Origin of the sequence: Brevundimonas terrae (assembly GCF_011761985.1) — a bacterium.
Taxonomy (GTDB): domain Bacteria; phylum Pseudomonadota; class Alphaproteobacteria; order Caulobacterales; family Caulobacteraceae; genus Brevundimonas; species Brevundimonas terrae.
This window is the reverse complement of record NZ_JAASQT010000006.1, coordinates 1-57,671: the sequence shown is the minus strand read 5'-3', so window position 1 is coordinate 57,671 and position 57,671 is coordinate 1. Positions and strand designations below refer to the sequence as shown.

Below are 57,671 nucleotides of genomic sequence, written 5' to 3'. Positions count from 1 at the left end.
GCTTTAAAGTGGCCGTACTGTGGCGCTGGCGAGAAGGCGGGGGATGACGATGCATCGTCGAATGAATTTGTGGGCGGCCGTTTCGGTGGCGGCACTGGTCGGCTTTGGCCCGATGGTGGCACCGGCCTTGGCGCAGGAAGCGGCAGTCCGTCCGGCGGCGGGCAGTGGCGGCGATATCGTCAGCTATGGCCAGATCCACAATCCGGTTGTCGGACGTGACGGCATGGTGGTGTCGCAGTCCGATCTGGCCACCCGCGTCGGTGTCGAGATTCTGGCCAAGGGCGGCAATGCGGTGGATGCGGCTCTGGCCGTCGGCTTTGCCGAGGCTGTGACCCTGCCGCGTGCGGGCAATATCGGTGGCTCGGGCTATATGGTGATCCATATGGCGGCGACCGCCGATCGTCCGGCGCAGGACATCGCCATCAACTATTACGGTACGGCCCCTGCGGCCCTGACCGGCCAGACCCTGTTGGGCGCAGACGGCAAGTTTGACCGCTCGCACCCGTCCGATATGCGCAATGTGGCGGTGCCCGGCACGGTCATGGGCTTCCACGAGGCCTTTACGCGTTTTGCCTCCATGTCGTGGTCGGACCTGATCCAGCCCGCCATCAAACTGGCCGAGGACGGCTATGTGCTGAGCGACGGCGAGGCTGATGCCACGGGTGGACGGGCGCGGTTCCTCGCCCTCGATCCAGGGGCAGCCGAGGCCTATCTGAAAGCTGACGGTACGCCCTATCGTGCGGGCGAAGTCTTCAAGCAGCCGCTTCTCGGCCAAAGCCTGCGCGAGCTGGCCGTCGGTGGTGCTGACAGCTTCTATAAGGGCGATCTGGCCAAAAAGATCGTCGACGGTGTTCAGGCCCGCGGCGGCATCATGACCATGGAAGACATGGCTAGCTATCGTGCCATTGTGTCCGAGCCGATCTGGGGGTCATACCGTGGCCACCGCATCGCCTATATGCCGCCGACGGCCTCGGGCGTCAGCGTGGCTCAGGCTATGAACATGCTGGAGCATTTTGATCTAGCCAAGATGGGCTGGGGCAGTGTCGACAGCCTGCATCTGATTTCGGAAGTCATGAAGGTGGTCAATGCGGACCGCCGTCTGATCGGTGGCGATCCGCAATGGGCGACGCCGGCCAATGGTCTGGCCAGCAAGGGCTTTGCCGAGGAACGGGTGAAGCTGGTGTCGTTGGAGCGTTCGCTGGACGGCGCCAACCTGCCGGACGGCAATCCCTATCCGTATGAAAGTCAGGACACGACCCACTATTCGGTGGCGGACAAGTTCGGCAATGCGGCCTCGGTCACCTATACCCTGTCCAACTCCTATGGCGCACACGTCGCGCCGGTGGGTACGGGCATCCTGCTGAACAACCACGTCGACAACTTCTCGTGGGGCACAGAGGGCGAGCCGAATTCTCCGGCTCCGGGCAAGCGTCTGGGTTCGACCATCACGCCGATGATCGTGTTCAAGGACGACAAACCGTGGCTGGTCACCGGCACACCGGGCGGCGGCTATATCATCGCCACCATGGTGCAACTGGTTTCCAACGTCATCGATCACCGCCTGAATGTGGCCGAGGCGGCTATGCGTCCGCGCATCAATCAGGGCTGGGGCGGGGCGCCTCTGGAACTGGAAGGCGGTTTCTCGCCGGACGTGGAGCGCCTGTTGCGCGAGCGCGGTCACCGGACCCGTGGCTCCAACACCATGGGCTCGACCCAGTCGATCATGATCGAGGGGGACCGCTTCTATGGCGCGGCCGATACGCGCCGTCCCGATGCCTCGGCTGTGGGTGTGCGCTGACTAAGAACAGAATGGAAAGGCCCGACCCTTGCGTCGGGCCTTTTCTTGTTGGACGACTGGTTCGGGAACTTCGTCTGAGGGGGCGGGGCGAATGGTGAGGGGCTTTTGATGCGTAAGATGATGATGGCGGGGGCTGCGGCTCTGGTTCTGGCAACGGGCATGGCCCCGATGGCGATGGCGCAAACGCCGCCTGCGGCCACGGCGGCATGGCAGGATGGCCTGTTTGCGGTGCGCACCGATGCGGCACGCGGCAAGGTCAGCGCCCGCTTTGGTGCGCCGGATGCGACGGGCGTTGTCGGGCGCTATCTCTATCAGCCGGGGATTTCGGCAGGTATCGGCATGGACGGCACCGGCCTTGACCGTTCGGCGCTGGGACAGGCGCAGGTCGTGGCCTTCACAGTTGTCGGCAACAAGGTCTTCGCCCGCTTCGAGAACAACCGCTATCGCGCCGAAGGGGCCAGCGACGACGAACAAAATGCCGTCGCCGCCAGCTTTGCCACCTCGATCATCTGGTCGGGTGATGTCACCGAGCGCCATGCCGATGGCAGCATCAGTGTGGACCTGTCGGGTTTCCTTGAACGCGATGCCGTCAACATCGTCTCGCGCCTGAAACGGGCGGGGCAGGGCAGCTATAAACCGGCCCCCGGCCTGTCCTATCTGGAAGCGGGCGAGACGCTGGTCTTCCCTGACAATGTCGAGTTCCAGACCGTCCAGACCTATACGTCCGACGAGCCTGCCGGATCGATTGGCCGCGTGGCCCCTGATGGCCGCTCACTATCGCTGGCCATTCGCCACAGCTTTATCCGCCTGCCGGATGACGGCTTTACCCGCGTACCGCACGATCCGCGCTCGGGCACCTCGGCGCAGATCACCGTGACCGATTTTGCTACCGATCTGGATACGCCGGTGGTCAGCCGTCTGGCCCGCCGTTTCCGTCTGGAAAAGACCGATCCGTCGGCGGCTCGCTCGCCTGTGAAAAAGCCGATCGTCTTTTATGTCGATCGTGCAGCCCCTCTGGCCATCCGTCAGGCCCTGATCGAGGGCGGCATGTGGTGGGCCGAAGCGTTCGACAAGGCGGGCTATATCAACGCCTTCCGCGTCGAGGTTTTGCCCGAAGGGGCGCATCCGATGGATGCCCGTTACAACATCATCGCCTGGGTCCACCGCGAGACGCGCGGCTGGTCCACCGGCACCAGCGTCAATGATCCGCGCACCGGCGAGATTGTGCGCGGCGTGGTGCAGTTGGGGTCCTTGCGTGACCGTCAGGACAAGATGATTTTCGAAGGCCTGCTGGGTGCCGATAAGTCCGGCACCGGCCTTGCCGATGATCCCGACCAGTTGGCCTATCACCGCCTACGCCACCTGTCGGCGCACGAGATCGGCCATGCGCTGGGCATCTCGCATAATTTTGCTGCCTCGCGTTATGAGGGCCGCGCTTCGGTCATGGACTATCCAGCCCCGTGGGTGATCGCGCGCGATGGTGAACTGGACGTGTCGGGGTCCTATACGACGGGCGTCGGGGCGTGGGACCAGTTCACGGTCGACTGGCTATATGGCGACAAGCCAGGCACCGACCCTGTGGCGCGTCGCGCGGCTTTGGCCGCCGAGGCACAAGCCAAGGGCTATCGCTTTGTGTCGGACGGCGACACGCGCCCGCTGGGCTCGCTGCAACCTTACGGTGCCATGTGGGACAACGGCTCCGATCCGGTGGCGGAACTGGCCAATGTGATGGAGGTGCGCCGTATCGCTCTGTCACGCTTTGGTTTGAATAATCTGCCGGATGGTGCGCCCATGGCGGACCTGCGGCGCGTGATCGTGCCGATCTATTTGTATCACCGCTATCAGACCACGGCAGTGGCCCGCCAGATTGCAGGGCTGGACTATGGCTATGCTGTCAAGGGCGACGGCCATGAGCGGGCGGTGTCGGTGGATGCGGCTACGCAACGTGCATCGCTGGAGGCCCTGATGGGCGTTATTGCACCGGTGCAATTGGATATCCGCGACGACCTGCTGGACCTTCTGTCATCGGAACAGTCGGGCAATAATGAGCGCCAGTTCGGCATCGAACTGTTCGAGGGGCGTGTGGGCGGAGTGTTCGATCCGGCCTCGGCGGCTTCGGCCTCTTCCGAGGTGGTGTTTGAAACCTTGCTGGCACCCGAGCGTCTGAACCAATTGGTGGAACAGAGCCGCCGTGATGCGGGGCAGTTGTCTCTGACCGAGGTGCTGGACCGCCTGCAAACCGAACTGGCGGGTAGCGCCGGTCTGTCGCCACGTCAGGCCGAACTGCGCCGTGTGGTCCGCAGCCGCTATGCCTCGTATCTGGCGACACTGGCCGAGGGGCACGCCCTGAACCCGACCGCCAAGGCGACGGTTCTGGATGCCGCCAAACGCTTTGGCGAGGCCTTGAAGCGCAATCGCGGGGATCGTCTGGAAGTGGCCCACGCCACCTATCTGGGCAACATCCTGACGGGGCCGGTTGAAGGCTGGGCTGTGCTGAAGGTCGCGCAGGCGGTACCGCCCGGAGCCCCGATCTAATCGGGGCGACCAATAGGGAAGCTGCCCCGATTTAATCGGAGCGACCAACGAAGGAGTAGCGCCGATTTAATGGAGGCGACTATCTAAATCCCTTCGTCATCCTCCGGCTTGACCGGAGGACCCAGCGGCGCGCGATAGCGCGAAAACAGCAGGCACCGTGGGTGAAACCAAGATCACCTCCGGTGCCGCTGGGTCCCCCGATCTGCGCCGCATACGCGGCTTGTCGGATGATGGCGGCGCTTAGAGGGGATTTAACCGAGGCCCCTGATCTTCGCACAGCGCCCTGATCCAGCGCGTCACCGTGCGGATGCGGGCTGTGTCGGCCAGATCGCGGTGGATGCTCAGCCAGAAACGGCGTTGCAGCAGCACCTGCGGCAATATCCGCACCAGCCCGTCGGCCATGAAACAGGGCAGCACCCCGATGGCCCCGCCAGAGCCGATAATCTCTTGTTGGGCGCGGATCGAAGACGAAGCCAGCCGTGCATGAAGACCGGCGGATACCTCGCCCAGATAGTTCAACTCCGGCGCATAGATCAGGTCCTCGACATAGCCGGTCATCACATGCTGGCCCAGTGCCGCAATACTCTCGGGGGTGCCGTGTGCGGCCAGATAGTCGGGGTGGGCATACAGGGCCAGTTGATAGTCGGTCAGCGGCGTCGTCACGAGGCGGGCGGCATCGGGCTGGCTGAGGGTGATGGCCAGATCGACCTCGCGGCTGGACGGTGACAGAAAGCCCGAGTTTGCCGCCAGTTCGATACGGATACCGCGCCCTTCGCGCAAAAGGCGCGGCAGGGCGGGGGCCAGAATGGCGGTGCCGAACCCCTCGGAGGTAGAAATCCTGACCGTGCCGCTGACGGTATCGGGCCGCACAGCCTGCTCACCTTCGTGCAGCGCGTGTTCGGCGGCCTCGATGGATTTCAGGAACTGTGCCCCCGCCGCCGTCAGGCGCAATCCCGAGCGGTCGCGTACCACCAGTGTGGCTTTCAGCGCCGTCTCCAGTCTGGCGACGCGGCGCCCGACCGTGGCGGCATCCATGCCCAGCCTGTCACTGGCACGGCCCAGCGTTCCCGAGCGGGCCGCCTCGGCAAAGACACGTGCATCATCCCAGTCGAACATTTGCTGTCCTGCATATTTGCATCATAGGTATTGCGTTATTGCATTATGGCAAGTCGGGCAGGATTGATAGGACATGAGGTAACGAGCCGGAAAAGTCCGGTCACCTCTGGAAACATCAGGAAGGGCGGGACGCTATGCGCGACATCAACCACTTCATCAACGGCAGCAGCTTCACGGGCGCTTCGGGCAAGTTCGGCGACGTGTTCGATCCGAACACCGGCGAGGTTCAGGCCCGCGTGCAACTGGCCACCGTGTCGGAAATGGACAAGGCCGTTCAGGCCGCGCAGGCCGCTTTCGAGGGCTGGTCCAACACCAATCCGCAACGCCGCGCCCGCGTGATGTTCGAGTTCAAGCGTCTGGTCGAAGCCAATATCGACGAGCTGGCCGCCCTGCTGTCCAAAGAACACGGCAAGGTCATCGCTGACTCCAAGGGCGACATCCAGCGCGGTCTGGAAGTGATCGAGTTCGCCTGTGGCATCCCGCACGCCCAGAAGGGTGAATACACCTTTGGCGCCGGTCCGGGCATCGATGTCTATTCCATGCGCCAGCCGCTGGGCGTGGTGGCGGGTATCACCCCGTTCAACTTCCCGGCCATGATCCCGATGTGGATGTTCGGCGTGGCGATTGCCGCCGGTAACACCTTTATCCTCAAGCCGTCCGAGCGTGATCCGTCCCTGCCGGTGCGACTGGGCGAACTGATGATGGAAGCCGGTGCCCCTGCCGGTGTGCTGAACGTGGTGCATGGTGACAAGGTCGCCGTGGACGCCATCCTCGAGCATCCGCTGGTTCACGCCGTCAGCTTCGTCGGGTCGTCCGACATCGCCCACTATGTCTATCAAAAGGGTGCCCAGAACCATAAGCGCGTTCAGGCCATGGGCGGTGCCAAGAACCACGGCATCATCCTGCCGGACGCCGACATGGATCAGGTCATCAAGGACCTGACCGGCGCAGCCTTCGGCTCGGCTGGCGAGCGCTGCATGGCGCTGCCGGTTGTTGTTCCGGTCGGCCAGCGCACCGCAGACGAACTGCGCGAGCGTCTGGTCTCGGAAATCCCGAACCTGCGCGTTGGCGTGTCCACCGACAATGACGCCCACTATGGTCCGGTGGTCACCCAAGCGCACAAAGAGCGCGTGATCGGCTGGATCAATAAGGGCGTCGAAGAAGGTGCAGAACTGGTCGTCGATGGCCGCGAGTTCAGCCTGCAAGGTCACGAGAAGGGCTTCTTCATCGGCCCGTCGCTGTTCGACCATGTGAAGCCGGAAATGTCGGCCTATAAGGAAGAAATCTTCGGTCCGGTGCTGCAAATCGTGCGTGCCGCAAGCTTCGAAGAAGCCCTCAGCCTGCCGTCGAACCACCAGTACGGCAACGGTGTTGCCATCTTCACCCAGAACGGTCGTGCAGCGCGTGATTTCGCGGCGCGTGTGAACGTGGGCATGGTCGGCATCAACGTGCCGATTCCGGTGCCGGTCGCCTATCACACCTTCGGTGGCTGGAAGCGCTCGGCGTTTGGCGACATCAACCAGCACGGCATGGAAGGCGTCCGTTTCTGGACCAAGACCAAGACCGTGACCGCCCGCTGGCCCGACAGCGAACTGGAACACACGGACTCGTCCTTCGTCATCCCGACCATGGGTTAAGGGTGACGGCATGGACTTCCAACTGAACGAAGACCAGCGGGCCATCGAAGAGGCGGCCCGCGCCTTTGCCGAGGCCGAACTGCTGCCGCACTCGGCCAAGTGGGATGAAGAAAAACACTTCCCGCGCGAGCAGCTGAAGCTCGCTGCCGAAATGGGCTTTGCCGGTATCTATGTCGGCGAAGAACACGGCGGCATGGGTCTTGGTCGTATGGAAGCGGCGGTGATTTTTGAAGAGCTGTCGCGCGGTGACGTGGCGACAGCGGCCTTCATCTCGATCCACAACATGGCCTCGTGGATGATCGACAAGTTCGGATCGTCCGAGCTTCGCGCCCGCATGGTGCCGTCGCTGGTCTCGATGGACAAGATCGCCAGCTATTGCCTGACCGAGCCGGGTTCCGGCTCGGACGCGGCGGCGCTGCGCACCACGGCGGTGCGTGATGGCGACCACTATGTGCTGAACGGCTCCAAGGCCTTTATCTCGGGCGCAGGCGCATCGGACGTTTACGTCGTGATGGTCCGCACCGGTGGTGAGGGTGCCAAGGGTATCTCGGCTATTGTCGTTGAAAACGGCACGCAGGGTCTGTCCTTCGGCGGCAATGAAAAGAAGATGGGTTGGAACGCCCAGCCGACCGCCGAGGTCGTCTTCGACAACTGCCGCGTGCCGGTCGCGAACCTGATCGGCACCGAGGGCGACGGTTTCAAATATGCCATGGCGGGTCTGGATGGCGGCCGTCTGAACATCGCCGCCTGTTCGCTGGGCGGGGCGCGTCTGGCGCTCGAAACGGCGCAGGAATACGTCGCCGGCCGCAAACAGTTCGGCAAGGCTATCGGCGAGTTCCAGAACACCCAGTTCAAACTGGCCGATATGGCCACCGATCTGGATGCTGCCCGCCTGATGGTGCGTCGCGGCGCATGGGCCATTGATACGGCGCATCCCGAAAAGACCAAATGGTGCGCCATGGCCAAGCGCTTTGCCACCGATGCGGGCTTTGCGATTGCCGATGATGCCCTGCAACTGCACGGCGGCTATGGCTATCTGAAGGACTATCCGCTGGAACGCATCGTGCGTGATCTGCGCGTTCATCGTATCCTTGAAGGCACCAACGAGATCATGCGCGTGATCGTGTCCAGAGAGATGTCCAAATGAGCGAAGCTGAAGTCATCACCCGTATCGAGAATGGCGTTGGCCGGATCACGCTGAACCGACCCAAGGCCATCCACGCGCTGAACCGCGCCATGTGCGAGGCGATGATCGAGGCTTTGCAGGCGTGGAAGGCGGATGATGCCGTCTCTTCGGTCCTGATCGACCATGCGGGAGAGCGCGGTTTTTGTGCGGGTGGCGACATCCGCATGATTGCCGAAAGCGGCGCGGGCGATGCTTCCGAGGCCAAGGCCTTCTTCCATACCGAATATCAGTTGAACCATCTGATGTTCGAATACCCTAAGCCGATTACCGCCATTGTGGACGGGATCGTCATGGGTGGCGGCGTCGGTATTTCCGAGCCTGCCGATGTGCGTATCGCCACGGAACGCACCACCTATGCCATGCCGGAAACGGGTATCGGCCTGTTCCCCGATGTGGGCGGTGGCTGGTTCTTGCCGCGCCTTGCGGGCCAGACGGGAGTTTGGCTGGCACTGACGGGTGCGCGCTTGAAGGCTGCCGATACGGTGGCTCTGGGCATTCACACCCACTATGTCGCGTCGGATGCTGTCGAGGCGCTGAAGGCCGATCTGATGGCAAATCCATCAGACCCGAAATCGGTCGCTGATCGTGTGTCGGGCGATGCAGGGGATGCGCCTCTGAACGCTCATCGCGAAGCCATCGACCGTCTGTTCGGGTTTGACCGCGTCGAGGAGATCTTCGCCGCGCTCGAAGCGGACGGTTCAGAATGGGCGCTGAAACAGTTGTCGATCCTGAAAACCAAGTCGCCGCAATCGCTGAAGGTTTCGCTCCGCCAAATCCGTCTGGGCGCGGGCATGAAGTCCTTCGCCGACAACATGGCGATGGAATATGCGCTGGGGGGCCGTGTGGTCTCGACCCACGATTTCCAGGAGGGCGTCCGCGCTGTCATCATCGACAAGGACAATGCGCCGAACTGGCAGCCCGCAGACATTTCGGGCGTTAGTGATGCAAGTGTGGAGGCGCTGTTTGCGCCCCTGCCACAAGACCAATCTTGGACGCCGCTGGCTTAATCAAGCGACGCCAAATTTAGGGAAGAAACCATGAGCAAGATCGCATTTATCGGCCTTGGCAATATGGGCGGCGGCATGGCTGCCAATCAGGCCAAGGCGGGCCATCAGGTGATGGCGTTCGACCTTTCCGCCGATGCCCTGAAGCGCGCCGAAGCCGCGGGCTGTACGCCGGTGGCGTCTGTGGCTGAAGCCGTGGCAGGGGCCGATGTGGTCATCACCATGCTGCCCGCTGGCCCGCATGTGATGTCGGTCTATTCCGAACAGGTTCTGCCGAACGCGCCGAAGTCGGCACTGCTGCTGGACTGCTCGACCATCGACGTGGACACCGCCCGCAAGGTGGCCACGTTGGCGACCGAGGCTGGTTTCACCTTTGCCGACGCCCCCGTTTCGGGCGGCACGGCGGCGGCGGATGCAGGCACGCTGGCCTTCATGGTCGGCTGTGACGAAGGCGTCTTTGCCAAGGTCGAAGCGGCGCTGGAGCCGATGAGCCGCATCACCATCCGTGCGGGCGACCATGGCGCGGGCCAAGCCGCCAAGATTTGCAACAACATGCTGCTGGGCATTTCGATGATCGGCACCTGCGAAGCCATTGCCCTTGCCGAAAAGCTGGGCCTCGACCCCGAGCGCTTCTTCGAAATCGCGTCCAAGTCGTCCGGCCAGTGCTGGAGCGTGAGCAACTATTACCCGTGGCCCGGCCCCGTGCCGACCGCCCCGTCCAACCGCAACTATGAAGGCGGCTTTGCCACCGCCATGATGCTCAAGGACCTGAAGCTGGCCCAGGACGCCGCCGCCAAGGCCGGTGCCTCCACCCCGCTCGCGGCCCAAGCCGAGGCCCTCTACGCCCTGTTCAACAACCTCGGCAACGGCCAGAAAGACTTCTCGGCCATGTTGCAGATGCTGCGCGGCAAACAGGGCTGATCCAGCTGCGAAGATGCGAATAAGAAGGCTCCGGGCGAAAGCTCGGAGCCTTTGTTTTAAAGGGATGTGACGACAGACCCAAGGGGCGCTAAAAGCCCCTCATGACCCTTATCGTTTTTAACAAGCCGTTTGATGTGTTGAGCCAGTTTACCGACAAGGGGACGGAAGGCTCGGAGCGTCGGACATTGTCCGATTTCATCGATGTGCCGAACGTCTATCCGGCGGGAAGGCTGGATCGTGACAGCGAGGGGCTGATGCTGCTGACCGACGACGGGCGGTTGCAGGCGCGGATTTCGGATCCGAAATACAAGACCAAGAAAACCTATCTGGCCCACGTCGAGGGCATCGCCACCGAAGAGCAGATGGAACAGCTGCGCCGTGGCGTGATGCTGAAGGACGGCATGACGCGTCCCGCCGAGGCCGAACTGATTGATGATCCGCAGTTGTGGGAGCGCGTGCCGCCGATCCGCGTGCGCAAATCTGTGCCAGATAGCTGGGTCAAGGTGACGATTGCCGAGGGCCGCAACCGCCAGGTGCGCCGTATGTGCGCGGCGGTGAACCTGCCCTGCCTGCGTCTGGTGCGCTGGAGCGTGGGCCGCTGGACGCTGGACGGCCTTGCGCCAGGCGAATGGATGGAAGTCGAGCGCTAAGAAGAAAAAGCCCCGAACCGGTTGGCGATCCGGTTCGGGGCTTCTCGTTCATCCTGAACTTGTGAGGGGACAGGATGGTGGGGGAGCTTAGGCGGCCTTGGCGGCGGCGCGGTTCTTGACCAGATCGTCCACGACGGAAGGATCGGCGAGGGTGGAGGTGTCGCCCAGAGCGCCGATCTCGTTTTCGGCAATCTTGCGCAGGATGCGGCGCATGATCTTGCCGGATCGGGTCTTGGGCAGGGCGGGGGCCCACTGGATGACGTCGGGTGCGGCGATGGGGCCGATCTCGTTGCGGACCTGTGCAATCAGGGCGCGGCGCAGTTCTTCCGATGGCATCACATCGGCGTTCAGCGTGACATAGGCATAGATGCCCTGACCCTTGATATCGTGAGGGAAGCCGACCACGGCGGCCTCGGCTACATCGTGATGCAGCACAAGCGCGCTTTCGACCTCGGCGGTGCCCATGCGGTGGCCCGACACGTTGATCACATCATCGACGCGGCCGGTGATCCAGTAATAGCCGTCCTCGTCACGGCGGCAGCCGTCACCGGTGAAATACTTGCCCTTATAGGTCGAGAAATAGGTCTCGAAGAAGCGGGCATCATCGCCGTAAACGGTACGCATCTGGCCCGGCCAACTGTCGGTGATACACAGATTGCCTTCGGTCACGCCTTCCAGAACCTGACCGTCGGCATCGACAATCTCCAGCTCGATCCCCGGTAATGGCTTGGTGGCCGAACCCGGTTTCAGGTCGGTGGCCCCCGGCAGAGGCGAGATCAGGATGCCGCCCGTTTCGGTCTGCCACCATGTATCGACGATGGGCAGTTTTCCGTTGCCGACGACCTCGTGATACCAGCGCCAAGCCTCGGGATTGATCGGCTCGCCGACCGTGCCCAGCAGACGAAGCGAGGCGCGGCTGGAGGACTTCACCGGATCATCGCCGTCCTTCATCAGGGCGCGGATGGCGGTGGGGGCGGTGTAGAAGATGTTGACCTTGTGCTTGTCCACCACATCCCAGAAGCGCGACACGGTCGGATAGTTGGGGATGCCCTCGAAGAACAGGGTGGTGGCGGCATTGGCCAGAGGCCCGTAAACCGCATAGGAGTGGCCCGTCACCCAGCCCACATCGGCGGTGCACCAGAAGACTTCACCCGCGCGATAGTCGAACACATGCTCGTGCGTCCACGATGCCCACAGCAGATAGCCGCCTGTGGTGTGCAAAACGCCCTTGGGCTTGCCGGTTGATCCCGACGTATAGAGGATGAAGAGCGGGTCTTCGGCCCCCATCGGCTCGGGCGGGCAGTCAGGGCTGGCGGCATCCACGGCCGTTTGCCAGTCAATGTCGCGGCCCTCGGCCATCGGGGTAGCGGTATCGGTGTGGCGCAGTACCAGCACCTTTTCGACCGAGACCTTTTCCAGCGCCTTGTCGACATTGGCTTTCAGCGGAACCCGCTTGCCCCCGCGACAGCCTTCATTGGCGGTGATGACAAAGGTGGACTGACAGTCCTCGATGCGGCCCGCGATGCTGTCGGGCGAGAAGCCGCCAAAGATCACCGAATGGACGGCCCCGATACGGGCGCAGGCCAGCATGGCATAGGCGGCCTCGGGGATCATCGGCATATAGATGGTGACGCGGTCGCCCTTCTTGACGCCGCTCGACTTCAGCACATTGGACAGGCGCGAGACGCGGTCATGAAGCTGGCCATAGGTGACGTGTTCGCTGTCGGTCGGCTCGTCGCCTTCCCAGATGATGGCGACCTCGTCCTTGCGGGCGGGCAGGTGGCGGTCGATGCAGTTGGCCGAGACGTTCAGCACCCCGTCCTCGAACCATTTGATGCGGAAGTCGGCCTTGTTGAACGAGACGTCCTTGATCTTGGTCGGGAAGGTCATCCAGTCGAGACGTTTGGCGGCGTTCGACCAATAGGCATCGGGGGTTTCGCGTGCTGCCTTTCTGGCGGCTTCGTAACCGGCGGCATCCATGTGGGCCTTGGCGGCAAGGTCTTTGGGGACCGGATAGATTTCAATCTCTGACACGCGTTTTCTCCCGATGACTTTTACTTTTATTGCGGCTTAAAAGCCGTATTTGGCGAACAGGCTGAGACGGTTCATGTCACCGCTTTGACCGCTCTGGAGTTCCCGTTTTCCGAACATCAGTTCGGCACCGACATCGACGCCCGTCAATGGTGTCCAGATCAGGTTTGCGCGAGCGCTTGAGGCTGAACGGTTGACGGACAGTCCCGTCAGGGCTTCGGGATTGTCGATTTCCTGATGGGACAGGATGAAGCTGGAGCGCCAGTTCGGCTGCCACACATGGCGATAGGCGGCATAACCGGCCAAGACCCCGATGGCCTCGATATCGCCGGACGCATCCAGCACTCCGTCATTGGCCAGATTCAGGCCGACATAACGGCCAATGCCTTCGCCGCCGGTCAGCATCAGACGGATATCGTCGGATGCGCCCAGCTTGAACTTGGCCGAGGCCGACAGACCCCAGCTATAGGTCGAGCTATCGATGGCACTGGCAGGGTTTTCATATTTGAGCTGTCGGACCAGACCGGCCAACTGCACCTCGCCCCACGGACGCACATGTGCATAGCGGGCGGTGATGTCGGGCAGGGCATTGTCGTCGGCAATGATGCGTGCGCCACCGCCAAACGGCGTCAGGGTGGTTTCGGGGTTTTCGACCGAAACCGACAGCGGGCCGCGCGTATAGCGGACCTGAACCTGGCGCGACAGGATCATGCCCTCGCTCGCGCCGAGATAGTCGGCGGTTTCGGGCAGGACGTTGAGGTTCTGGAAGTTCGACCATTCCTGACCGATCAGCCAGTTGTCGATGGTGACAAAGGCACGGCGAAGCGCGGGTGATGAGGCATTGGTGGTGCGGTGGTCGCCGCTGCCCGGCAAGGCCTGAAAATCCATCTCGATACGGGCACCGACCTTGTGGCCGCCGACCTCGCCATCGGAGGTCAGCCAGAAACGGGTCTGGCGGGCGTTGAAATCGGTGGCGGCGCCTTCGGATGTTCCGCCAACCGGAATGGAGGACGGCAGATAGAAGTCACGGCCCAGATCGCCAGAGGGAATATCGCCATCGCTGTAGCGCGAGATGTTGACGTCGGCCTTGATGAAGCCGCCGAGCTTGATCGTATGGTCCCCGATACGGAAACCGTCAGCAGGACGGGGGGCCTCGGCCAGCGCCACCGGCTGGGGCCGTTGTTCGATGCGGATGATGGTGTCGTTCAGGGCGCGATTCTGGACCTGTTGCTCGCTACGGGCAGAACGAATCTCGGATTTCAGGCTGTTCAACTCGGCTTCGAGCAGGGCGATGCGGGCTTCGAGCGCCGCAGTGGTGTCCTGGGCTTGCACATGCGGAGCATAGGCTACAGACGCGCCAAGGAGCGCGAACGCGGCCACCCCGCCCAAAAGGCGGTGTTTATCCATAGGTTTCCTCCCGGGCCTGAACTTTTGCAGGTCTCCGATTGTCACCTTTTCGCGTTGCAACGGTTTGCGACATCTAGCCATTGGTCTAATCTCGACCAAAGTCGGTGCATGTCATTCTGTCGCCATGACAGTCGGGCAAGCCTCGGTATCATTTGATGGAAGGACATCCATGGACAGAATCGTCGTCGCGGACGATCACCCTCTCTTCCGTGAGGCGCTGGTCTCGGCTGTGCGAAAAGCACGACCGGATGCCAGTGTGGTGGAATGTTCCAGCTTTGCCGAGGCCGAGGCCGCCCTGAATGCAGGGACGGTGGACCTGATGCTGCTGGATCTCAAACTGTCGGATGTCGAAGGGATGACGGGCCTGAATCTGGTCCGTGCCAACCATCCTGCCGTGCCTGTAGTCGTGGTGTCGGCCAGCGAGGAGCCGCATACGGTGCGTCATGCGCTGGCGGTCGGGGCGTCGGGCTTTATTCCCAAGTCCGCATCGCTGGAAACAATGGTCGAGGCGATTGGCCAGATCATGGAAGGCGAGACATGGGCACCGGACGTCGGCGAGGCCGAGGGCGAGGAAGCCGATCTGCAAAGCCGGATCGCCAGCCTGACCCCGTCACAACTGCGTATTCTGGAAGGCCTGAAGGCGGGCCGTCTGAACAAGCAGATCGCCTATGACCTCGGCGTGACCGAAGCCACCATCAAGGCCCACCTGACCAGCGTATTCCGCAAACTGGGCGTCCAGAACCGCACGCAGGCGGTCATCCTGTCCCAGCAGATTGATCTGGGCTGAGTAGCGCCGAACCTTCACAGATCGCGCCAAAACGCGGTCTGTGAAGGTTATGGATAATGCCCTCAAGCAGCGAGCCTCCGCGAGGCGAGCGTAAGGCGCGATCGCCCACGCGATCCTAAATCAAGAAAGCCCTCAAGCAGCGAGCCGCCGCGCGGCGAGCGATAGGGCGTGACCGCGCGAGCGGTCACCCACTCAAGAATGCCTTCAGGCTGGCCGGTTTGACGGGTTTGGCCATCAGGGTGGCACCGGCATCAGAGGCTTGCTCGGCCAGTTTTTCCTGCGAGGAAGCGGTCATCAGGGCGATGCGCTTGACGCCGCGTTGGCGCAACATCCTGACCACACTCAGTCCGTCAGGTTGGCCGATATCCAGATGCAGATCGACAATCGCCGCATCGAACGGACCATCCATCGCCTCGACCTCGGCGGCAGAGCTGGCCAGCACAGGTACGGCCCCCCAGCGTTTCAGCAAGCTTCCCATCGCCTCGATAATGGCCGGCTCGTTATCCACGCACAGCACCCGCTTGCCGGACAAGGGGGTATGCGAGGCCGGAGCGGCATCGGCGGGAGTTGTGACGGCGGTGGTGCGCGGGGTGGAGATACGAAACACCGATCCGCGCCCGATAACCGATTTCAGCGATACCGGATGCCCCAGAAGCTCTGACAGGCGTCTGACAATGGCCAGACCCAGACCCACACCCGGTTCATCGACCGGCGCACCGGGCAGGCGGACAAACTCGCCGAAAATACGCGCCCGCGCCTCTTCGGGAATCCCGCGTCCGGTATCGGCGACGATGATATCGATCCGGTCCTCATGGCGGCGGGCACCGACCAGAACCGCGCCCTTGTCCGTATAACGGATGGCATTGGCGACAAGGTTTTGCAGCATGGAACGCAGCAAGTCCTTGTCGGTCATAATCCACACGCGAGTCGGATGGACACGCAGTTCGAGCCCCTTGGCCTCGGCCATAGGGGTGAACTCGCGGGCGATGTCGTTGAACAACTGGTTCAGGGCCATGGGCGCGACACTGGGGTCAACGCCACCGGCTTCCAGCTTGGACAGGTTCAAAAGGGCCGTCAGAAGACGGTGGGCGCTCTCGATCGAGCGGTCGGCATTGATGGCGAGGGTTTGCGACTGGCTGTTGGCGACAGCCTCGTCCTCGCGCAGGGCGGCAATGAACAGACGCGCGGCGTGTAGGGGTTGCAACAGATCATGGCTGGCGGCGGCCAGAAAACGGGTCTTGGAGGCGGTCGCCTGCTCGGCCATGTCCAGAGCGGCTTTAAGCTGGGTGGTGCGCTCGGCGACACGGCCTTCCAGTCGCTCATTGGCCTCTTTCAGTTCGCGGGCGGCGCGGCGCAGGTCGGTAATGTCGGTATAGGAGGTGACATAGGCCCCGCCCGGTAATGGCTCGCCGACCGCTTGCAGAATACGGCCGTCCGACATTTCGCGCTCATGGAAGTGGCGCTGGCGACGGTGCAGGGCCTCTAGTCGGCGCTCGATCCAGTTCTCGACATCGCCATCGACCAGATCACGTTCGCCATGCTCGGCATTGTAGCGATAGACCGAGGCAATCGGCATGCCCACATGCAGGAAACCGGCGGGCAGGTTGAACATCTCGATATAGGGATGGTTCCACGCCACCAGACGCAGATCGTCATCCACCACCACCACGCCCTGATCGATATTGTCGAGCGTGGTCAGCAAGAGCTGGCGGTTGAACTGTACGGCCTGCGAGGCTTCGTCCAGCATCCGCACCACGTCTTCGGGGGCACGGCCTCCGCCCGACAGGGCCGCGCCGATCACACGTCGTGCAGCCACGGCCCCCACGGCCCCCGCCAACATGCGCTCGGCGGCGCGGGCCAGACCGGCACCGGCGGGGTCGCTGTTTTTCAAAGGCACGCCGACTTCGTCCGCCCACGCCTGAAATGCGTTGTCGGCGCGTTCCTGACCGATGAAGCGCGCTACCAGAACCTTCAGGTCCTGAACCGAAGCGCCCGACAAATGGCCGCGCCCCTCCAGCCACTCGGCCTCTTTGTGATCGACAAAGGCGCGGGCCTGTACACGGTCGATCAGGCGGGGCGCAGAGCGGCGCGAGACGACAACATAGACGCCCAGATTCAAGCCCAGAGACAGGAAAACGCCTGCGGCAAACGGGTCTTCCAGTCCAAAGATGTGATGCATATTGAAGAGCAGGTCGGGTGCCAGTTGCGGCACGGCCAGCATGAAGAACCAGACGAGCATGCCGATGCCGAGGCCCGCTATGGCACCACGGCTTTGTCCACCGCGCCATAGAACGGCACCGAACAGGGCCGGTGCCAGTTGTGCCAGCGCGGCAAAGGACACCAGCCCCATATCGGCCAACCCCGATGACGGGTCCATGGCCAGATAATACAGCCAGCCCAGAAACAGGATGGCGATAATGGCCATGCGACGGACGTTCAGAATCTTGCTGGCCATCGCGCCCACCGGGATGGACTGGCGGTTATCTGACCGGCCGCGACGGGCGCTGAGGAGCGGCAGGACAAGGTTGTTGGACACCATGGCCGACAGGGCCACGGTTTCGATAATCACCATGGCGGTTGCGGCCGAAAACCCGCCTACAAACACTATGGCGGTCAGCAGGCTTTGCTGGTGGGTATAGGGCAGGGCCAGAACCAGAAGATCGGGATTGGTATCTGTCAGTGTCAGGCTGCCTGCCGCGACCAGAGGCAAAACGGCCAGCGATGTCAGGCACAGATAAAGCGGGAAAATCCAGCGGGCGCGGCGCATCTCGTCGGGCGCACCGCCTTCGACAAAGCCGACGTGGAATTGGCGCGGCAGGCAGAAGATGGCCAGTGTCGCCACAAGGGTAATGGCCCAGAAGCGGGCATCGGTCTGGGGCCAGCGGGACAGGTCATCCAGACCCGATACGAAGGCGTCGAGCGGCTGTGGGGCCTTGGTCAAAAGCAGGACCGCGAATACCGCTACCGCCAGAAGCGCACCCAGCTTGACGATGGATTCCACGCCGATGGCTTGGATCAGGCCACGGTTATGCTCGGTCAGGTCCGTGCGGCGGGCACCGAACAGGATGGTGAACCCCGCCAGAACCGCCGCCAGAATAAGCACGGTCAGGTTTTCCGAACCGGCCACAGGGCTGTTCACGTTCAGCATCTCTCCGGCCATGGAGAGCGAGCGCAGTTGCAGGGCGATATAGGGCAGTGAACCCAGAATGGCGACGAGCGTGACCGCCGCCCCCAGAACCGGACTTTTGCCATAGCGCGCAGAGATGAAGTCGGCGATGGAGCCGACATTGGCGCGTCTGGCCGCAGACGCTATGCGCCGCCACAGCGGAAAGAGCAGGGTCAGCCCGATGGCGGGGCCGATATAGATGGGCAGATAGTCCCAGCCATCACGCGAGGCCGTACCGACCGCCCCGTAATAGGTCCATGATGTGCAATAGATGGCCAGCGACAGCGCATAGAGGCTTGGCCCCATAAGGCCTGCGCCCTTGGCCTTGATGGCGGGGCGTTCGTACCACCAGGCGATGGCGAACAGCGCGGCCATATAGGCCACGGTCATGGCCAGTGTTGCAAAGCTGAACATCATGGCATCTGGGCCTTCTATGGCGGGCACGACAAGGGAAAAGAGGGTGGCTACGACCATAAGGCCCAAAAAGGGCGGGCCGATTACCGGCCCGCCCCCAAGGTTTGGAATGTGTTCCGCCTAGTCGTGGATGTTCACATTCTTGCCTTCCTTGACGAAGATCACGCCGATGATGAAGGTCAGCACCGCAATCACGATCGGATACCACAGGCCGTAATAGATATTGCCGGTGGCCGCGACCATGGCGAAGGCGGTGGTGGGCAGGAAGCCGCCGAACCAGCCATTACCGATGTGATAGGGCAATGACATGGAGGTGTAGCGCACATTGGTCGGGAACATCTCGACCAGAGCCGCTGCAATCGGCCCGTAAACCATGGTCACATACAGGACGAGGATGAACAGGATGGCGATCACCACCGGCTTGTTCACCTGTGCACTGTCGGCCTTGGCCGGATAGCCCGCCTCGGTCAGGCTGGCGGTCAGGGCCGCATCCCAGCTTTTCTTCTGGGCGTCGAAATCGGCCTTGGATAGTTTGGTACCGTCAAATGATTGCACCGTCACAGCACCGATCTGGACATGGGCCAGCGTGCCTGCCGGAGCAGCGACGTTTTCATAGTTGATGCCTGCCCGTGCCAGATGGGTTTTGACGACATCGCACGAGGTGTTGAACACGGTCCCGCCGATAGGGTCGAACTGCAGGTTACAGTTGGCCGGATCGGCCACAACCGTGATCGGGGACGAGGCCACAGCGGCAGCCAGTTGCGGATTGGCGGCCTTGGTCAGACCATGGAACAGCGGGAAATAGGTCAGGGCGGCCAGCAGGCAACCCAGCAGAATGATGGGTTTGCGGCCGATCTTGTCCGACAGCCAGCCGAAGATGATGAAGAAGGGCGTGGCCAGAGCCAGTGCTGTGGCGATCATGATGTTCGACAGCGACGGATCCACCTTGAGCGTTTTTTCAAGGAAGAACAGGGCGTAGAACTGGCCCGTGTACCAGACCACAGCCTGACCCGCGGCCAGACCGAACAGGGCGATCAGGACCAGTTTCAGGTTCGGCCATTTCATAAAGCTGTCTTTGAGCGGGCTGGTTGAACCCTTGCCCTCGGCCTTCATCTTTGCGAATGCCGGGCTTTCGGACAGTTTCAGACGGATCCACAGCGACACACCCAGAAGCAGGATGGAAACGAGGAACGGAATGCGCCAGCCCCATTCGCGGAAGGCGTCCTCGCCGATGGCGCTACGGACACCCAAGATGACCATCAGGCTTAGCAACAGTCCGACCGTTGCCGTGATCTGGATGAACGAGGTGTAGAAGCCGCGCTTACCGTGCGGCGCATGTTCGGCGACATAGGTGGCCGCACCGCCATATTCGCCGCCGAGGGCGAGGCCCTGGATCAGGCGCATCAGTACCAGAATGATCGGGGCGGCAATGCCGATGGCGGCATAGGAGGGCAGAAGGCCGACCACAAAGGTCGACAGGCCCATCAGAAGCATGGTGACGAGGAAGGTGTTTTTACGTCCCCAAAGGTCGCCCATCCGTCCAAAGACGATGGCCCCGAACGGACGCACCGCAAAACCTGCGGCAAAGGCCATCAGCGCGAAGATAAAGCCGGTGGTCTCGTTAACGCCGGAAAAGAACTGGGACGAAATAATCGCGGCCAGCGAGCCGTAGAGGTAAAAATCATACCATTCGATGACGGTACCGACAGACGAGGCCGCAATCACCAGCCGGTCATTCTTTTTGACCGTGCGATCACCCCCGTCCGCCCCATTTAGGGTGCGGTCGGTCATAGGTGTTATCCCTTCCTGTAAGGCCACCCCCTCAGGCGGCCATGTTTCCCTGATGCGTTCCGTCTTGTTGCGGAGCGTCATCAGGGAGACTGACAGGAAGAAAATCGATTTGCAGAGATCGACGTTCGTCTAAATAACGACGATCGTGTTTAGATGCCCATGCACAGGTATTTGATTTCCATAAAGTCTTCGAGACCGTGGCGGCTGCCTTCGCGGCCCAGACCCGACTGTTTTATGCCGCCAAAGGGGGCGACTTCGGTGGAAAGGATGCCGGTATTGATGCCGACCATGCCGGTTTCCATCGCCTCGGCCACGCGCCAGATGCGGCTGATGTCGCGGCTGTAGAAATAGCCGGCCAGACCAAAGATGGTGTCATTGGCCAAGGCAATGGCTTCTTCTTCGGTTTCGAACTTCACCACACCGGCCAGCGGGCCAAAGGTTTCCTCGCGGCACATCTGCATCTCTTGCGTGACATCGGCCACGACGGTCGCCTCGAAGAAGGTCTGGCCCAGCGCATGACGGTTGCCGCCCGTCAGCACGCGCGCGCCCTTGGACAGGGCATCCGACAGATGCTGCTCGACCTTCTCGACGGCTTTCTCGTCGATCAGCGGCCCCATCTGCACGCCGTCTTCTAGGCCGTTGCCGATCTTGAGAGCTTGGGCCGCCGCACACAGTTTTTCGACAAAGGCGTCATAGACGCCCGCCTGCACATAGAAGCGGTTGGTACAGACGCAGGTCTGGCCCGAATTGCGGAATTTGGAGATGGTGGCACCGGCGACGGCGGCATCGATATCGGCATCGTCAAACACGATGAAGGGGGCATTGCCGCCCAGTTCCAGCGACATTTTTTTGATGCTGGATGCGGACTGCGCCATCAGGGTGCGGCCCACCTCGGTCGAGCCGGTAAAGCTGATCTTGCGCACAATCTCGTTGGAGGTCATCTCTCCGCCAATGGCCGAGGCCTTGCCAGTCAGGACGTTGAACAGACCGGCAGGAAGGCCCGCTTCCTCGGCCAGAACGGCCAGCGCATAGGCGCTATAGGGCGTCTGGGCGGCGGGTTTCAGAACCACAGCGCAACCGGCGGCAAGGGCCGGACCGATCTTGCGGGTAATCATCGAGGACGGGAAGTTCCACGGCGTGATCGCGCCCACCACCCCGACGGGCTGTCGCAGGGTGACAATACGTTTGCCGTTGTCATTGGTGGGGATCACCTCGCCATAGGCGCGCTTACCCTCTTCGGCGAACCATTCCAGATAGGCCGCGCCATAGGCGATCTCGCCCTTGGCCTCGGTCAGGCTCTTGCCCTGCTCCAAGGTCAGAAGGCGGGCCAGCTCGTCCTGATTTTCCATCATCAGTTCGAACCAGCGGCGCAGGATTTTGGCGCGATCACCGGCTGTGCGGGCGGCCCACGGCTTCATGGCCTTTTGGGCGGCTTCGATGGCGCGGCGCGTCTCGGTGGCCCCCATATCGGGAACCGTACCCAGCACTTCGCCGGTCGCCGGATTGGTGACGCTCAGGGTTTCGCCGCTGTCCGCATCGACCCATTGGCCGTTGATGAAGCCCTGCTGACGCAAAAAGCGATTCTGACTCATAACGCACTCCCTCTTGTTGGGAGTGAATAAGGGATATCGCCGTTAAGGGATCAAGAGCTTATGCCATCATCGTTACGCAAAAGCAGGCCGGTTTTAATCAGGTCCGACAGGCTTTCGGCCTCGATCTTTTGCATGACCTTGGCGCGGAAAACCTCGACGGTGCGCGGGCTGATGTCCAGGGTCTGGGCGATGGCCTTGTTGGACAGGCCTTCGATCAGGGCATTGAAGACCTGAGCCTCGCGCGGGGTCAGGCGGTCGTACTTTTCGCGTGCGGACTGGGTCAGGCGTTGTTGCTCGCCCACCTGTGTCAGGCGTGACAGGCAGCCACGGACGCTTTCGATCAGACGCTGCGGATCGAACGGCTTTTCGATGAAGTCCACCACGCCCTGTTTCATCAGGCTGACGGCGACGGACACATCGGCATGGGCGGTAATGACCAGAATAGGCCATGCCGCGCCGCGTTCCTCGTTGATCCGCCGGACCAGCTCGGCTCCGTCCACCTCGGGCATACGAAGATCGGTGACCACACAGGCGGTTTCGTCCTGTGGCATGGAGCGGAAGAAATCTGCCCCGCCGGCAAAGGCGCGACAACGTATGCCCTGACTCCGCAGCAGGGCTACCAGCGAGTCACGCATGCCGGCGTCGTCATCAATGATGAAGACAGAAGGGGTCATTCTTGCTCGTCCTGATTGGCAATGGCGAGTGTAAACGAAAAACGGGCTCCGCCCCAGCGCGAAGCGCCGACGCGCAGATTTCCGCCGTGGCTTTCGACAATGGTTCGGGTCACAGACAGGCCCAGTCCCATACCGCCCGACTTGGTGGACATCATGGGCTGGAAAACGCGGTCGATCTGGTCGGAGGGGATACCGATGCCACTGTCCTCGACGGCGACCTCGAAGGTGTGGTCTGAGACGGCATGGCCCGTCACCAGTACCCGCGAGCCGTTGGGACTGGCCTCTACGGCATTGCGGACCAGATTGACCAAGGCCTGCTGAATCTGGATGCTGTCCATACGCACCAGATCGGGCATGGAGATGTCTGTCTCGATGCGGATATTCCGGTCCTGACCGGTCAGGGTCAGAATGGGCAGAACATCGTCCACGACCACACTGAGCTGCTCCTTGGACAGGGTTCGCATTTCCATGGTCAGGAGCTCGCGCATGCGGCGGATAATCTGTCCGCCCCGCAGCATCTGGGCCTTGGCCAGTTCGGTTGTGCGAAGGGCGCTTTCCCCTAGAGGGCCAGCGGTCTTCATGTCCTCTTGTGCCGCATGCAGATAGGCGGCGGCGGCACCCAAGGGCTGGTTCAGTTCATGGGCCAGCGTGGCGGCCATCTCGCCCAGTGAGTTCAGACGCCAGACCTTGTTGAGCTGGGAATGCAGTTCGCGCGCCTGTTCGTCGGCCGTCTGGCGCGGGGTCAGATCCACCAGCCGGATCAGCGGGCCATCGGGGGTATGGTCCAGCCACAGCTCGACCGGAATGTGTGACAGGTCGGGCCGCATGGCCAGCCAGTTGTTTCCGGCCGGTTTGATAAGGTCTGTACCTGCATCGACGGACGCATGGAGGCGGTGGTCAAAGCCCGGAACAAGTTCGCTAAAGGGCAGGCCCAAGAGCTGCTCTTCGGCAAGCCGGAAGATGTCGAGGCTGGCCGGACTGGCGCGTTTGATGCGGCCTTGCTGATCCAGAAGGACAACCGGTGTCGCGGCCAGAAGGGCGCGCAAAACCTCGTTTTCGGTGGGTTGGTGCAGGCCGTAAATGCCGAGCAGGGGACGGTTGCTGCGACCGGCCAACAGGGCGATCAATGCTGCAACAAACCCCGTTATTGAGGCGTCGGCAAATGTAATATGGCCGGTCAGGCCAAGCACAGCCAGACCTGCCCATAACAAGCCCACACAGACGACGGTCAGACGCCACCCTGTCAGGCGGGCGATGATGGCCAAGGCGATGACGGGCAGGAACAAGGACAGCTTGCCAGACGGATCAAACCGCAATCCGGCCAGCGATGCCACGACCAGACCCGCGCATAACAATGTCCGCACGACTTTGTGCGAAGGGGGGCCTGTGAACCGGTGCGGGCCGGATTGTGCAAAAGTTTCGCCGGAAGATGCGGACATTCGGGTTTGGTAGGCTTTTGAAACTTAGCTGATAATTTGCCGGTTTCCCTTCTGGGGTGAACCGGCCACGGGGATCAAGCCTCACTTATGGCGAATGTAACATTGCGAATAACAACGATATCACAAAAACCACCAAGCGGGGCAATAAAATCCCAAACAACTACAGTTCGGTAAGATATCTGACTTAACCCTATAGGGGATTGCCCGTACCTGCAGGTTTACAGAAACCTACGTTTGTATGTGCAGATAGTCGAAAATCTTTGTCGAGGTTGGGATGGTCCCCGTGCTGATGCTGTGTGCGCTTCAGAAAGAATCGCAGATTGCTAAAGACGTCGCGTCTGCTGTGCAGACCGCGCGGGCACCCCGTCCTGCCTTGGCACTTGCCGGTGCTTTCAGGGGCTATGACCCCCGCTCCGGCGAGTACACCGGGGAAAATGTGTAATGATGGCCTTCCTGAACAATCTGAAGATTCAGCAGAAGCTGACCTTCGCCTTTGGCGGCATCATCGCCGCGATCCTGGCCATGAGCCTGTGCGTGTATCTGGGCGTCAGTGGCGTGCAGAATATCCGCCGCGATATGGAACGGGTGACGGCGGCCCAGCAGGCTGCGGTAAACGCCCAGTTGCAAATGTCGCGTCAGGACGCCGCCTTGCGCGCCTATGTGATGTCGCGTGTGCCATCTGCCATTGATCTGGTGAGCGAGCACCGCTCCAGCTTCAATGCCGCGCTGGATGAATACAAGCGCATGGACCCGACCTCGGACGCGCAGGTCGAACAGGCACGCGCCGGTGTTGAGAGCTGGTTTGAAGCTGTGGCCGTGCGCGGTGTCGGCCTTGATAATCTGGCCACCTATGACAGTTCGGGCCTGTTGGCACCGGTCGATAAAATCTTGCAGACCCTTGTCGACGAGCGCGGCAACGAAGCCGAGCTGCTGGCCCAGCGTCAGGTGGCTCTGGCCAATATGATGCGTCTGGTCATGGGCATCGGCACCGTGTTTGCGCTGGTCATGGCTGTGGCATGCGGTGTGTGGCTGACCATGGGTGTCGCCAAGCCTCTGCGCGCTGTGGCATCGGCCACGCGCAAGCTGGTGGGCGGCAATACCGAGGTGATGATTCCCGCCTTGGGCCGCACGGACGAGGTGGGTCTGATGGCCTCGGCGGTCGAGCATTTCAAACAGGCCACAGTCGAGCAAAACGCCCTGAAGGCACGCAATGACCTGATGCAGAAAGAGGCCGAGGCGGCCCGTCTGCGTCGCGAGGCCGAAATCGAGCAGGGCCGTCGCAATGATACGATTGTCGTGGATGCTCTGGCCGAAGGTCTGGAAAAGCTGGCCAATGGCAATCTGACATGGCGCATCACCACAGATTTCCCGCAGTCGGCTGAAACGCTGAAGGTCGATTTCAACGCGGCGATCGAAAGCCTTGAAAAGGCTGTCTCGCTGGTGAACGCCAATGTGTCGGTCATCAATATGGGGGCCGAAGAAATCAGCGCCGCCTCCAATGATCTGTCGCACCGGACCGAACAACAGGCGGCGACACTGGAACAGACCGCAGCGGCTCTGGACCAGATCACGGCCACGGTTGGCCGCACCGCCGATGGTGCCAAGGAAGCGGCGCAGGTTGTCATGGGCGCGCGAGACGATGCCCAGCGCAGCGGCGTGGTTGTCGGTAATGCGGTCGAAGCCATGACGGCCATCGAGAACTCTTCGAAACGTATCGGCGACATCATCGGTGTGATCGACGAGATCGCCTTCCAGACCAACCTTCTGGCCCTGAATGCGGGCGTCGAAGCGGCCCGTGCGGGCGATGCCGGTCGCGGCTTTGCCGTGGTGGCCTCCGAGGTGCGTGCGCTGGCCCAGCGTTCCGCCGCCGCCGCCAAGGAGATCAAGACCCTGATCTCGGCCTCCGGCACCCAGGTCAGTCAGGGTGTGAATTTGGTGGGACAGACGGGGGATGCGCTGGGGCGTATCGTGGACCGTGTGGCCCAGATCGACAGTCTGGTGCGTGAAATCGCGGCATCGGCACAGGAGCAGGCCACGGGTCTGGCTCAGGTGAACGCCGCTGTGAACCAGATGGATCAGGTGACCCAGCAAAATGCGGCCATGGTCGAGGAATCGACGGCGGCCTGTCATGCTCTGGCGTCCGAAGCCGCCGACCTGTCGGCATCCGTCGCCCGCTTCGAGGTGTCCCAGAAACTGGCCACCAAGCCGCCGGTCTATAAGGCTCCGGTGGTAGCGTCCGCGCCTGCGATCAGCGCTCCCAAGCCTGTTTTCCAGCCTGCACCGCAGCCCGCCTTTAGCGCACAACCCGCAGAGGCTCCGGCTCAACATGTAGTGGCTCGTCCGGCCAAGCCTGTGCGTCCGGCCAATGAATATGTGCCCGAACCCGCACCGGAACAGATGGTGGCCAACGCTAAGGCCAGTGCCAACACCGGTGTCGGGGCCGAACGCCCGCGCTCGGTGACAGAAACCATATCGGCATTGCGCGCCAAAGGTATTGGCGGTGCCGCACTGCAATCACAGCCGGCAGAAGACGGCTGGGAGGAGTTTTAATGACTGAAGACCTGAACCCTGTGATCACACTGCCGGCGATACTGGATATCCGCGCGGCTGAACCGCTCAAGAGCGAGCTGATGCAGCGTCGCGGTCATGCGGTCACGCTCGATGCTTCCGGCGTCGAGCGTCTGGGTGGCCTGTGCCTGCAGGTTCTGCTCTCAGCCATCAAAACCTGGAAGGCCGATGGCCAAGCTTTGATCTTTCTCAATGTTTCCCAAGCCCTGACCGAGCAATGGACAGGCTTTGGAGCTTCCCCCGATGAATTCGTAGCGCAGGACGCCGCCTGATGACCAAAACCGTTCTGACCGTAGATGACTCGCGCACCATGCGTGACATGCTGATGCTGGCCCTCAAGGATGCGGGCTATAATGTTGTGCAGGCCGTAGATGGCGTGCACGGCCTCGAAGTGCTGGCCGAGGAACGCCCCGATATCGTGATTACCGATATCAACATGCCGCGCATGGATGGCTTCGGCTTTATCGAAGGCATGCGCGCCGACCCTGCCTATAGCGGCGTGCCGGTGCTGGTTCTGACCACTGAAAGCGATGCGGCCAAGAAGCAGCGCGCGCGCGATGCCGGTGCGACGGGCTGGATCGTCAAACCGTTCGACCCTGTTCGTCTGGTGGATGCCGTCCGCCGCGTCGCGGCCTAAGGCCCGGTATTGTTCAAGGACTTCCCCCCGCATGAGTGACGATCCGTTCGAGGCCATCAAGGCCACCTTCTTCCAGGAATGCGAGGAGCTTCTCGGCGACCTCGAAACCAATCTGATTGCGCTGGAATCGGGTGATACCGATATCGAGACGATCAATGCCTGTTTCCGCGCCGTTCACTCGGTAAAGGGCGGGGCGGGGGCATTCGGTCTGGATGATCTGGTCCGCTTTGCCCACGTTTTCGAGACCCTGATGGACGAGCTGCGCTCGGGCCGCAAAGCGGTGGACGAGGATGTGGTGCAAAGTCTTTTGCGGGCATCGGATGTCCTGAACGACCATGTGACCGCCGCACGCGGTGCAGGCCCCGCTGTTGATCCGGACCGTTCGCAAGCCCTGATTGCGGAGCTGGAAACCCTGACGCACGGGGCACCGGTTTCGGGAACGGACGCCGATGCAGCCGGTGATATGGACGACGATTTCGGCTTTACGCCGGTCGCACTGAGCCTTGACGATTTTGGTGCCGGCGAGGCCATGCCATTGATGGACCTGCCTGCGCTTGATCTACCGCCGCTTGACCTGCCGTCGCTGGATGCGCCGGTGGTTACGGGTGGGGAACAGACAGGCTGGAAGATTATCTTCCGTCCGCATCCGCGCCTTTATGCCAATGCCAATGAAACGGCGCTTCTGCTGCGTGAACTGGGCCGTCTGGGACCGATCTCGGTGGAGATGGACGACAGCGGTCTGCCGTCGCTTGAAGCGCTGGAGCCGCTGGATTCGCATCTGGTCTGGACCATCCATCTGGATGCGCCGGTGGCCGAGCTTGATGTGCGCGATGTGTTTGATTTCGTCGAAACCGATTGCGATCTCAGCATCATGTCGGTGATGGCCGAAGGGGCGGGCGCATCTGTTGTGTCCGACAGCCTGCCTGATCTGGATGATGGTCTGCCGTCGCTGGATACGGGTGCTGCGGCCGAGTTCGATATTGCGGCACTGGTGGCTATGGCACAGGCCGATACGGCATCGCGTCTGGGCGGTGGTGGCGAGACTGCGCCGGTTGCTGAAACCCCAAAATCCACGGCCGCTCCGGCACCCGCAGCTCCTCCGGTGGCGGCCAATAACGCAACGGCGGCTGCGCCAGCCGCTGCATCGGCTGCTACGGCTCCGGTCACGATCCGCGTCGAGCTGGATCGCGTTGACCGCCTGATCAATGCGGTTGGCGAACTGGTAATCCAGCAGGCCATGCTGGCCCAGCGTGTCTATGAGAGCGGGCTGGCCCGTTCGTCGGACATCTCGCTGGGTCTGGAAGACCTTGAACTGCTGACCCGCGAGATTCAGGACAGCGTGATGGCGATCCGCGCCCAGCCGGTGAAGTCGGTGTTCCAGCGCATGCCGCGTCTGGTCCGCGAAGTCGCCGCTATGACGGGCAAGAAAGTGAAGCTGGTCACGGCGGGCGAGGACACCGAGGTGGACAAGACCGTGGTGGAACGCCTGTCAGAGCCGATCACCCACATGCTGCGCAATGCCATCGACCACGGGCTGGAAAGCCCCGAGGAGCGCGAGGCAGCGGGCAAACCGGTTGAAGGCACGGTCAAACTGGCCGCGCTGCACCGCTCGGGTCGTATTGTCATCGAGATTTCGGACGACGGTAAAGGCATCAACCGCCAGCGCGTTCGCTCCATTGCCGAGGAACGCGGTCTGGTAACACCGGACCAGATCCTCAGCGACGACGAGGTCGATAACCTGATCTTCCTGCCCGGTTTCTCGACGGCACAGGAAGTTACGGACGTGTCCGGTCGCGGCGTGGGTATGGATGTGGTGCGCCGCTCCATCCAGTCGCTGGGCGGGCGGATTTCGATTTCCTCCAACCCCGGCAAGGGGTCGATCTTCACCATGTCCCTACCGCTGACACTGGCGGTGCTGGACGGCATGGTGGTGGGCGCGGCAGACCAGACACTGGTGGCCCCGCTGGCCGCCATTGTCGAAAGCCTGACGCCCAAGGCCGAGGATATCCATCTGGTCGGCGGCGTCGATCCGGTGCTGATGTTCCGCGACGAATTCGTGCCGCTGGTCGATGTGGGCCAGACGATGGAATTCCGTAACGAGCCGACCGAGCTGAAGGGCGGGGTGGTGATGATCGTCGAAACCGAGGGCGGCCAGCGTGCCGGTCTTCTGGTGGATGCGATCCACGGCCAGCGTCAGGTCGTTATCAAAAGCCTCGAAACCAATTACCGCCATGTCGAAGGCGTGGCGGCTGCAACCATTCTGGGTGACGGGCGCGTTGCCCTGATCCTTGATATCGACGTTCTGGTGAACACCGGACGTCGGCGTACGACCTCTCTTGCTGAACTGAAGATGGCGAGCTGACCCATGACCCAAGTCACCCCTAATGTTGCCGGTTCCGACCGCGAACTGATTGCGTTCCGCATCGGCGAACAAGAGTTCTGCGTCGATATTATGAGTGTGCGTGAAATCCGTGGCTGGACCCCTGCCACGCCGCTGCCGCGCTCGCCCGCCTATATGAAGGGCGTTATCAACCTGCGCGGCACGGTATTGCCGATCATCGATCTGGGCGCACGCTTTGGTCTACAGACCGGCGAGCCGACCGAACGCCACGTCATCATGGTGGCCCATGTGGGCAGCCGTCTGGTGGGCCTTCTGGTCGATGCGGTGTCCGACATCGTGCAACTGACCGACGCGGCCATCCAGCCGACGCCGGATGTGGCCTCCGAAAGCGTGAAGGCTTTTGTAAAGGGCATCTTCGCGGTTGAAGGCGGTCGCATGATCAGCCTGATCGATCTCGAACACGTCCTGCCAGCCGAGGCGGAAGCCGAAGCCGCATGACTATGACCGCCGGACGGGAAACACTGGTGGACGGGGAATTTCCGTTCACACAGGCCGACTTCCGTCACATTGCCAGTGCCCTGCACAGCCATGCCGGTATTGCCCTGCACGAGGGCAAGGCCGCGCTGGTTTATTCGCGTCTGGCCAAGCGTCTGCGGACGCTGGGTCTGAGTAATTTTGCCGAATATATTGCCCTTGTGGAATCTCCGCAGGGCAAGGACGAGCGTCAGGCCATGACCGCGGCCCTGACGACCAATGTCACGCGCTTCTATCGCGAGCCGCACCATTTCGACCATCTGCGCGATGTGGTGATGCCGAAACTGGCCGCCACCGCGCGTGCCGGTGGTCGGGTACGTCTGTGGTCGGCGGCCTGTTCCAATGGACAGGAGCCGTATTCCATGGCCCTGACGGTGCTGGAGAAGCTGCCGGAAGCCAATGATCTGGACGTGCGTATTCTGGCCACCGACATCGACCCGAACATGGTCGCAGAGGGCAGGTTGGGCATCTATTCGGATGATCTTCTGGCTCCTGTTCCCGCCTCGGGACGTCGCCACTTTAGTCCGGTTAACGGACGCCCCGGCTATTCTCAGGCCAGCGAGGCCCTGCGCCGGATGGTGGTATTCAACGAGCTGAACCTGATCGGCAAATGGCCGATGAAGGGGATGTTCGATGTAATCTTCTGCCGCAATGTGGTGATCTATTTCGATGACGCCACGCAGGAAATGATCTGGAGCCGTTTTGCCCCGATCCTAAGTCCGGGCGGCGCGCTTTATATCGGTCACTCCGAGCGGGTATCAGGCCCGTCGGCAGGGGCGTTCAAGACCTGTGGCCTGACCACCTATCAGCGCACTGAAGGTGCCGCATGAGCCGGGTAAAGGTCCTCGTTGTCGATGACAGCGCCACGATGCGCAGCCTGATCTCGGCTGTCCTGCGTCGTGATCCGGAAATCGAGGTTGTCGGTACTGCCGAAGACCCGCTGGATGCCCGCACCAAGATCAAGGCGCTGAATCCCGACGTCCTGACGCTGGACGTTGAAATGCCCAATATGAACGGGCTGGAATTCCTCGAAAAGATCATGCGTCTGCGCCCCATGCCGGTGGTGATGGTGTCGACCCTGACCCAGGCGGGGACGGATGTGACGCTGGCGGCGCTGGAAATCGGTGCCGTGGATGCCGTGGCCAAGCCGGCGGTCGGCCATCCGGCCTCCGAAGCCTTTGCGGACCTTGCCGACAAGGTGAAGTCGGCGGCCCGCGCCCGCGTGCGTCCGCTGGAGCCGCGCACGGTACAGGCCCATCAGGGCGTCTATCATGCCGACCCGAACCACATCCTTGCCATGGGGTCGTCCACGGGCGGCGTCGAGGCGCTTCTGACGATCCTGTCGGCCTTCCCCGCGGATTGTCCGGCAACCGTTATCACCCAGCACATGCCTGCCAGCTTCACCCGCAGTTTTGCAGCGCGGCTGGACCGCATGTCGGCGGCAAACGTATCCGAAGCGGTGGACGGGGCCATTTTGCAAACGGGCCATGTCTATCTGGCACCGGGGGGGGCATTCCACCTGACTGTTGTCGGCGGACGTTGCCGTCTGGTGGCATCCGATCCGGTAAACGGCCACCGTCCGTCGGTGGATGTACTGTTTGAGTCCGTGGCCCGTCTGGGGCGCCCGATGACGGGTGTGATCCTGACGGGTATGGGGCGCGATGGTGCGCGGGGACTGAAGACCATGCGCGATCTCGGTGCGCGCACCTTCGGTCAGGATGAAGCGTCCTGCGTGGTCTATGGCATGCCCAAGGCAGCCTTCGAGGCCGGAGCCGTAGAACGCCAGATGCCATTGAGCCGGCTTGCACCCGCTATTCTTGAATCATGCGCCGCCAAAGGCGCCAAAACGACTGTCGCGTAAGGACTATACATGCCAGCAGCCTCTGCCATTCGTACTCTGATCGTAGATGACCAGTTGACGATGCGCGCCTTGATCCGCACCAGTCTGCAACAGATCGGTGTGCGCGATATCGAAGAAGCCCCCGATGGTGAGGCCGCGCTGCGTGCTGTCATTACCAAGCCGGTGCATCTGGTCATTTCCGATTTCAACATGCCCAATCTTGACGGACTGGGCCTGCTGCGCGGTATCCGTGCCCACCCGCCGATCGCCAAGACGGCCTTTATCATGCTGACGGGGCGTGCCGACCGCGAACTGGTCCAGCGCGCGGTCCAGTATGGCGTGAACAACTATCTGGTGAAGCCTTTCACCACCCAGCAGCTCAAAGAAAAGATGGAATCCGTCTTTGGTCCTCTGACCTAATGAACACCTCCGGCATGTCGGCAACGGAAAAGCGCGTCCATGTGGTGCAGGGGGACCATTGTGTCTCCTCGGACCCTGATGTCGTGCTGACCACGGTATTGGGCAGTTGTGTCGCCCTGTGCCTGACCGATCGTGTGGCCGGTGTCGGGGGGATGAACCATTTCCTGCTGCCCGATGGCGAAGTGGACGGTACTGCCGCCAGTCGCCGTTACGGGGCCTATGCGATGGAAGTGCTGATCAATGATGTTCTCAAGGCCGGTGGGCGTCGTGAACGTCTGGAGGCCAAGCTGTTTGGCGGCGGTCGCATGTTTGACAGCCTCAGCGATGTTGGCGCGGCCAATGCGGCCTTTGCCGAGCGTTTTATGGCCGATGAAGGTATTCCGGTGCTCGGCGGTAGTTTAGGTGGCTTTGGCGGTCGCAGACTGCATTATTGGCCTGTTAGTGGCCGCGCACGACAAAGGGCGGTGATGGATGTGGCAGCGGTTCCGCTGCCCAAGATCACCCTGCCGCCTGTCGCTGCGGGCGATTTGGAGTTGTTCTGACCATGTCTCACGATACGCAGGCCTTGCTGCAAGCCGTCTCGGCTGAACTGGGTGATATCGCGACGGGCGTGAAATCGGCGGGCGATCTGATGGGCGAGGTGATGTCGCATCTCTCGGCCCAGAACCGCCTGTCCTATATGGCGCGTATTCAAAGCTTTGATGTTCTGGTTCAGCGTCTGGAAGCCCTGTCGGGCCTGTCGGGCGCATTGGCGAGCGAGCAGCCGCTGGACACAGCCTTGGCGGCCCTGCCTCTGGCCGAAATGGCCGAGCGTCTTCAGGAAGCCGCCCATCGCGGCCGTCCAACCGCGCCATCGGCGGCCGCGCCCGACACGACACAAGCCTCCGGCGAGCTTCATCTGTTTGACTGATGAACAAGGACGAACAGGTCAATCTTGAGCATTCCACGGTCCTGCTGATCGATAATAACCAGCAGGCTCTGGATATGCTCGGCTCGGTGATCCAGGGTTTCGGCGTGCGCGAGCAGATCAAGCTTGGCTCGGCCACGGCGGCCGTCAAACTGCTGCAAGAACGGCCTGTGGATCTGATTATTATCGACTGTGCCGATCCTGAAATGGATTCCTATGCCTTTACGCGCTGGTTGCGGCGCGAGACTTCGGCACCGTTGAAATACACGCCCGTGATTTTGGTCACCGGCCACGCCTCTCAGGCCAAGGTGCAGGAGGGCCGCGACTGTGGTGTCAGCTTTGTGGTGGTCAAGCCCATCACACCGGCGGTTTTGCTGAAGCGGGTTATGTGGCTGGCGCTGGACGAGCGCGAATTTATCGAATGTCCGACCTATGTCGGGCCGGATCGTCGTGTCCGTAACTACGGCCCGCCGATGGGCGAGAAGGGGCGCCGCAAAGGCGACCTGTCGGCCCATATCGGTATCGCCAAGGAAGCCAATATGGACCAGTCGGATATCGACGCCCTGCTGAAACCCCAAAAGGTACAACTGTGAAGGCTCCGGTCAAAACAACGATCTCGTCCGGCACCGCAGTTGGCGAGGGCGAAGGCGCGACAGCGGTCAAGGTTGTCTCCAGCCTGTCCAAGAAAATGGCCGAGCCGGGTGGCTTGACGGTGGCCGCTATCGAGCGTCGCTCGCACGAGCGTTTGCTAAGCCACAAGCATGACGCCATGCAGTCGGTCGAGCGGGCTGTCAGCGAACTGGAGCAGCGCACAGCGGGGGCGCTGGCCGAACCGGACCCTGAACTGTACCGGATCACCAGCCAGATGCTGGATCTGGCGGGCTTTTTCGATACGGGCCCGCTGTATGATGCCGGTTACAGCCTGTGCGACCTGCTGGATGTCATGCAGAGCAAGGGGCGATGGAGCCCCGATGCCGTGCGCGTGCATGTGCGCGCCTTGCGGATGATCCTCGGCGATAATTTCCAGATGACGCCCCACAGCACCTCCCTGCTGGAAGGCTTGCGGGCTGTTCTGGAACACGCCCGCAAAGCCTAGGCCACATAGTCGCTGATGCTCTAGTCGGTAGCGGGAGGAGGGGTTTGCGGGTCGCCTTCCTCGGCCTCTTCTTCGGCTTTGCGGCGCAGGGCTTCTTCCTCTGCGGCGATATCGGCTTCGGTCAGGCCCTTTGCGCGTAACAGCAAGGCCTTGGCTGCAGGATTTTCACCATGCGGATTGTTCACCAGCGGCTCGATGACGGCGATGGCTTCGGCATTGCGGTCATGGTGTAGAAGGGCCGCAGCATAGGTCAGGCGAATCTGGCCCAGTTGAGGGGCCAACGTATAGGCTATCGCCAGTATTTCGAGATCATTTTCGGTCGGATAGGACGGCTCGCCAGTACGGTTTAAAGCCATCAGCAGCATGGTGGCATAGTTTGCATCGTCTGCCGCATAGGCTGTACGCAGTGCACTTTGTGCATCATTGCGGTGACCGACAGCCACCGAATATTCGTCGGCTTCAAACGCTTTGTCGGCCAGATCCATCTTGGCGCGGGCCATATATTGCAGGGCCTCGACGTGATCTGGTTCCATGAGCAGCAAACGCTCCAGAATGTCGACGGCCTTGGCAGGATCGCGACCATTATGAAGCTCTGCATGGGCAAGGACCAGCAGGGCCAGAGTGTCCTCGGGGTATCGGGCCGCCTTACGACGGATTTCCTCAAGGGTGGACTGGCGATTCTCTTCGGTGGTGCCGCTCTTTAGCCTTTGTCCCAGCAGCAATAGATCGTCCGCAGAGTCAGGCAAGGCGGTGATCTGGATTTGAAATTCGGGGAATTCGGTTCGTAAAATCGAGTAGGGGACACGCCCGCCCATATAACGGCGCAGGGTGCGGCGAAGGTCGGTTGGTGTCAGGCCGGTCGCATTTTGGAAGGCCGTGACAGAGTCAGTGCCCGAGCCAATATCGTGTAGATAGGTGACCATCTGCTGGCGTCGGGTGGCATCGCCCAGGAACCAGTGGGTTAGCAACCAGGCGAGCGGGTAATAACTGTCCGCGTTTCGTGCCTTGGCCATGGGGCGGTTGGACAGCAACTCGCTCATGGACATCCAGCTCAGATAGTTGAGCGCTGCTGCGCGATTTGCATCGGGAATGCCGATGCGGGTTTCGCTCGTTTTGAATTCGGTCGCACCGTAATACTCGGCAAACCCTTCGATGAACCAGCCGGGATAGGGATAGGCAAAGTCGGCCAGCATGAAATGGTGGGCATATTCATGCTTGAGAGTGTGGTTGTTGTCGCCGCGCGTAGCGACAGCGAAAATATCCTCGTCCGATGACGTGTAAAATCCGGCAATTCTGTCCTCTACATCGGGCCAAATGGTCCCCAGTCCAGAATCGGTCACCAGGTATATGGGCAGCTTACGATGTGGGACTTCAGTAACGTCCTGTCCCATAAACAGGCGCAGGACATAGTCGAACTTTTCCAACTCGATCAGCATGTCACGCGCTTCGCGGTCGGTACCGGCGCTATACAGTTCGAAGCGCGGACTTTCGTGTTTCTTCCAGTCCGCAAATGCAGGCGAAGCACACAAAACGAGCGCTGAAGCTGAGCATAACGATGTTATAAAGCGGCAAGATGCTGATTTAAATTTAGCGACTTGTGCCAAGTTGCTCTCCCCCCGAAGTGCGAGGGGAAATTGTGCACTTGATATGTTGTTATGGCAAGACCGTACCGCTATCAGGCGGCGTGAAGACCCCAGATGGCGCGGTCTGTCGTGCGGGCGGTCAGTTTGCCGGCATCGGCGCGTTTGACGAGTTGCTGCATCATTAGATCGGGCAGGGCGCAAAAGCGTGGCTCGACCAGTTCGGGGGCGCAGTCCTTTTGCGGGGCCGTGAAAAGCGCGGCGTTGAGCCCGTTCGATTTGCGGGACAGCAGCCATGCAATACGGCGGGCCCGCTCGGGGTGGGTGTGTTGCAGGTCGGGGTGTTCGGCGAACAGTTCGCAGGCCAGTTCGATGGCGGCATCCAGATCCAGCGGATCAAAGCGCCGCTCGTCCCGCAGGGGTGCGGGGCATGGCGGATCAAGCGTGAACACCACATCATTGAGCAGGAACAGCATGGCTTTTGCCTTCAAACACCCTTTGGGGTGATGACAGGTCTTAAGCCAGCAGGCTTGAGGACGGGTTGACGAACGGGGTGAACGCGATGTTCACCATGACGGCGGGATTTCAGGAGTCTGATTTTTCGCCTTCGACCTTGTCCGGTATGAAATGGCGGCCGTGACGGTCTTCGATTTCGACAACCCACAAGTCGGGATCATAGCCGCGGCGACGTTCCAGATAGGCATCCAGTTCGGATTCCATCTCGCTGGTAACAGGCTGAATCCATAGGGGTTGCCCGTTCATGTCTACGCTTTGGCTATAGAGGCGGGCAGTGCGTTCAGAGGTGTTATAGGCCTTGATGATGACATCACCGGCGCGGGCATCGCCCTTGCGGACCACGGTGGCAAAAGCCCCTTCCAGTTCGGCGTGACGGATCAGGGCAGAGACCCAGACATCTGTTGAAAGAAGCAATTGCTAACCTTGATTGCACACCTCCGGTCAAACCGGATGGGCTAGAGACGGGTGATGACTATACCGGTTTCACCTCAGCGCGTCAGTTCCGTTACCAAGTCCGCACGCCGGATTCAGGGTGCAATGGCGCTATTCTGTGCCTTTGCGCTTGCGTGTGGTCCGGCGCAGGCACTGGATGCGACGGCGCAGGCCTATCACGAGCGCAGCTTTATTCTGGCGGCCAATGCCAAATGCGGTCTGTTTGACGCATCGGTGGAACAGGCTTTGGGGGCAGCAGCCCTGCAAACGCGCGGTGTGCTGTTGCGGGCGGGCCATGAAACGGCGCAGGTGGGGGCGGTGGCCAGTCGCGCGATGGGACAGGGCCGTGCCGTGTCCTGTGGTGATCCGGTCTTGCAGGAAACATCGGGCCGTATCCTTCATGCCTTCTCGCGCTGGAGCCGTGCGGCGCGGCTGGAGTTTCCGGCCAGCAATATGTCGTGGCGGGTAGATCGATTTTCCGGATCGAAAACCGGTTGGCGCATGGTGCAAGATAGCGGCGTCGGTACGGCATCGGTCCGTTTCGGACTGGCAGGGGTATCGCCCGAGGAAACCCGTCCGACCGTTGTGGTGTCGTTCCGTGGCAAGTCACGCCCCTATGCGGCGCGGCTCGTAATGCGTGATGTCGATCTGTTGCCGCGCCCGCATGCCGTGAATGCCGGTCAAGCACAGATGCCACCTTTCTCGGGCCGGAAAGCTATTTTTGCGGCCCGCCAGATGGATGCACCCGAAACCCTGCTGGGTGAGGGCAAGCGTCGGGGGGAGGCGTGGGAGTTTCCGCAAGAGGCCATGATGCGCCTGACGCAGCTTGATCCGCGCGAACCGTTCTGGATCGAGTTCCTGTTCCGTGACGACTCGGTGGCCCGTGTACCGTTCGAGGCAGGCGATGCCGGTGCGGCCAAGGCCTTTCTGGGGTTAGGGGCGGTCTAGACGACCAGCCACGCCACGGCAAAACCGATGGCCAGATAGGTGCCAAAGGGAATCTTGCTGTGCATGTCCAGATTGCGGCCTGCCAGCTTAAGCCCGATGACGACGGCCAAGCCCGATAGCGAGGCGACCAGCAGGACAATGCTCAGGTCCATCGCGCCGACCCATGCCGCGCCCATGCCGAACAGGATGGGATCACCGCCGCCAAGGCCGCTGCGACCGCGCAGCTTGCGGTAAAGGAAGGCCAGCAGCCACAGGGCGCTAAATCCGAATAGGGCCGACAGCAGGGCCATCATCCACCCCTGTCCCAGCGGATAGGGCAGTACGGTGGCGGCGATAATGCCACTAATGCCCAGCGGCACCGTCAGCACATCGGGGAGCCAGAAGTTTTCGGCATCCACCACAGCCAGCACCAAAAGCTGCCAGCCGAGAAGGGCGGTAAAGACGGCGGTCCATGGCGAGGGCAGGCCCTGCCATTGTGCCCACACGGCCGAGACCATGCCGATCAAAGCCCCAGCAACAGGCATGATCAGATAACGGCGCGGCCTTGGCCCTAGTGCCAGCGGCGGCAGGTGGTGGCTGACATAGGCGGCCAGCCATCCGGCAGCGAGGCCCGACAGGGTCAGCGCGATACCTGTCGCTAGTTCGGGGGACATAGGTGTCGTCTCGCAAGCCAATCGGTTCGTGCATGATCTATATCAATGCCCTGCATTCCGATTAACGCGATGAACAATCTTCTCCCCTCGCTCTTGCTGATGAAGTTGTTCGGGCAGGTGAACCCGACTTGGCCGGAAGTCCCGCAAGGGCTTCCGGCCTTTTTGTGCGCCCAAGAAAAAGGGCGCCCGGATGAGCGCCCTTTTAGGGGACAGGTTGGCAGGGGAGAAATGAACCTGTCCGGTTCGTCAGCCTATTCTACGGGCTTTATGTTGTTGCTCGCATCGCGATCGATCCAGCGGGTGAACGGGTCGATGACGGCAAACTTCGGCTTGGAGTTAGCCACAAGGCGCAGGGTTTGCGGGCCGCTGCGGATATTGTGGCGTTCCAGAAGCACGATGTCCTTGGGCGCAATGACGCCCATGCCCGGCTCGCTCATCAGAAGGCCGATCTCCATCTGCTCGTCGAGCGGCGCGGTCTTCTCGTTGCCCTTGTCGTCGGCATAGAGTTTACGCGCCTCGATTTGCAGAACAACGTCCCACTTGCCGTCGGCACGACGGGTGGCGCGGGTCGAGGTGACTTTCAGATCATAGAGGGTGATCTTTTCCATCAGGTCGGTGATCAGGGCGTGCTTTTCAGCCGGAGCCTCGGCCTTGAGCGCGGCGATCAGGTCCACCGAGCGCGGATAGGGCGCAGAGCCGAACTTGTGCGCGGCCAGCAGTTTGGACAGGGCGCGGTTGACCACGTCCTCGCCAAGCTGGTCACGCAGCAGGTAAAGCACATGGCCGCCCTTGCGATAGTGGATATAGCCCTGACCGGCCTCGACACGTTCCAGCGGGAACTCGCCCAGACGCTCCGAACCGCGCGCCGACAGATAGTTGTCGAGATCGTATTTCAGGAAGCGACGGATCTGTTCCTGACCATACATCTTCTCCATCACCATCAGGGCCGAATATTCGGCAAGGGTTTCGGACAGGGTTGTCGCGCCTTGCACATTGGCACCGACGATCTGGTGCGCCCACCACTGGTGCGCCAGCTCGTGCGCGGTGACGAAGGTCACATAGTCGATGGCATCGGGTTTACGCAGATCGGCATTGAAGCCGATGCTCTCGGAGTACGGCATCGTGTTCGCAAAGGCTTGCGCGAAGGAGCTATAGCCGGGGAACTCGATGATGCGGGCCTGACGGAACTGGTAGGGGCCAAAGGCCGACTGATAATAGTCGAGGCTCTTTTCCAGTGCGGTCAGCATGCGCGGCGCATGAACACCATGCGTCGGGTGGTGATAGACCTCCAGCGAGATACCGTTGTGGGTCTTCTTGGCGACTTCATAGGCGGCCGACTGCACCGAGAAGAAGTGCAGGATCGGGGCTTCGGAGACAAAGCGCGCGGTGCGGCGGCCATTGGCCGTCGTGTCGGACATCTTGTAGCCCGGCGCGATCGGCGTCTGGTCGGCCACGGTGGAGACGGTGATGTCCGAATTGACCCAGTCGGCACCGATATAGTTATGCAGCAGACCTTGCGGGTCGTTCAGGTCACGCATGCGCAACTCGTCCGGCAGACCGAATTTGCGGCGCTTGGTGCGGTCGCTCAGCAGGCCGCCACGATCCATACCGATCGAGGGGGCAAAGGCACCGTTGTTCACAAAGGTGCCGTTGTCCACGATGCTGGTCATCAGATAGCCGACGCCGAAACCGCGCTGGCCATACCGGCTGTCGAACGTGATGGTGCGTTTCTCGCCCGGTTGCAGCGGGGTGTCGAAGCGGTAGATGCGGTACTGGTGCTGCTTCCACTCGCGATCCAGCTTGGCACCCTCGACCTCGATCTTCATCTCGGTATCGCGCGGCCAGCCCAGATGTACGGCAGGGATGGGCTTGTCGGTGGTGTTCTCGACCACATAGCTGCCGGTCGTGGTCATATAGCGGTCATGCGGGAACAGCTTGATGTCCAGCTTGACGTCTTTGACGGTCGGCTGGGGCGTGTTCTCGAAGGCTAGAAGCTGCTTTTCGCGGTCGGCCATGCGGGCCTCGGCGGCATTCTTGTGCTCGTAGGTGTTCCAGACATTGGTATTCACATAGACCAGCACGCCAAGGCCGATGAAGGCCGCCAGAGACGCTCCGCCGATGATACCGGCACTGCCCAGCAGGCGACGCGGCGCACGCTGGAAGCGTGGCTTGAAGCGTGTCTCGGCACCACGACGCCACAGGGCGAAGGTCGCCACCAGCAGCATGATGCTGAACGCTGCCCAGTAAAGGACGGCAGGTAATGTGATGGTGTGGAAACCGGCGGTGCCGTTCAGGTCCGACAGCGGGACCGAAGGCCACGACGCGAAGTTGTACAGATAGTGGTCCCAGCCAAAGCCCGAGGCGACAATGGTGAAGATGATATAGACCACCATAATGGCCCAGCCGACAAAGCGGTTCGGCGACAGCGACTGTACGAAGATCGACAGGACCGCCATCATGATCAGGCCGATGCTGTCAGGCAGGACATACCAGAACAGGTATTTGCCCAGCTCGAACTGGTACCAGCCGCGCACGATCTGGGCGATCAGACCGGCAAACACCGACAGGGCCAGTGTCGAGATCAGTACCAGAGCCAGACCCATCACCTTGGGCACCATGAAGGTCCAGTCGGCAGCGGGGGTGGAGTCGACGATCTCGTGGATTTTGCGGTCCTGATCACGCCAGACCAGCTCGCCCGAATAGTAGATGGCGATCACAATCGTCACCAGCGAGAAGGAGCCTTGCAGCATCTGGATGACGTCGCGCGTGGCGGGGAAGGTCTTCACCCCGTACATCTCGCCCCCGAACAACAGGGTGGTGATGGCCATCAGGAAGCCGAACAGCATCAGCACCAGATAGGCAGGGCTCTTGAAGATCAGGCCCATTTCAAAGCGCGTGCGGGCGATGAACTGGGTGACGGACTGGGCAAAGCCATAACGGCCACTGGCCAGCGGGCGGGCCTGCGGAGCGTGGGCGATGGCCTTTTTCTCGGCCTTTTGCAGTTTGGCCTGTTTCTTTTCCGAGTTACCGCGCGTGGCACGGCTGTAGAAGGCGACGGCGGCACCAAGGAAGGCCATGCCGACACCGGTCCACAACAGACGGTTGCCCAAGAGGACGCCGGTCAGTTCGGGAAGCTGGGTGTTCTTTTGGGCGGGCGTCCAATAGCGGGTGATTTCGGCAAAAGCCCCGATACCCAGAGGCTCCAGCCAGCTGCCCAGTTCGCGCATTTCCGGCTTGGACAACAGGGTCGAGGTGACGACGAAATAGAGGATGATCAGGCCGACAGCGCCGACATAGCTGGCCATCATCGAGCGGGTCAGGGTGGCGAGGCTGAAGACCACAGCCGAGGTGAAGAACACACCGGGCAAGCCAAAGACCAGATAGGCATAGGCATAGTCGCCAAGGCGCAGGGCCTGCACAGTTTCGGGATCGATCCACGGCATGAAGGAGCCGAAGATCAGGCCGATACTGATGCTGGAATAGGCGAGGGCAGCGGCAAGGAACGAGCCTGCAAAACGGCCCAGAACATAGTCGAAGCGCGTGATGGGCGTGGCATTGATCAGCGGGCCATAGCCGGTGGTGGTGTCACGCGACACAGCATTGGCCACCAGCCCGACGGCCCCCAGCAGGAAGAACAGATTCAGGATGCTATGGACGGTAATGATGGCCGAGGCGGCATTGATATAGACATTGCCGCCCGTGCCACCGACGCGGATATTGTCGCTGGCGGCCATGACGCCGAAGCTGAGCAGGCCGAACAGGATGGTGACAACCCAGAAGGTGGGCTGTCGCAATTGATAGCGGAATTCAAAGGCCGCGATTTTGAAGAGCATGATGGTTTGCTCCCGATCAGGCGGCGGCAGGGACGCGGCGCGAGGCGCTGAGCGTCGAGAAGTAAACGTCTTCGAGATTGCCGCTGACCGGCTCGAATGCCGCACCCGGCGAGGTGTCGGACAGGACGTGGATCAAGGTGCGACCGGCAAACAGGCGCGTCGAGATGACCTCATAGCGCTGGCGGTAATCTTCCAGTTCGGCCTTCTCGATGGCGGTGCGCCAGACGCGGCCCTTCAGGCTGCCGATCAGGTCTTGAGGCGCGCCTTCAAGCTGGATGCGGCCACCGGCCAGAACGGCCATGCGCGGGCACAGGTCGGCGACATCTTCGACGATGTGGGTGGACAGGATGATGACCACATTCTCGCCGATCTCGGCCAGCAGGTTCAGGAAGCGGTTGCGCTCTTCGGGGTCCAGACCGGCGGTGGGTTCATCGACGATGATCAGTTGCGGATTGCCGATCAGGGCCTGCGCAATGCCGAAACGCTGGCGCATACCGCCCGAGAAACCGGCAATGGCCTTCTTGCGGACATTCCACAGATTGACCTGGTTGAGCAGGGTCTCGACCGTGTCCTTGCGCTCCTTGCCCGAGCTGATGCCCTTGAGGATGGCCATGTGGTCCAGCATGTCATAGGCCGAAACGCGCGGATAAACGCCGAAATCCTGCGGCAGATAGCCAAGGGTCCGGCGCAGCATTTCCGGTTCTTTGATGACGTCGAGTTCGCCGAACTTGATGCTGCCCGAGGAGGGCGATTGCAGGGTGGCAATGGTCCGCATCAGGGTGGACTTGCCCGCCCCGTTCGGACCCAGCAGGCCGAACATGCCGCGTGGAATCTCTAGGGACACATCGTCCAATGCGCGTGTGCCATTGGCATAGATGTGGGTGAGATTGGTGATCGACAGCATAAGGCCCCCTGCGCGTAGTTTGGGGCGCACTCAAACAGATGTGCTTGAGGGTGCAAGTGAACCTTCGGTAAGGAAAGGCCACCGCGTAATAAAAAGGCCGGAAGTACTGGCTTCCGGCCTTTTGGATTTGATTACATGTCGTCCTTGGGGACGCCTTCGCGGCCCTCGACACGGTCCCTGTAGATGGAGGCGCGGGCCAGCAGGGTCATGGTGACGGGCGTGGTCACCGTCAGGAAGATCGCGATCAGCAGAGGCTTGAGCGTCAGACGCCCTTCGGCAAAGCTGAAATAGATAATCATGGCCGCAACGATGGTGGCCATGGCCAGTGTCGAGGCCATCGTCGGCGCGTGCAGTCGCTCATACATGGTTTTGAGCGTCTTGAGGCCGATGCTTCCCACCAAGGCCAGTAGCGCGCCAAAAATACAAAGGGCGGTGACGGCAATAGCGGCCCACATGGGCAGGTCGGGCATGTGTGCGGGAGCGGTCAGCATTATTCGATCACCTCGCCGCGCATCAGGAATTTGGCCAGTGCGACTGTGGACGTAAAGCCGATGATGGCCAGAATCAGGGCGGCCTCGAAATAGGCGGTCAGCGACATGCGAATGCAGTGGACGAGGATCAGCAGCATGGCATTCAGGTACAGCGTATCCAGACCCAGCACCCTGTCCTGAGCGCGCGGCCCGATCAGGATGCGCCACGCGCTTACCAGCATGGACAGGGCCAGCACCACCTGTGCGAAGCCGGTGCCCCAATAGACAATAGCCGCAGGTGTCATGGGAAGATCTCCATCAGCAGGCTCTCGTAGCGGTCATGGAGGATCGCCTTCCAGTCATCCTCGTCGCGCAGGTCCAGAACGTGCAGCAACAGGACGCGCGAATAGCGGTCATACTGGACCCATGTGGTGCCCGGCGTGCTGGTGACGATGATGGCCAGACAGGCCAGCGCATAGCGGTTGCTGCATTCCAGCTGGATGTTGACGAAGCCGGCCTTGCGTGTCCGCTTGCGATACCCGAGGACGATTCTGGCCGTGTTCCAGTTGGAGGCGAGAACGTCGAGGAACAGTCGCCAGAGCAAACGTATGATGGCCAGCGGACTGCGGACCCTGACCCTGTCCGGTTCCAGCGCCCGCATGACCTGCGGCACCAGAAGCGCGACAATCAGGGCGATGGTGGCGTGGCCGGTTCCGGCGGGCGAGGACATCAACATCCAGACCATGAACAGCGCCACCGACAGGATGGGGTGCGGCAGGATCTGCTGGAAAACCCTTTGCGAAATTCTGGCGATCATCACAGGCGCCCTTTCAGCACGGCAGCGACATAGTCGCCGGGGCGGGTCAGCCAGTCACCGGTATGTTCGGTATAGGACAGGGCCGCGCCGCCCGCGATGGTCAACCACACGCAGCAGGCTATCAGCCCGCCAATCGCCACGAATTCGGGGCTTCGCACGGCGAGGGCATGGCTCTCGTCACGCTTCCAGAAGCCTTCGATGCCAAAGCGGACAAGGGCCAGCAGGGTGGCGAAGCTGGAGAAGGTCAGGATGCCGATCACCCACCAACTGGCGGGCAGGCTGGCCCCCTCGCCTTCGAGAAGGCCGATAAAGATGCCCAGCTTGCCGATAAATCCGGCCAGAGGCGGCATGGACGCAACCACCAGAGCCGCCAGCGCAAAGAAGGCACCCAGCAGGGCCAGCGAGCGGGGCATGACACGTCCCACCTCTTCGACATCGTCGGCCTCGAACGGGTCGGTATATTCGTCATCGAAAAAGGCATCACTGCCGATCGCGGCACGGTCTTCGCCGCGCACCAGAATCTCGGCGATCAGGAACAGGGCGGCCGAAGCCAGTGTCGAGGCCGTCATATAGAAGAGCGCGCCACCAAGGGCATTGGCCTGACCCAGACCGACAATGGCCAGCACGGTGCCGGACGAGGCCATGACGGCATAGCCGATGACCCGTTCCAGACGCTGGGCGGCAATGACGCCCGCGCCGCCAAAGATCACCGTGGCCAGACCCAGTACCAGAAGCACCGACTGGCCCAGACCCGCACTGTCACCGCTGTCGGGGTGGAACATCAGCATCGACAGGCGCAGCAGCACATAGACCCCGACCTTGGACAGCAGGGTAAAGACGGCGGCGACCGGCGCACTGGCGGCGGAATAGGCGCCCGGCAACCACAGACCCAAAGGCCATGCTGCGGCCTTGATGAGGAAGGCGATACCGAGAATGGCGCAACCGGCTTCGAAAAGAGCGCGGTCTTCGGCGGCGATATAGGGCACACGCGCCGCAAGGTCGGCCATGTTCAGCGCACCGACCGTGCCATAGACTAGGGCCACCCCGATCAGGAAGAATAGCGAGGCGGTCAGGTTGATGGCGACATAGCCCAGTCCGGCCCGCACGCGCTTTTCGCCCGAGCCATGCAGCAACAGCCCGTAGGAGGCGGCTAGCATGACTTCGAAGAAGACGAACAGGTTGAACAGGTCGCCGGTCAGAACCGCGCCATTCACCCCCATTATCAGCAACAGATAAAGGGCGTGGAAACGCGGCCCTGCACGGTCCCAGCGGGCCAGTGCAAAGATCAGACCCGCCGCACCGACGACGGCAATCAGGGCCAGCATCAGGGTGGACAGGCGGTCGGCCACCAGAACGATACCGAACGGTGCGGCCCAGTTACCCAGACTATAGACGCGGGCCGTATCGCTGCCGCCCGATCCGCCGACACTGGCTTCCTGAAGCAGCAACAGGGCCGTGCCGAGAATGGCGGCACAGACGGCCAGACTGAGGGTCGCCTTGGTCTTGTAGCGCTGCTCCTTGAGCAGCAGCATGATGGCCGCTGCCATCAGGGGCAGGATAATGGGCAGGATGGTGAGGTGTTCGAGGAGTGACGGCGTCATTCGGCTTCATGCCCGTCAACATGGTCGGTGCCGGTGATGCCGCGGGCAGTCAGGAGCACAACCAGATAAAGGGCGGTCAGGGCAAAGGAGATGACGATGGCCGTCAGCACCAGTGCCTGTGGAACGGGATCGGCATAGGCCGAGGTGTCTACCTTGCCCGGATGCACCAGTGGCGGCGCACCGGCCTTGAGGCGGCCCATGGCAAAGATGAACAGGTTGACGGCATAGCCCAGCAGGCCAAGGCCGATAATGACCTGAAAGGTTCGCGGGCGCAGCAGCAGCCAGACGCCCGAAGCGGTCAGGATGCCAATGCCGATGGCCAGAATGATTTCCATCAGACGCCCTCCTCTGGCGCTTTGACCGGCTCGATTTCACGGGCGGTACGCAAGGATTGGTGGGCGATAGCGGTCAGCATCAGCACGGTGGCTCCAACCACCAGCAGGGCAACGCCCAGATCGAAGATGACGGCGGTGGCCAGTGGCACCTTCTCGACCCATGGCAGGCTGCCATACTGGAAATAGGTGGTCAGGAACGGATAGTTGAACAACCACGAGGCCATGCCGGTCAGGGTGGTGATCAACAGACCGCCGCCAATCCAGTAGAGCGGGCGGATACGCAGGCGTTCCTCAACCCAGCGGGCACCCTCGGCCATGTATTGCAGGATAAAGGCCACGGACATGGCGACGCCGGCCGCAAAGCCACCGCCCGGCAGGTCGTGACCGCGCAGGAACAGATGCAGGGCCAAAAGGATGATGAAGGGGAAGGTCCACTTCATCACGACCGACGGGATCAGCATGGTCTCGCGCAGGGTATCGCCCGACTGGCGCTGTTCGTGCTGCTTGTCGTGACGGTCCTGAACGCGGCGCTGTTCGGTAATGCCACGGCTTTCTTCGGCAGGACGGAAGCGACGCAGCAAGGCCCAGATGGTCAGGGCCACAATGCCCAGAACCGTGATCTCGCCCAGCGTGTCAAAGGCGCGGAAGTCGACCAGCAGCACGTTGACGACATTGCGCCCGCCGCCGCGCGGATAGGATTCTTCCAGCAGGAAGCTGGACAGGTGGCTGCCACCGGGGCGGGTCATAACGGCAAAGGCCATGACCGCCATACCCAGACCGGCCAGCGTGGCAATGGCAATGTCCATGGCACGGCGACGGCGCGAAGCGAAGTCGGTCTTGGACGGTGCCATGGCGACCGAGCGTTTCGGCAGCCAGCGCAGGCCAAGCAGTAGAAGAACGCCGGTGACGATTTCCACCAGTATCTGGGTCACGGCCAGATCGGGGGCCGAGAACCACACAAAGGTCAGGGCGCTGACCACACCGCATCCGGCCATCAGGATGACGGCGGCGAGACGATGGTATTTTGCCTGCCATGCGGCGGCCAGCGCGCAAACACTGGCGACGATCCAGATCAGGGTAAAGCCGATGCCGGGGCGCTGGATGGTGATGCCCGCTTCCTTCATGCCCAGACCGCCAAAGCCTGCGGCGACAAGTCCGGCAAGGATGGCGGCAATGACCAGCACACGAATACGCCACTGCTGCTTTTTGGAGCCGAGTTGCAGCACCATCCATTCGGCGCTGATGTTCAGCCAGCGCATGGCGCGTTCAAAGGCGCGTGCGCCGCTGAAACGACCGACAATCCATGCCTTGTCGGCACGGTTGATACGCTTGCCAAACAGCACATAGGCCGTAGTGCCGCCGATCAGGGCGATGAAGCTCATCAGCAGCGGCAGGTTGAAACCATGCCAGATCGACAGGCTGTAATAGGGGGTGGCGTCACCCAGTACCGACTTGACCGCAAAGCCGAGCACCGGCGCAATCGTCAGGGCCGGAATGGTGCCGACAACCACGCAGATCAGAACCAGAAGCTCGATCGGGAAGCGCATCCAGCGCGGCGGCTCATGCGGGGACTTGGGCAGGTCTGTCGCGGGCGGGCCAAAGAAGACCTGATGGATGAAACGCACCGAGTACAGAACCGACAGCGCGCTGGCCACGGTCGCAAGGATGGGCACCATCAGCGAGAAGTCGCGGCCCTCGGGAGCCTGCAGGGCTTCGGCAAGGAACATTTCCTTGGACAGGAAGCCGTTCAGCAAAGGCACGCCGGCCATGGCGGCGGCGGCGACAATGGCCAGTGCCGCCGTATAGGGCATGGTTTTACGAAGGCCCGACAGTTTACGCAGGTCGCGCGTGCCGGTCTCGTGGTCGATCACACCGGCGGCCATGAACAGCGAGGCCTTGAAGGTGGCGTGGTTGACGATGTGGAAGATGGCGGCCACCAGAGCCAGCGGCGTGCCCATGCCCAGCAGCAGGGTAATCAGGCCCAGATGGCTGATGGTGGAATAGGCCAGAAGACCCTTCAGGTCGTTCTGGAACACGGCGGTCCATGCGCCGAACAGCAGGGTGAACATACCCGCCCCGCCGACGATGTAGCCCCATTCCGGGGTGCCAGCGAGAACAGGCCAGAAACGCACCAGCAGGAAGACACCTGCCTTCACCATGGTGGCCGAGTGCAGATAGGCACTGACGGGGGTGGGGGCGGCCATGGCGCGGGGCAGCCAGAAATGGAACGGGAACTGGGCGCTCTTGGTCAGGGCCCCCATCAGGATCAGGCACAGGGCCGGAAGATAGAGCGGACTGTTCTTGACGAGATCAGCCGAGGCCAGCACGACATCCATGTCGAAACTGCCGACGATACGCCCCAGCACCACGACACCGGCCAGCAGGCACAGCCCGCCCAGAGCCGTGACCGTCAGCGCCATGCGTGCGCCGTTCTGGGCCGATTCCGAGTGGTTCCAGTAGCCGATCAGCAGGAAGGAGAAGAAGCTGGTCAGTTCCCAGAACAGGACCAGCTGGATCATGTCGCCGGACATGACCACGCCCGTCATGGCCCCCATAAAGGCCATCAGGAACGAGAAGAAACGCGGGACCGGATCTTCGGGCGACATATAGTATCGGGCATACAGCACGACCAATGCGCCGATGGCCTGAACAATCAGGGCAAACAGCCACGCAAAACCGTCAAGGCGCAGGCGGAAAGCGATATCCAGAGTGGGCAGCCACTCGACGGCGAAGCGCGCGACCTGACCCGATGCAATGACCGGATAGAGGCAAAGTAGCGCGATGACGCCGATCAGGGATGCGGCAGAGGCCAGTGTCGCGGCGGCATTTCGGGCCTTGGTCGGCAAGAAACTTGCCGCAATTGCTGCAATAAACGGGGTGGCAAAGGGTATCAGCAGCAAGAGAGCCTGATTCATCCGCGGGCGCGTCTCCGAAATTTAGGATGCAGGGGAAGCCCTGCGACAGGAAGAAAATATGGGTATGGATACGGTCTGGTGCGGCGTATCCGAAATGTGGGGCAGTGTCCGTGGTTTAAGGAAACCACGGTTGCCTTTGTTTTCTAACAAAGAGGACCGCCCCTGTCCGATCACTAAATCGCCAGAGTACGAAAAAAAAGGACGCTTCAGCCTGTAAAGGTGAGGCGAATTGACGCCTTGGGCGTCAGTTTCAGGATGAAACGCTGTTTTTGGCTAAAAAGCCGGGAAGAAGTTGGGCCACGACGTTGCGGCTGGCATCCTCGTCCTGATCCAGCATATCGCGCAGGGGCGGACCGATCAGGGCTTCGCCAAAGGCGGTCAGGGCGATGAACAGTACTGCCGCGCCGATGGCCTTGGGCGGCAGGCGGTCGCCATTGCCGATCTTGGTATCGATGGCCTTGACCAGATCCTGAACGGCAATACGCACAGGCTCTAGATGGGACAGGTCCCCCGACAGGACGATCCATGCCGCCAGTCGTCCGGCTCCGCCAGCCGAGAAGGCCTCGAACACGGCATTGACGACTTCGAGCGGTGCACCATCGTCGGTACGCAGGCGTTCCACCGCATCTTGAATGGCGCTGGCCAGATCGTGAACCATCGAGCCCATCAGCGCCGATTGCAGGCCGCCGGCAGAGCCGAAATGGTGGATCAGGTTGGCGTGTGTCACGCCGATACGGCCCGCCACGGCCGACAGGGTCACGGCATCCGGCCCGCCGCTGAGCAGCAGGGTGCGAGCTTCGGTCAAGGCTTCACGACGCGCTTCTGCGGGCGTGCGACGACGACGACGCGGGCGGGCTTGTGCTTCAATTGACATTGGTGTAAATGACATCCCTGTAGATAATGTGTCTTAAGCCCCAAACAGGAGGGACTTCAAGTGGCGACACTCACGGCTCAAGTTTCCGTAGCGGAAATTTTGCATGATACGGGCACCCCTTCACGCCCTGCGTCCGCCCATATCCGCAAGACAATGCAGCCTTTGCGCGCCCTGAAGGCTGTCCGCAGGCTGATCGCGGACAAGGATGATACCGAGCAGGTATTTGAAATCATGAATGCTTTGGTGGGCCGTTCGACCCAGTGGGGGTATCGCCGCATGTTGGCGTCACCCGTAGGGGGTGTGGCGGCCTATCAGCGTACAGAACTGGCCGATGTCTTTCAGGATCACAATTACTTGCGCAGCCTGCCGCAGGGCAGTTTGGGCCGCGCCTATCTGGATTTTATCGAGGCGCAGAACTTTTCGGCCTACGGCTTGGTGGATGAAAGCCGCAAGGTCGTCGACAGCGAGATCGAGGCGGCCCACCCCCATGCCTGGTATGCTCGCCGTCTGCGCGACGTGCATGATGTCTGGCATGTGCTGACCGGATACGGGGCCAATGCGCTGGGCGAAGGCTGTCTGGTGGCGTTTTCGCTGCCGCAAACCCGCAGCAAGGGTTTTGGTGTCATCGCCTTTGCCGTGGGGATGCAGTTTGCCCGCGCCCGCACCGGTTATCCGTGTGCGCGGGCCGTGTGGCAGGCATGGCGTGATGGTCGCAAGGCGGCGTGGTTGCCTGAACAGGACTATGCCGCCCTGATGGCTATGCCGCTGGATGAAGCAAGGCGCGCTCTCAGGATCCCCGAACCGTATCTTTATAATCGGGTACCGGCAGAATTGCGCAATGCCTATGCGGGGGCCAAGGCAGCCTGAGAACGCTGCGCACTGACTATATATAAAGTGAAGGCCGATAGCGCATGGCTATCGGCCTTCATGCTTTCAGGAGGCTGGTCCGCGCCGTGTCAGGACGACACCGAAGGCAGCGGCCAGCGGGAACATCATCACCCCGTATATGGCGGCGGGCAGGCTCATCTCGGGGCTGCGCAGGACCGACTGGGCGATGACAATGGCCAAGGTGGCATTGTGCAGTCCCACCTCGAAGGCACTGGCGACGGCCTGCTTATGGGGGATTTTCAGCAAACGTGGCACGAAGAAGCCAAGCGACAGGCTGAGCAGGCAGAACAGAACCACAATCCCGACCAGACTGCCCAGATGCTGCATCAGGGCTTCACGACCGGACAGGGCGGCACCCAGAATGACCACGGTTAGGATCAGGATCGAACCCAGCCGTACCGGCTTGTCCATGGCGCGGGCAAAGCGGGGATAGAAACGACGCACTGTCATGCCGATAGCAACGGGCACCAGCACAATCAGAAAGACTTCGAGCGTCTTTTTGAACTGCAGACCGACCTGCATGTCGCCGGGCTGGAAATAGGCTACGGCCAGATTGACGATGATCGGCAGGGTGACGACGGCAATCACCGAGTTGATCGCGGTCAGGCTGATATTCAGGGCGACATCGCCACGGAACAGGTGGCTATAGAGGTTAGCCGTGGTGCCTCCCGGCGATGCCGCCAGCAACATCATGCCCACGGCCATCAGGGGTGGCAGGCCAAAAGCGATACACAGCCCGAAACAAACCAAAGGCAGCAACAGAAGCTGACAGCCCAGAGCGACGACGGCGGCCTTGGGCCTTTGGGCGACACGTACAAAATCTGCGGGCGTCAAATCCAGTCCGAGGCCGAACATGATAATGCCCAGCGCAACCGGAAGCCCGATCAGTACAATGGATGAATCCATAAACGTCTGCCTCCCCGCAGCCGTATGGAGCCGGACGTATGATCCGGCGCGGTTGATTTATAGGTGCCGCCTAGTGCGGCCGTAATCAGAGCGTCCCGTTCAGGTCGCGTCCGGCGTTCAGGCCGGAAAAGATACAGCCCCCGAGGAAGGTCCCCTCCAGAGCATTGTATCCATGCACACCTCCGCCGCCGAAACCAGCGGCTTCGCCCGCGGCGTACAGGCCCTCGAACACAGTTCCGTCAGGACGAAGGACGCGCGATGACAGATCGGTCTGTAATCCGCCCAGAGATTTGCGCGTCAATGTATGCAGTTTGATGCCGATCAGCGGGCCGTGTTTCGGGTCCAACAGTTTGTGCGGCTTGGTGGTGCGGGCCAGTCGGTCGCCTAGATAGCGACGGCTGTTATGGATGCCCTGTATCTGCACATCCTTGGCATAGGGGTTGTCCACCTGCGCGTCGCGGTCCTCGATCTGACGACGGATCAGGGCGGCATCCAGCAGCGGAGCGTCGGTCAGGCCGTTCATCTTGGCCACCAGCTCTTCCAGCGTTTCGGCGGTGACAAAGTCCTCGCCCTTCTGGCGGAAGGCCTCGACCTCGACGGGCGGTTGTGACGACAGGCGCGACTTGAAAACGGCCAGTTTCTTGCGGTCGGTGATGTCGCGGTTTTGCTCCGACCCCGACAGGGCGAACTCCTTGGCCATGATATCGCGGGTGACGATGAACCAGCTATGGTCGTGTTCGGCGATATCGGGCGTGGTGCGCAGATATTTCAGCGTCGCCACGGTGTCGTAACCGGGCAGGGCGGGGAAGGGCAGACGCCGCCCCAGCGCATCCAGCCATAGGGGCGACGGTCCGGGCAGGATGCGGATGGCATGCTTTGGCCAGACGGGATCCCAGTTTTTGACGCCTTCGACATAGTGCCACATGCGATCGCGGTTCACGATGCGGCCACCGGCCTGTTCGGCAATGTCCAGCATCCGGCCATCCACATGGGCGGGAACGCCGGTGATCATCTGCCGTGGCGGTTTGCCAAGGCGGGCGGGCCAGTATTTGCGGACCAGTTCGTGATTGCCGCCAATGCCGCCCGTCGCAAGCACAACCGCAGGGGCGCGTAGAGTAAAGCTGCCGACCGCTGTCCGGTTAGAAGGCATGGCCCGTGCGGCATTGTCGGGGGCCAGTGCCGTGCCGGTCACGCCGGTTACCCGACCGGCCTCGACAATCAGATCATCGACCTGATGACGGTGGTAGAAGGTAAGGGTTCCGGCCTCTGCGGCCTCGCGGGCGCTTTGTGCGAAAGGCTCGGAAACACCGGTGCCGGTGCCCCATGCGACGTGAAAACGCGGCACCGAATTGCCGTGACCATCGGCGCGACCCGATCCGCGCTCGGCCCACCCCACCATGGGGGTCAGGCTGATGCCATTGTCCCTGAGCCAGTGGCGCTTTTCGCCCGCGGCAAACTCGACATAGGCGCGGCCCCATTGCTTGGCCCAATAGTCTTCGTCTTGCGGGCCTTCCAGCCGGTCCCATCCGGCACTGCCACGCCAGTCCCGCCATGCCAGATCGAGGCTGTCGCGCACGCCGAGGCGTCTTTGCTCGGGGCTGTCGACCAGAAACAGGCCGCCGAAGGACCAGAAGGCCTGACCGCCCAGATTATTGGCGTTCTCCTGATCGACCAGAGCCACACGGCGTCCCTTGCGGCGCAGTTCGTGCGCGGCCACCAGTCCGGCCAAGCCTGCGCCTACTATAATGACATCGGCATCCATGACGGCTTCCTCGCGGCTGTGAGTGGCGAAATCGGTGGGGGCCGAGAACAGATTTTATGAAACAGACTAAGCGATAAAAAAACCGTTCGTCAATATTGACATCACAGTAAGCAATGTCATTTTCAGCAGGCTTCGTTTTCTCCGAACCGGGGCGTGGTGGAACGGTATCGGCATCCTCGCCGTCCCATCAATCCTGCTAGTGCGTCAGACTCCGGCGCTATCCTGGGCCGTCCTTCGGGGCGGCCCCTTTTTTGTCTGTGCCCTGTCCGTCTCACCACGCAAATCCTATTAGACAACGATGTAAACAGGTATTGACAGTTGAGTGAGTAGATGGATTGATAAACCGCAGGTATGTGGCTGATCCGTCCGGTCGCGTCCCAGAAATCAGACGGAGACAAGGAGGCAACGCAACTGCGTCTGCGTCCACAAGGGGAGGTTTAAATCGCATGGCGCAAATCAAGCGCGCTCACACCAAGTGGGTAGTTACGGCTTCTGTGCTCGCTCTGACGAGCGGATATTCCCAGCTCGCAAATGCACAAGATGCAGGACCGACGGTCGTCGATGAAATCATCGTCACAGCCCAGAAACGTGAGCAGTCGATTCGCGACGTGCCGATTGCGGTTTCGGCCTTCAGTGCTGAAAATCTGGATGCCATGAAGATTGAAGGCGGTTCGGAGCTCCTGAGGGCTGTTCCGAACGTGACCTTCTCGAAATCCAACTTCTCTATGTATAATTTTGCCATTCGCGGTATCGGCACAAAGGCGCTCTCTGCAGCTTCCGACCCTGCTGTGGCGGTCAGCTTCAACAACACGCCCTTGCTGCGTAACCGCCTGTTCGAATCGGAATATCTGGATGTGAGCCGCGTCGAGGTTCTGCGCGGTCCGCAAGGCACGCTGTACGGCCGTAACGCGACGGCAGGCGTGGTGAACATGCTCCCCAACCTGCCGGGGCCGGACTTCGAGGCGTTGGCCAAGGCCGAGGTAGGAAATTATGGCACCCTGCGCGGTCAGGCCATGATCAACATCCCGCTGACCGACACCTTCTGGGTGCGCGCAGCAGGCAGCATCACGTCGCGCGACGGCTTCGATCACAATACCTTTAAAGACGAGGATGTGAACGGGCGCGAATTATGGTCAACGCGCCTGTCTGCGGCGTGGGAACCAACGGACCGTTTCCGCGCCAATCTGCTCTGGGAGCATTTTGAGGAAGACGATGATCGTCTTCGTACGGGTAAACAGCTTTGTACGCGTGCGCCCAGTATGACGCGGATCGGATCGACCGATATTCCAGCTGAAACCCAGGGCCGTTTCAGTCAGGGCTGTCTGCCGGGCTCATTGTATGACGACGCTGCCTATAGTGCACCAAATGGTGCCGGCATGGCCCAGATGTTTATGCTGAATAGTATTGGCCTGGGTAGCAAGCCACCTGCGCCAGGAGAGTTTTTTGGTGAATCCGTTGGTGCAGTCGGTAGTGCGCTTGATCCCTATGCAGGGGTTACACAGTCGAAAAACCTGCGTGAAATCGCGACCGCCTATGATCCGCGCTATGTGGCAACTAACGATGTTGTCCAATTGAACCTGGAATTGTATATCAACGAGAAACTGCGTCTTTATTCGCAAACAGCGTATTCAAAGGACGAGTTCTGGGCGACGCAGGACTATGCCCGATACATGTCGAACGAGATTTTCAACAGCAGTGATGGTCTTCAGGATGTATTTGGGAATCCTATGATCGGTGGACCTGCGCCAGATGGTTACTATACTGACCCTCAATTGGGGGCTTCCCGCCGCATGGAGTCAGTTGATTTAAGCCGATCGGATAATAGACAGTGGTATCAGGAGTTCCGTATACAATCTGATCTTGATGGAGGTTTCAATTTTATACTTGGTGCGAACTATCTAGATTTTAAAACTCAAGATGATTATTTTGTATTCAATAATACATTTAATTATCTTGCCGAATATTTTTATGGGCGCGTTATTCCTGGGCAACTCAACAAAATTGAAACCAGAAAATGCACAGATGGGTCTGTAGATGAATGTATCTATGTAGATTATTCGTCGATCGACAATCTTGCTGGCGATGGCCATAACTATTTCAGAAGCAAAAATGAAGTTCATACCCAATCTTGGGCTGTGTTCGGTGAGGGCTATTGGGACATTGGCGATAACAAGCGTTTGACTATTGGTCTGCGCTATACCGATGATACCAAAACGACGACGCCATACCCCAGCCAGTTGCTTCTAGGTTCATTGGATTCTCTGGGCTTCGGTCCTCTTTCGGGGGGCTCGTCTGTACGGGGCTATCCGGCAGATCCCGAAGTGAAACAGAGCTGGGAAGCGCTTACCGGGCGAGCTGTCTTTGACTGGAAACCGGTTGATGGTCTGATGCTCTACGCATCCTATAGCCGTGGCTATAAGGGGGGCGGTACGAACCCGCCTCGGGCGGGGATCAATCCGCTGGTTGTTCAATATCAGCCATTGGCTGAAACCTTTGAGCCTGAATATGTGAATGCCTTCGAGGTTGGCTCCAAATTCCTGAACTCGACGGGCAGTTTCGGTCTGAACGTCACGGCTTTCTATTATGACTATACGGACTATCAGGTTTCGCAGATCGTTGACCGTATCTCGCTGAACGAGAATTTTGACGCTACCTCGGCGGGGGTAGAGTTCGAAGCCATCTGGCGGCCGACACCAAACTTCCGCATGGATGCCAATGTGGGCTTCCTGAAAACCCGGATTGGTGATGGCGAAGGTTCGATTGATGTAATGAACCGTACGCAGGGGAATGAGGATTGGTTGGTTGTCCGTCCGTGGGTGCAGGTGCCATCTAACTGCATCGCGCCTAAGCACATGGTAGAGGCTATCTATGCCCACCCCATTACAAACTCGCTACAATCATATGCCTTGTCCGCGCTGTGCGGTGGATCGAAACGCATTGGATCTTTCAGCCCGGACTTCCCGGCGGATTCGATTGTCTATCAATATGATTTCTGGACGGGGCTGGAATATAATCCTCTGACCGATGCGCCGAATGGTGGTCGCGGCTTCGAGGCGGATATTTCGGGTAACGAGCTTCCCAATGCGCCTCGGTGGACTGTGAACATCGGTGCTCAGTACACTTGGCACTTCTCCGGTTCGGAATTGACTCTGCGCGGGGATTATTACCGTCAAGCGGATAGCTATTTCCGTGTCTACAACACCGAGTATGATGAAATTCGGGGGTGGGACAATGTGAACCTGTCGGCAACCTGGGAACTCCCAGAGCGCAATCTCGCTGTTCAGGCGTATGTCAAAAACCTGTTCGATGACGCACCTATCGTAGATGCCTTCACCAACAGCGACGATTCCATGCTGACCACCAATGTGTTCACGCTGGATCCCCGTCTGTGGGGTGTGTCTCTGACCAAGCGCTTCTAGGCGCGCGGTGCTCTAAGGATGTAGGGGAGGGGCGCGAGCGAGAGCTGGCGTCCCTCTCTCTCTCTATATATAAAGCACACCATATGTATGGGATATATGGGTGAGGCTTACGGACTCAGGTCCAGCGATTCATGGTTCGTGAGAAAGTTCGGAATCGACGAAGGAATCGGTTGTGGACTCGAAACCACCCGCCTATACCGCCGTCTCGCTCAACGACGCGCTGCCCCACGGGGCGGTTCGGCGGCGGGGTCAGCCTTCTGGATGCTACTGTGTATCTGGATTTTCAGGGGTTTGGTTCTTCGGGATCGGTTCTGAGAAAGATCGAAA

At 61.1% G+C, this 57,671-nt stretch carries 46 protein-coding genes; 23 read left to right on the top strand and 23 right to left on the bottom strand.

Annotated elements, in window-relative coordinates; all coding sequences use genetic code 11:
* Positions 1–61 precede the first annotated feature (61 nt).
* Together ggt and FHS64_RS12280 are read left to right on the top strand one after the other, a co-directional pair.
* Positions 62–1,798 (top strand): gamma-glutamyltransferase, encoded by a 1,737-nt coding sequence (ggt, locus tag FHS64_RS12285; protein WP_243862962.1) that lies wholly within the window; start codon positions 62–64, stop codon positions 1,796–1,798.
* 108 nt (positions 1,799–1,906) lie between these two features.
* Entirely contained in the window at positions 1,907–4,333 is a 2,427-nt protein-coding gene (locus tag FHS64_RS12280; protein ID WP_243862961.1) for a zinc-dependent metalloprotease, read from the top strand.
* Between the two features lie 240 nt (positions 4,334–4,573).
* On the opposite strand, the gene FHS64_RS12275 is transcribed toward FHS64_RS12280, so the two are convergent.
* Positions 4,574–5,449, bottom strand: a complete 876-nt coding sequence (locus FHS64_RS12275) for a LysR family transcriptional regulator (protein ID WP_167178721.1) — start codon at positions 5,447–5,449, stop codon at positions 4,574–4,576.
* A gap of 134 nt (positions 5,450–5,583) precedes the next feature.
* Between FHS64_RS12275 and FHS64_RS12270 the strand changes: the two genes are divergently transcribed.
* From FHS64_RS12270 to FHS64_RS12250, 5 genes are all read left to right on the top strand, one after another.
* Positions 5,584–7,086 (top strand): CoA-acylating methylmalonate-semialdehyde dehydrogenase, encoded by a 1,503-nt coding sequence (locus FHS64_RS12270; RefSeq protein WP_167178719.1) that lies wholly within the window; start codon positions 5,584–5,586, stop codon positions 7,084–7,086.
* A gap of 10 nt (positions 7,087–7,096) precedes the next feature.
* Positions 7,097–8,233, top strand: a complete 1,137-nt coding sequence (locus FHS64_RS12265) for an acyl-CoA dehydrogenase family protein (RefSeq protein ID WP_167178717.1) — start codon at positions 7,097–7,099, stop codon at positions 8,231–8,233.
* On the top strand, positions 8,230–9,279 hold the full coding sequence (locus FHS64_RS12260) for an enoyl-CoA hydratase/isomerase family protein (protein ID WP_167178715.1): 1,050 nt from the start codon (positions 8,230–8,232) through the stop codon (positions 9,277–9,279). The genes FHS64_RS12265 and FHS64_RS12260 overlap by 4 nt, the downstream gene beginning before the upstream one ends.
* A gap of 30 nt (positions 9,280–9,309) precedes the next feature.
* Entirely contained in the window at positions 9,310–10,197 is an 888-nt protein-coding gene (gene mmsB, locus FHS64_RS12255; RefSeq protein ID WP_167178713.1) for a 3-hydroxyisobutyrate dehydrogenase, read from the top strand.
* A 101-nt stretch (positions 10,198–10,298) separates the two neighbouring features.
* Positions 10,299–10,847: a pseudouridine synthase gene (locus FHS64_RS12250; protein ID WP_167178711.1), complete on the top strand. Its 549-nt coding sequence runs from the start codon at positions 10,299–10,301 to the stop codon at positions 10,845–10,847.
* Between the two features lie 87 nt (positions 10,848–10,934).
* Here the strand turns inward: FHS64_RS12250 and acs are convergent, their stop codons facing one another.
* A complete protein-coding gene (gene acs / locus FHS64_RS12245) occupies positions 10,935–12,827 on the bottom strand; it encodes an acetate--CoA ligase (protein ID WP_243862971.1) in 1,893 nt (630 codons plus the stop codon).
* Positions 12,828–12,917: 90 nt separating this feature from the next.
* A complete protein-coding gene (locus FHS64_RS12240; protein ID WP_167178707.1) occupies positions 12,918–14,285 on the bottom strand; it encodes a DcaP family trimeric outer membrane transporter in 1,368 nt (455 codons plus the stop codon).
* A 169-nt stretch (positions 14,286–14,454) separates the two neighbouring features.
* Here FHS64_RS12240 and FHS64_RS12235 point away from each other — a divergent pair, with 169 nt between their 5' ends.
* On the top strand, positions 14,455–15,072 hold the full coding sequence (locus tag FHS64_RS12235; protein ID WP_167178704.1) for a response regulator transcription factor: 618 nt from the start codon (positions 14,455–14,457) through the stop codon (positions 15,070–15,072).
* A gap of 184 nt (positions 15,073–15,256) precedes the next feature.
* Here the strand turns inward: FHS64_RS12235 and FHS64_RS12230 are convergent, their stop codons facing one another.
* From FHS64_RS12230 to FHS64_RS12210, 5 genes are all read right to left on the bottom strand, one after another.
* On the bottom strand, positions 15,257–18,655 hold the full coding sequence (locus FHS64_RS12230) for a hybrid sensor histidine kinase/response regulator (protein WP_243862960.1): 3,399 nt from the start codon (positions 18,653–18,655) through the stop codon (positions 15,257–15,259).
* Positions 18,656–18,772: 117 nt separating this feature from the next.
* Positions 18,773–20,443 carry an MFS transporter gene (locus FHS64_RS12225; protein ID WP_167178702.1) on the bottom strand — a complete coding sequence of 557 codons (1,671 nt, stop codon included), beginning with the start codon at positions 20,441–20,443 and terminating at the stop codon, positions 18,773–18,775.
* 149 nt (positions 20,444–20,592) lie between these two features.
* Positions 20,593–22,035 carry an NAD-dependent succinate-semialdehyde dehydrogenase gene (locus FHS64_RS12220; RefSeq protein ID WP_167178700.1) on the bottom strand — a complete coding sequence of 481 codons (1,443 nt, stop codon included), beginning with the start codon at positions 22,033–22,035 and terminating at the stop codon, positions 20,593–20,595.
* 50 nt (positions 22,036–22,085) lie between these two features.
* Positions 22,086–22,709: a response regulator transcription factor gene (locus FHS64_RS12215; RefSeq protein WP_167178698.1), complete on the bottom strand. Its 624-nt coding sequence runs from the start codon at positions 22,707–22,709 to the stop codon at positions 22,086–22,088.
* A complete protein-coding gene (locus FHS64_RS12210; RefSeq protein ID WP_167178696.1) occupies positions 22,706–24,073 on the bottom strand; it encodes an ATP-binding protein in 1,368 nt (455 codons plus the stop codon). Before FHS64_RS12210 ends, FHS64_RS12215 begins: the two co-directional genes overlap by 4 nt.
* 516 nt (positions 24,074–24,589) lie before the next feature.
* Here FHS64_RS12210 and FHS64_RS14340 point away from each other — a divergent pair.
* From FHS64_RS14340 to FHS64_RS12150, 12 genes are read left to right on the top strand one after another with little or no spacing between them, the layout of a single operon-like run.
* Positions 24,590–26,698, top strand: coding sequence for a methyl-accepting chemotaxis protein (locus tag FHS64_RS14340; protein ID WP_279588503.1), 2,109 nt, complete (start codon positions 24,590–24,592; stop codon positions 26,696–26,698).
* Positions 26,698–26,988 carry an STAS domain-containing protein gene (locus FHS64_RS12200; RefSeq protein WP_167178694.1) on the top strand — a complete coding sequence of 97 codons (291 nt, stop codon included), beginning with the start codon at positions 26,698–26,700 and terminating at the stop codon, positions 26,986–26,988. Before FHS64_RS14340 ends, FHS64_RS12200 begins: the two co-directional genes overlap by 1 nt.
* Positions 26,988–27,353, top strand: a complete 366-nt coding sequence (locus FHS64_RS12195) for a response regulator (protein ID WP_167178692.1) — start codon at positions 26,988–26,990, stop codon at positions 27,351–27,353. Before FHS64_RS12200 ends, FHS64_RS12195 begins: the two co-directional genes overlap by 1 nt.
* Before the next feature lie 31 nt (positions 27,354–27,384).
* Complete coding sequence (locus FHS64_RS12190) at positions 27,385–29,715, top strand: chemotaxis protein CheA (RefSeq protein ID WP_167178690.1); 2,331 nt, start codon at positions 27,385–27,387, stop codon at positions 29,713–29,715.
* Between the two features lie 3 nt (positions 29,716–29,718).
* On the top strand, positions 29,719–30,192 hold the full coding sequence (locus FHS64_RS12185; RefSeq protein ID WP_167178688.1) for a chemotaxis protein CheW: 474 nt from the start codon (positions 29,719–29,721) through the stop codon (positions 30,190–30,192).
* On the top strand, positions 30,189–31,058 hold the full coding sequence (locus FHS64_RS12180) for a CheR family methyltransferase (protein ID WP_167178686.1): 870 nt from the start codon (positions 30,189–30,191) through the stop codon (positions 31,056–31,058). The genes FHS64_RS12185 and FHS64_RS12180 overlap by 4 nt, the downstream gene beginning before the upstream one ends.
* Positions 31,055–32,089, top strand: a complete 1,035-nt coding sequence (locus tag FHS64_RS12175) for a protein-glutamate methylesterase/protein-glutamine glutaminase (protein ID WP_167178684.1) — start codon at positions 31,055–31,057, stop codon at positions 32,087–32,089. The genes FHS64_RS12180 and FHS64_RS12175 overlap by 4 nt, the downstream gene beginning before the upstream one ends.
* Positions 32,090–32,098: 9 nt before the next feature.
* The gene (locus FHS64_RS12170) at positions 32,099–32,488 is read left to right on the top strand and encodes a response regulator (protein WP_167178682.1); all 390 of its coding nucleotides are present in this window, start codon (positions 32,099–32,101) and stop codon (positions 32,486–32,488) included.
* A gap of 14 nt (positions 32,489–32,502) precedes the next feature.
* On the top strand, positions 32,503–33,030 hold the full coding sequence (locus FHS64_RS12165; protein WP_243862959.1) for a chemotaxis protein CheD: 528 nt from the start codon (positions 32,503–32,505) through the stop codon (positions 33,028–33,030).
* A gap of 2 nt (positions 33,031–33,032) precedes the next feature.
* Positions 33,033–33,398, top strand: coding sequence for a hypothetical protein (locus FHS64_RS12160; RefSeq protein ID WP_167178678.1), 366 nt, complete (start codon positions 33,033–33,035; stop codon positions 33,396–33,398).
* Positions 33,398–33,988 carry a response regulator gene (locus FHS64_RS12155; protein WP_167178677.1) on the top strand — a complete coding sequence of 197 codons (591 nt, stop codon included), beginning with the start codon at positions 33,398–33,400 and terminating at the stop codon, positions 33,986–33,988. Before FHS64_RS12160 ends, FHS64_RS12155 begins: the two co-directional genes overlap by 1 nt.
* Positions 33,985–34,491, top strand: coding sequence for a chemotaxis protein CheE (locus FHS64_RS12150; RefSeq protein WP_167178675.1), 507 nt, complete (start codon positions 33,985–33,987; stop codon positions 34,489–34,491). The genes FHS64_RS12155 and FHS64_RS12150 overlap by 4 nt, the downstream gene beginning before the upstream one ends.
* Before the next feature lie 20 nt (positions 34,492–34,511).
* Here FHS64_RS12150 and FHS64_RS12145 read toward each other — a convergent pair whose 3' ends face one another.
* The 3 genes from FHS64_RS12145 to FHS64_RS12135 all read right to left on the bottom strand — a co-directional run bounded on the left by FHS64_RS12145 (position 34,512) and on the right by FHS64_RS12135 (position 37,001).
* Positions 34,512–36,020: a tetratricopeptide repeat protein gene (locus tag FHS64_RS12145; RefSeq protein ID WP_167178673.1), complete on the bottom strand. Its 1,509-nt coding sequence runs from the start codon at positions 36,018–36,020 to the stop codon at positions 34,512–34,514.
* A 146-nt stretch (positions 36,021–36,166) separates the two neighbouring features.
* A complete protein-coding gene (locus FHS64_RS12140; RefSeq protein WP_167178671.1) occupies positions 36,167–36,547 on the bottom strand; it encodes a hypothetical protein in 381 nt (126 codons plus the stop codon).
* Between the two features lie 109 nt (positions 36,548–36,656).
* Positions 36,657–37,001 (bottom strand): DUF1491 family protein, encoded by a 345-nt coding sequence (locus FHS64_RS12135; protein ID WP_167178669.1) that lies wholly within the window; start codon positions 36,999–37,001, stop codon positions 36,657–36,659.
* A 54-nt stretch (positions 37,002–37,055) separates the two neighbouring features.
* Here FHS64_RS12135 and FHS64_RS12130 point away from each other — a divergent pair, with 54 nt between their 5' ends.
* Complete coding sequence (locus tag FHS64_RS12130) at positions 37,056–37,967, top strand: hypothetical protein (RefSeq protein ID WP_167178667.1); 912 nt, start codon at positions 37,056–37,058, stop codon at positions 37,965–37,967.
* Here FHS64_RS12130 and FHS64_RS12125 read toward each other — a convergent pair.
* The 10 genes from FHS64_RS12125 to FHS64_RS12080 all read right to left on the bottom strand — a co-directional run bounded on the left by FHS64_RS12125 (position 37,964) and on the right by FHS64_RS12080 (position 50,369).
* The gene (locus tag FHS64_RS12125; protein WP_167178665.1) at positions 37,964–38,620 is read right to left on the bottom strand and encodes a prepilin peptidase; all 657 of its coding nucleotides are present in this window, start codon (positions 38,618–38,620) and stop codon (positions 37,964–37,966) included. The two genes, FHS64_RS12130 and FHS64_RS12125, sit on opposite strands and share 4 nt — an antisense overlap.
* A gap of 251 nt (positions 38,621–38,871) precedes the next feature.
* Complete coding sequence (locus tag FHS64_RS12120; protein WP_167178663.1) at positions 38,872–42,453, bottom strand: ABC transporter permease/M1 family aminopeptidase; 3,582 nt, start codon at positions 42,451–42,453, stop codon at positions 38,872–38,874.
* A 16-nt stretch (positions 42,454–42,469) separates the two neighbouring features.
* Entirely contained in the window at positions 42,470–43,357 is an 888-nt protein-coding gene (locus tag FHS64_RS12115) for an ABC transporter ATP-binding protein (protein ID WP_167178661.1), read from the bottom strand.
* Positions 43,358–43,488: 131 nt separating this feature from the next.
* Complete coding sequence (mnhG, locus tag FHS64_RS12110; RefSeq protein WP_208380949.1) at positions 43,489–43,848, bottom strand: monovalent cation/H(+) antiporter subunit G; 360 nt, start codon at positions 43,846–43,848, stop codon at positions 43,489–43,491.
* Positions 43,848–44,132, bottom strand: a complete 285-nt coding sequence (locus tag FHS64_RS12105) for a K+/H+ antiporter subunit F (RefSeq protein WP_167178659.1) — start codon at positions 44,130–44,132, stop codon at positions 43,848–43,850. The genes mnhG and FHS64_RS12105 overlap by 1 nt, the downstream gene beginning before the upstream one ends.
* Positions 44,129–44,644, bottom strand: a complete 516-nt coding sequence (locus FHS64_RS12100) for a Na+/H+ antiporter subunit E (RefSeq protein ID WP_167178657.1) — start codon at positions 44,642–44,644, stop codon at positions 44,129–44,131. Before FHS64_RS12100 ends, FHS64_RS12105 begins: the two co-directional genes overlap by 4 nt.
* On the bottom strand, positions 44,644–46,245 hold the full coding sequence (locus FHS64_RS12095; RefSeq protein ID WP_167178655.1) for a monovalent cation/H+ antiporter subunit D: 1,602 nt from the start codon (positions 46,243–46,245) through the stop codon (positions 44,644–44,646). The genes FHS64_RS12100 and FHS64_RS12095 overlap by 1 nt, the downstream gene beginning before the upstream one ends.
* The gene (locus FHS64_RS12090) at positions 46,242–46,580 is read right to left on the bottom strand and encodes a Na+/H+ antiporter subunit C (protein WP_167178653.1); all 339 of its coding nucleotides are present in this window, start codon (positions 46,578–46,580) and stop codon (positions 46,242–46,244) included. Before FHS64_RS12090 ends, FHS64_RS12095 begins: the two co-directional genes overlap by 4 nt.
* Entirely contained in the window at positions 46,580–49,495 is a 2,916-nt protein-coding gene (locus FHS64_RS12085) for a monovalent cation/H+ antiporter subunit A (protein WP_167178651.1), read from the bottom strand. The genes FHS64_RS12090 and FHS64_RS12085 overlap by 1 nt, the downstream gene beginning before the upstream one ends.
* Positions 49,496–49,745: 250 nt before the next feature.
* A complete protein-coding gene (locus FHS64_RS12080; RefSeq protein WP_167178649.1) occupies positions 49,746–50,369 on the bottom strand; it encodes a TetR/AcrR family transcriptional regulator in 624 nt (207 codons plus the stop codon).
* A gap of 60 nt (positions 50,370–50,429) precedes the next feature.
* Between FHS64_RS12080 and FHS64_RS12075 the strand changes: the two genes are divergently transcribed.
* A complete protein-coding gene (locus FHS64_RS12075) occupies positions 50,430–51,236 on the top strand; it encodes a Coq4 family protein (protein ID WP_341771151.1) in 807 nt (268 codons plus the stop codon).
* A 66-nt stretch (positions 51,237–51,302) separates the two neighbouring features.
* On the opposite strand, the gene FHS64_RS12070 is transcribed toward FHS64_RS12075, so the two are convergent.
* On the bottom strand, positions 51,303–52,163 hold the full coding sequence (locus FHS64_RS12070) for a bile acid:sodium symporter family protein (protein ID WP_167178647.1): 861 nt from the start codon (positions 52,161–52,163) through the stop codon (positions 51,303–51,305).
* Positions 52,164–52,248: 85 nt separating this feature from the next.
* Positions 52,249–53,925 carry an FAD-binding dehydrogenase gene (locus FHS64_RS12065; protein WP_167178645.1) on the bottom strand — a complete coding sequence of 559 codons (1,677 nt, stop codon included), beginning with the start codon at positions 53,923–53,925 and terminating at the stop codon, positions 52,249–52,251.
* 446 nt (positions 53,926–54,371) lie between these two features.
* Here FHS64_RS12065 and FHS64_RS12060 point away from each other — a divergent pair, with 446 nt between their 5' ends.
* Positions 54,372–57,344 carry a TonB-dependent receptor gene (locus tag FHS64_RS12060; protein ID WP_167178643.1) on the top strand — a complete coding sequence of 991 codons (2,973 nt, stop codon included), beginning with the start codon at positions 54,372–54,374 and terminating at the stop codon, positions 57,342–57,344.
* Positions 57,345–57,671 lie beyond the last annotated feature (327 nt).

Bases quoted from the DNA above. Each gene is read 5' to 3' on its own strand.
- ggt (WP_243862962.1), top strand. From the start codon at position 62: ATGAATTTGTGGGCGGCCGTTTCGGTGGCGGCACTGGTCGGCTTTGGC.
- FHS64_RS12280 (WP_243862961.1), top strand. From the start codon at position 1,907: ATGCGTAAGATGATGATGGCGGGGGCTGCGGCTCTGGTTCTGGCAACG.
- FHS64_RS12275 (WP_167178721.1), bottom strand. From the start codon at position 5,449: ATGTTCGACTGGGATGATGCACGTGTCTTTGCCGAGGCGGCCCGCTCG.
- FHS64_RS12270 (WP_167178719.1), top strand. From the start codon at position 5,584: ATGCGCGACATCAACCACTTCATCAACGGCAGCAGCTTCACGGGCGCT.
- FHS64_RS12265 (WP_167178717.1), top strand. From the start codon at position 7,097: ATGGACTTCCAACTGAACGAAGACCAGCGGGCCATCGAAGAGGCGGCC.
- FHS64_RS12260 (WP_167178715.1), top strand. From the start codon at position 8,230: ATGAGCGAAGCTGAAGTCATCACCCGTATCGAGAATGGCGTTGGCCGG.
- mmsB (WP_167178713.1), top strand. From the start codon at position 9,310: ATGAGCAAGATCGCATTTATCGGCCTTGGCAATATGGGCGGCGGCATG.
- FHS64_RS12250 (WP_167178711.1), top strand. From the start codon at position 10,299: ATGACCCTTATCGTTTTTAACAAGCCGTTTGATGTGTTGAGCCAGTTT.
- acs (WP_243862971.1), bottom strand. From the start codon at position 12,827: ATGGATGCCGCCGGTTACGAAGCCGCCAGAAAGGCAGCACGCGAAACC.
- FHS64_RS12240 (WP_167178707.1), bottom strand. From the start codon at position 14,285: ATGGATAAACACCGCCTTTTGGGCGGGGTGGCCGCGTTCGCGCTCCTT.
- FHS64_RS12235 (WP_167178704.1), top strand. From the start codon at position 14,455: ATGGACAGAATCGTCGTCGCGGACGATCACCCTCTCTTCCGTGAGGCG.
- FHS64_RS12230 (WP_243862960.1), bottom strand. From the start codon at position 18,655: ATGATGTTCAGCTTTGCAACACTGGCCATGACCGTGGCCTATATGGCC.
- FHS64_RS12225 (WP_167178702.1), bottom strand. From the start codon at position 20,443: ATGACCGACCGCACCCTAAATGGGGCGGACGGGGGTGATCGCACGGTC.
- FHS64_RS12220 (WP_167178700.1), bottom strand. From the start codon at position 22,035: ATGAGTCAGAATCGCTTTTTGCGTCAGCAGGGCTTCATCAACGGCCAA.
- FHS64_RS12215 (WP_167178698.1), bottom strand. From the start codon at position 22,709: ATGACCCCTTCTGTCTTCATCATTGATGACGACGCCGGCATGCGTGAC.
- FHS64_RS14340 (WP_279588503.1), top strand. From the start codon at position 24,590: ATGATGGCCTTCCTGAACAATCTGAAGATTCAGCAGAAGCTGACCTTC.
- FHS64_RS12200 (WP_167178694.1), top strand. From the start codon at position 26,698: ATGACTGAAGACCTGAACCCTGTGATCACACTGCCGGCGATACTGGAT.
- FHS64_RS12195 (WP_167178692.1), top strand. From the start codon at position 26,988: ATGACCAAAACCGTTCTGACCGTAGATGACTCGCGCACCATGCGTGAC.
- FHS64_RS12190 (WP_167178690.1), top strand. From the start codon at position 27,385: ATGAGTGACGATCCGTTCGAGGCCATCAAGGCCACCTTCTTCCAGGAA.
- FHS64_RS12185 (WP_167178688.1), top strand. From the start codon at position 29,719: ATGACCCAAGTCACCCCTAATGTTGCCGGTTCCGACCGCGAACTGATT.
- FHS64_RS12180 (WP_167178686.1), top strand. From the start codon at position 30,189: ATGACTATGACCGCCGGACGGGAAACACTGGTGGACGGGGAATTTCCG.
- FHS64_RS12175 (WP_167178684.1), top strand. From the start codon at position 31,055: ATGAGCCGGGTAAAGGTCCTCGTTGTCGATGACAGCGCCACGATGCGC.
- FHS64_RS12170 (WP_167178682.1), top strand. From the start codon at position 32,099: ATGCCAGCAGCCTCTGCCATTCGTACTCTGATCGTAGATGACCAGTTG.
- FHS64_RS12165 (WP_243862959.1), top strand. From the start codon at position 32,503: ATGTCGGCAACGGAAAAGCGCGTCCATGTGGTGCAGGGGGACCATTGT.
- FHS64_RS12160 (WP_167178678.1), top strand. From the start codon at position 33,033: ATGTCTCACGATACGCAGGCCTTGCTGCAAGCCGTCTCGGCTGAACTG.
- FHS64_RS12155 (WP_167178677.1), top strand. From the start codon at position 33,398: ATGAACAAGGACGAACAGGTCAATCTTGAGCATTCCACGGTCCTGCTG.
- FHS64_RS12140 (WP_167178671.1), bottom strand. From the start codon at position 36,547: ATGCTGTTCCTGCTCAATGATGTGGTGTTCACGCTTGATCCGCCATGC.
- FHS64_RS12130 (WP_167178667.1), top strand. From the start codon at position 37,056: ATGACTATACCGGTTTCACCTCAGCGCGTCAGTTCCGTTACCAAGTCC.
- FHS64_RS12125 (WP_167178665.1), bottom strand. From the start codon at position 38,620: ATGTCCCCCGAACTAGCGACAGGTATCGCGCTGACCCTGTCGGGCCTC.
- FHS64_RS12120 (WP_167178663.1), bottom strand. From the start codon at position 42,453: ATGCTCTTCAAAATCGCGGCCTTTGAATTCCGCTATCAATTGCGACAG.
- FHS64_RS12115 (WP_167178661.1), bottom strand. From the start codon at position 43,357: ATGCTGTCGATCACCAATCTCACCCACATCTATGCCAATGGCACACGC.
- mnhG (WP_208380949.1), bottom strand. From the start codon at position 43,848: ATGCTGACCGCTCCCGCACACATGCCCGACCTGCCCATGTGGGCCGCT.
- FHS64_RS12105 (WP_167178659.1), bottom strand. From the start codon at position 44,132: ATGACACCTGCGGCTATTGTCTATTGGGGCACCGGCTTCGCACAGGTG.
- FHS64_RS12100 (WP_167178657.1), bottom strand. From the start codon at position 44,644: ATGATCGCCAGAATTTCGCAAAGGGTTTTCCAGCAGATCCTGCCGCAC.
- FHS64_RS12095 (WP_167178655.1), bottom strand. From the start codon at position 46,245: ATGACGCCGTCACTCCTCGAACACCTCACCATCCTGCCCATTATCCTG.
- FHS64_RS12090 (WP_167178653.1), bottom strand. From the start codon at position 46,580: ATGGAAATCATTCTGGCCATCGGCATTGGCATCCTGACCGCTTCGGGC.
- FHS64_RS12085 (WP_167178651.1), bottom strand. From the start codon at position 49,495: ATGAATCAGGCTCTCTTGCTGCTGATACCCTTTGCCACCCCGTTTATT.
- FHS64_RS12080 (WP_167178649.1), bottom strand. From the start codon at position 50,369: ATGTCAATTGAAGCACAAGCCCGCCCGCGTCGTCGTCGTCGCACGCCC.
- FHS64_RS12070 (WP_167178647.1), bottom strand. From the start codon at position 52,163: ATGGATTCATCCATTGTACTGATCGGGCTTCCGGTTGCGCTGGGCATT.
- FHS64_RS12065 (WP_167178645.1), bottom strand. From the start codon at position 53,925: ATGGATGCCGATGTCATTATAGTAGGCGCAGGCTTGGCCGGACTGGTG.
- FHS64_RS12060 (WP_167178643.1), top strand. From the start codon at position 54,372: ATGGCGCAAATCAAGCGCGCTCACACCAAGTGGGTAGTTACGGCTTCT.